Genomic DNA, 57,671 nt, shown 5'->3' with positions numbered 1-57,671 from the left:
GCGACCTAGCACTAATTCCAATTTTACCATCACTACGCTCAGATATTACAAATGATGCGTTTATACCACTCATAGTTAACAGGGTGTCTGCAGCCTGTGCAATTAACACAGCACCATACACTTCCCCATGCTTGCCTTTTGAAATGGCAATGGAATCACGGTAAACCTCTGCACGTTCTATCAGCTTGCTTCGTTTTATATAGATCTCTAAATCTTCTTTCATAAACTGTTGTACTAATATTGTATCTGCACCCTTCGAACGTAAGTAGGAAGCAGCATCAAATGTACGCGAGCCTGTTCGTAATGTAAAGCTTTTGGTATCTACTATAATTCCTGCTAAAAGCGCTGTTGCTTCTAACATTTTCAATTTAAGACTTTTCGGTTGATATTCAAGTAATTCGGTAACTAATTCAGCTGTTGACGATGCATATGGTTCCATATAAACCAATGTTGGATTTTCAATGAACTCCTCCGCCCGGCGATGGTGATCAATTACTACCTTGTATTCTGTTTTGTTTAACAAACGCTCATTCGAAACAAGAGCTGGCTTATGGGTATCTACTACTACAACCAAACTACGACTTGAAACAATATCCTCTGCCTCTTCAGGATCGACGAAATGCTGCCATAGGCTTTCTTCTTCCTTGATCGCGTCCACTAACCGATATACACCAGTACTGACATCTTCAGGATCAAATACTATAAAGCCTTCTACACCATTGGTCTTCGCAATATTTAAAATTCCTATTGCCGCTCCTATAGAGTCCATATCTGGCGCTTTGTGTCCCATAATGATAACATTATCGCTTTCCTTCACTAGCTGTTTTAAAGCATGCGAGATAACCCTAGCCCTAACACGCGTACGCTTTTCCATTGGATTTGTTTTTCCGCCATAAAATCGAACTTTTCCTGTGTCATCTTTAATTGCTACTTGGTCACCACCACGTCCTAATGCTAAATCAAGACTTGACTGTGCCAATTCACCAAGCGCAGGAAGGTCAACACTCCCAAGCCCAATCCCAATACTAAGCGTTACAGGAATATTCTGTTCAGCGTTTAGCTCCCGAACCTCATCTAAGATATCAAACTTTGACTTTTCAAGTTGGCGTAAAATTTCTTTTGTCCCCACAGCAATAAATCGATCCTGTGATGTCCGTTTCAAATACATCCCATTTTCATGAGCCCAGTTGTTTAATACAGATGTAACCTTTGAATTTAACTGACTTTTGACCGTATCATCCAAGTTTTGTGTAATTTCTTCATAATTATCTAAGAAAATAATAGAAAGTGTTGTTTGCTCATTATGATAAAGCTGTTGAATTTCGGTTTGCGTTGTTCGATCAAAAAGATACAATAACCGTTCCTCTTTTTTAATCGCTGTTTGAAATTCGTAGCCATCTATTTGAAACCAAATTTCGTTTTTATGTTCCTTTATCATAGGAATCAATTCTTCTGACAACAAATTTAAGGATTTTCCCACTAATGTATCTTCAGCTGCGAACCGATTCATATAAGGGTTAGCCCACTCAATAAAATAATCGTCATTAAACAATACAATTCCAATTGGCATTTCTAATAACGCTTCCTCACCCACTTTTCGTACACGGTGTGAAAGCGTTGATATATATTCTTCTGTCTCATTCATTAACGTTTTTTCCGTTCGAATACTATAATAAAAAGATCCAACAAGAACTACCGTCATGACGAGACCTATTATCCATTGAAAGTACCAAATAAACCCAAGCAAAATGAAAGATAAAATATAAATTATCCATAAATGTCTGCTCAGTGTTGGCTTGTTTTGCATATCTGGCATGGAATTCAACTCCTACACCTTATTCCTAACTATTTCTTATCTTTTGAAATGCGATCACGTAGTCGAAATCCTATATCTATTATACCTAGAATACGAACCAGGTAAAGTAAAAGGAATGGTAAAAGGAACGTCGCAATTACAATAATAATCGGAAATGCTTTTGACTTGTTTTTGTAATTAGCATAGAAAAAAATAAATGAAAACCCTTGTATCGTCATTAGCAATCCGGCTAATACAAGCACATTATTAATGGCATTATAGAAAATACTTGATGGGTCAAACTGGAACAGGGTAAAAATTAAGGCGAAAAAATATATCCAAACAAGTGATACTGGTAACCGCAGATCTCTAAATGGTGGAAAATAAAATTTCTTCTTATCTAATCTGTTTATTACTTTATACCCAAACCATTGGCTAATAAACGCTAACGCAATTGCAATTAATGCAACTCCAACAGGGATCAAATCTTTCAGCATACTTACCTGTTGTTCAAGCATTTCCAGCTGATCCTCTTCCCCACTTAGACCAACCTGCTCCATCAGATTCTGACTCATCTGCATGGATTCATCAATCATCGTATTAATTTCATTTACCCAATTAACATTAAACATAAGCTGACTGGTAAGGAATATAGTTAGTAAACCAATGACAAATCCGAGCGTCCCTCGAGCCCATATTTCATACGGTGTAAGTTTTTTATGCATGCCACTACCAATCATTAATCCCCCTAGTCCCATTAGGACTGTGACCGGTATAGAAAATATTGTTGCAAAAATGGAAGATAGCACAATAGAAGCAACAAACATAATGAGCGTTGGCTTCCAGTCGTATCTATACGCAAAAACAATAAATGGAACAGGCAATAAAAATATAGCAACTAGTTCAATTAGAGGGACGAAAACAGTTATCAATAATAACACAATGTACATCGCAGTAAGAAGTGCCCCGTCTGTAAGTTTTTTCGATTGATTCATCTATATTTACACCTCATTAATGACTTAAATCCTTTGATTCTTTTAATCTCATTATAATATGATAACACGATTTTTGTTCCATTTGTTGAAAGAAGTAATGATTGACGATTATTTCCCGGGCAATAATTGTCGAATATTATCTGTTGGAACTAAAACTGTCACCAATTGTTATGGCCAGGAAGCGACTTTATTGTTAATTTTTATTATAATGGTACAAGCAAGTGAATAATTTGTTAAGGATGAGACCTTATGATACTTCTTAAAGCCTTTTTACATAGCTTGAAATTACCAAGCAAAAAAGCTGTATTTCAGTTAAATCGCATTGGAATGGATATAACGGTTGTGTATATGTTTATTATCATGGCAGTCGTTGCTATCCCTGCACTTATAGAGCAAATAACTGAGACGAGTGATCCAGGTTCTGATATGGGACTTTTATTTCTACTTATATTTTTCTTTATGTTTTACTATCTCCCATTAACCATAATCGTATTTGTAGTATTGTCTGGGGTGGCTTATTTATTTACTTGGATAGCTAAGGGCATCAATCGAAAAATTCGGTTTCCGCTACTATGGAAAATGGGAGCCTACGCAACAACGATTCCTTTTTTAATTTATACCATTACAGCCTTATTATTTTCTACGGATGATAGCATGCTGTGGGTTTTCTTTATTTATTCTCTATTTGTTTTATTAAAAGCAATACTGGTTTACCCGAAACGTAAAAAGCGAACTGTATAAAGGGGGGGCTACCATGGTACAACGACTAGCAGCTATTTGGTTTCTTTTTTCAATGTTAGTAGCCTGTAGCGAATCATCTGAAACAAGAGAAAAAGAAATTTTCATTTCTGCTGCTGCAAGCCTATCTGGCGCTCTTGAAAAGATCAGTGAGGAGTATGAAGCGAAATACCCCAATGTCACCACTACACTCAACTTTAGTAGTTCTGGTAAACTAGCTCAACAGATTCAGCAAGGCGCTCCTGTTGATGTTTTTTTATCAGCTGATCAATACTGGATGGATGTATTGGAGAATGATAACCTCATTTCACCTAATACACGCATGAACTTTGTGCAAAATAGTCTGGTTTTGGTAGCGCAAAAAGATACAAATAAAAAGATACACTCGATAAAGGACATTAATCCAGATTCCACTGGACAAATTGCGATTGGCAACCCTGAAAGTGTTCCAGCCGGAAGCTATGCTAAAGAAGCATTAACCAATTTAGGTCTATGGGATAAGCTTATGGATCATTTTGTTTATGCAAAAGACGTTCGTCAAGTTCTTACCTACGTGGAATCAGGTAACGTAGAAGTCGGATTTGTCTATGGTACTGACCTTTTCCGAGCTGAAAATGTTCAAGCGCTTACGGAAATCGATTCGAGCTTGTATTCACCGATCGTTTATCCAGCTGCGGTTATGTCCACTACTGAACACCCAGAGTCAGCAAAGGACTTTCTAGCGTTTCTTCAGTCTGATTCAGCACAAGTCATTCTAGAAGATTATGGTTTTTAAAGTAACCGAACTGCATGGAGGTGCATGTCAATGAACTATACACCACTTATTTTATCTTTAAAAATAGCTAGCATTGCTACGTGCATCGTACTCGTCTTTGGAATACTTTTTGCTAGATTATTAGCAAGAAACCAATTTCCCGGGAAACGAATTATCGAATCAATCTTAATGCTTCCTCTAGTATTACCCCCTACAGTTGTTGGTTTCGGCTTACTATATTTATTCGGAAAAAATGGACCAATTGGGAGTTTGTTGTTACAAGTTTTCGACTTTCAGGTTGTCTTTACATGGATTGGCGCAGTAATTGCTGCAACGGTTGTTTCTTTTCCATTAATGTATCAGAGCGCTTCAGCCGCATTCCAAACCTATGACTCAAACATTGAAAACGCTGCATATACAATGGGTGCATCAAGATGGCGGGTTTTCTGGACAATCTCTTTTCCACTTGCATGGCCTGGCCTGTTAGCAGGACTTGTTTTAACTTTTGCAAGGGCGCTTGGCGAATTTGGCGCAACTTTAATGATCGCTGGCTATATCCCAAATAAAACAGATACGATTCCGCTTGCTATTTACTTTGCCGTGGAGTCAGGCAATACGGACAAGGCTTTATTTTGGGTGATCAGCATGCTCGTCATAGGATTTAGTGCAATTTTATGGTTGAATTGGTGGAGCGGTCGCAACATATTAAAGTTTTCAAGTGAAAAATAATGGGGGTTTACGCGATGCTTACTGTAGATATCATTAAAAAGCTGAAGAATTTCTCATTGGATATGCAATTTAACGTTGGCAATGAAATCGTTGTTTTGTTTGGCCCATCTGGATCAGGGAAAACAACACTATTAAATTGTATTTCTGGAATAACCCATCCAGATACAGGAACAATAAAGTTACATAACAAATCACTTTTCCAGGCGAATGAGAGGCCTATACCAGTTCAAAAACGAAATATTGGCTACTTATTCCAAGACTATGCGTTATTTCCACATATGACCGTAGGAAAAAATATCAACTATGGCATGCAAGATGCTGCCTTAGTTGAAAATCTAATTGATGTGGTTGGAATTAGATCATTAATGGATAGCTACCCGAGACAAATATCGGGTGGCGAAAAACAACGGGTTGCACTTATTCGAGCACTAGCCATGAAACCGGATGCTCTGTTACTAGATGAACCTTTTTCTTCATTGGATGAAAAAACACGTATTGAATGTCAAGATGAATTAATCCGTCTGCACATCATGTGGAGTATACCGATTATTATGGTCACTCATGATTATGAAGAAGCAAGAAAGATTGGGACTCGGATTATTAAAATCGAAAAAGGGATTTTAATAAACGAAGTTTGATAGACAATAAGACCCCCCTTATACCATTTTGTTATATATAAACCAAAAAAGCACATTCCTTATTAAAATGCGTAATTGTGATAATCACAGAGCTATATATACTAACAGGCTCTCCGTTAACGGAGAGCCCTTTTCAATGTTAATACTACTTTAATTTTATGCTGTTTGTGCTTTACCATTCGTTGTCATCAACGTTACAACGATCAACACAATAACCGCTACAGGAAGAGCCACAATAACACTGTTTAGCTCATACGGTTTTGCTAATAGAATTTCCCAAATCAATGTAGTTGTAACCCCTGCAATCATAGATGAAATACCACCAATCGAATTAACGCGTTTCCAGAAGAAAACTGCCAATAGTGCTGGTGTTAACCCCGCGCCATAAACGGTATACGCATACATTTGTACTTCTAAAACCGTTGGGAAGTAGCTTATCAAAATGTACGATAACAAACCTAATACTATAATAAATACTTTTGTCATCATCAGTAACTGCTTATCTGTTGCATCCTTCTTAATATATTTCCCGACAATATCGTACGTAACATTAGTTGCAGCCGATAATAAATAGGAATTACCTGTTGTCACGATGAATGCTGTTGCAGCTGCAAGTAAAATACCACCAACAATTGTTGGCATAACAACAGTTGTTGCCATTAGAGCCATTCCTGGTGAGATTTCCGGAAACATCGAACTAGACGCAAAGGCGATAAACGAGATTGCAGGTGAAATAAGAATCATCCCTATTAGCCAACCGATTTGTGCCTTTTTCGACGACTCGCCCCCTTTTGACGATGCAAGCCGTTGATACATATTTTGGTCACCTAAAAGTAAAAACAACGATGGTAACAAAAAACCTAACAATTGAACACTACTCAGTGTACTCGTTACTGTCAAATGTTCAGCTGGTACGTTTGCTATTATTTCGTCCCATCCTCCTGCAATCACAAAGATTGTTGGAAGAGTTATAAATAAGGCCGCAATCGCCAAAAACGCACTCAATGCATCGGTCGGAGCAACAGACTTTAAACCTCCAATTGTTGCTAGGAATATAATTAATACTGAACCGATAATAGTTCCAGTCTCAACAGACATTCCTGTGGTTAGGTTTAAAATAAAACCAATTCCTGTCATCTGATACGAGACAATCCCCACAAAGGCTAAGATAATAATAACACTTGCAATCATGCGTGCTGTTGAACCATACTTTTCCTCAAGAATACCCGAAACAGTATATTTCCCAAATTCTCGTATTTTAGGCGCAATCAAATATAAGATCCCGATACCTACTAATGTTGGAATCATCATCAGTAAAGCTGGGATAATTCCATACGAAAACGCCATCGAAGTTTCGCCACCTGAAATACTTCCACTACCAGTCCATGTAGCAAGTAGCGTACCGGTTAAGACAATCGTTCCAAGTCCTTTTCCTGCTAGGATAAAATCTTCGCTACTAGAAACTTTCTTTGAATAATAAATACCCATGATAACCATGATTATGCCATAGGCAGCGACAAACCATAACAACGTTGGATTATGTGTAAGTTCCATTATTGTTCCCCCATTTTATTAATTTTGTTTAGCTTCCGCCAAATAAAACATAATATGAATGAATTTTAATAAAACATCAAAAAAAAAGTATCAAATTTTTTCCTCGATACTTCTTTCATTCGTTATTGGAATCATGATTACAAATTCAGAATCATTGGGTATTCTTCAAATGTGTTAGGTAGTCTTTTATAATAGCTAGGTTTGTTAAAGTTAACAAACTAAGTACATAAAAAACCTTTCTTTCGTTTGTAATACGAAAGAAAGGTTTTTTATATTACTCTGTTACGAAAGGCAATAATGCCATTGTACGAGCACGTTTAACTGCTTTTGTAAGTTTACGTTGATATTTAGCAGAAGTTCCAGTTACACGGCGAGGAAGAATTTTTCCACGCTCAGAAATGAAACGTCTTAGTAAATCAACATCTTTGTAATCGATGTGTGTAATTCCGTTTGCTGTGAAATAGCACACTTTACGACGCTTTGCGCGTCCGCGACGAGCTGCCATCAAATACCCCTCCTTTTCATTTTAGAATGGTAAATCATCGTCTGATATATCGATAGGTTGACCGTTATTTTTAAACGGATCCTCTTCGTTTTGGTTTTGATTTGAATTATTTTGATTTCGGTTTTGGTTTTGGTTTTGATTCGGATTTTGGTTCTGTTGATTGCCTGATGAACCTTGACCATTACCTTGCGTGGAACCTTTTGTTTCCAAAAATTGTACGCTGTCTGCCACAATTTCTGTCATATATACCATTTTGCCATCTTGTCCTTCAAAATTACGCGTTTGCACACGTCCATCAACACCGACCAAGCTACCCTTTTTCATATAGTTAGCAAGATTTTCAGCGGGTCTGCGCCATACAACACAGTTAATAAAATCCGCTTCACGGTTTCCTTGTTGATTGGAAAAAGGTCGATTAACAGCTAATGTAAAATTGGCTACTGCCACTCCGTTTGGTGTATAACGTAAATCAGGATCCTTCGTTAATCTGCCAACAAGTACGACACGATTTAACATCAGAATCACCCCTTATTATTGATCTTCTTCTCGAATTGTCATATGACGGACTATATCATCTGAGAATTTAGCTAGACGATCAAACTCATTAATTGCAGCTTCATCACTAGAGAATTTCACAACTACATAATATCCATCACGGTAATCTTTGATTTCATATGCAAGGCGCTTTTTGCCTTTTTCATCAACTTTTTCAATCTCCGCCCCATTATCTGTTAAGATTTTGTGGAAACGCTCCATAAGTGCTGTTTGAGCATCATCTTCCATGTCTGGGCGAATGATATACATGATTTCGTATTTTGTCATTCGTTACACCTCCTTTTGGTCTTAGCGGCCCCTATTCTAAGAATAGCTACGACACCTTGAATCAGTCGTCGCTTTTCTCCATAGGAGCAAGGAATAATTTTAAGTTAATTACTCACAATAGTGAATTATACCAAATCACCATTAAAAAAACAAGCTTTTCGAGGGATCCTTTGTTATACGTTAAAACGAAAATGGATGACATCGCCATCTTTTACCACATATTCTTTGCCTTCTAATCGAACATTTCCTTTTTCCTTGGCCTGTGCCATAGCACCCGCATCAACAAGATCATCATAGGATACTGTTTCAGCACGAATGAATCCACGTTCAAAATCGGTATGGATAATACCTGCTGCTTGTGGTGCTTTAATTCCTTTTTGGAATGTCCACGCACGAACTTCCTGCTCTCCTGCTGTAAAATATGTTGCTAGGCCAAGCAACTGATAAGAAGCTTTAATTAGCTGGTCTAATCCCGATTCGGTAATTCCGAGATCTTCCAAAAACATTTCCTTCTCATCATGGTCAAGTTCTGCAATCTCTGATTCAATCTTTGCACAAACGACGATTACTTCTGCATTTTCATTTGCTGCAAAGTCTTTTACTTTTTGAACATACTCATTGCCTTCTGGATCAACAATTTCATCTTCAGACACGTTTGCTACATAAAGAATTGGTTTACTAGTTAACAAGTGGAGCTGTTTAACCACTTTCCATTGATCATCGGTGAAATCTAGTGCACGCACTGATTGATCATTTTCTAACCCGTCTTTTAGCTTTATTAACACATCATACTCTGCTAATGCTGCCTTATCTTTTTGACGTGCTAGTTTCTCAACACGTTGAAAACGCTTTGTAACTGACTCTAAATCTGCCAAAATCAGTTCCAAGTTGATGATCTCAATATCATCGATAGGATCAATTTTTCCAGATACATGTGTAATGTTTTCATCAACAAAACAACGAACAACATGACAAATTGCATCTACTTGGCGGATATGGGATAAGAATTGGTTACCCAAACCCTCTCCTTTACTTGCGCCTTGAACAATACCCGCTATATCGGTAAATTCGAATGCTGTCGGTATTGTCTTCTTTGGTTTTACTAATTCTGTTAATTTATTCAAACGATCATCCGGTACTTCTACAATGCCAACATTCGGATCAATCGTACAAAACGGATAGTTTGCCGACTCTGCCCCTGCTTGGGTAATCGCATTAAACAATGTTGATTTACCCACGTTTGGAAGGCCGACGATTCCTGCTGTTAAAGCCATGAAACTTTCACTCCTTAAGGATATCATTCATATGAACGTGCTAGTCTTCCCAATTATAATACAAGGACAGGATTTGACAAGCAAAGAAAAAGCAAAAATACGTTAATTTTTAGTCGTATTTTTGCTGAATCACTCATGAAAAGTTAATTTTGGGTTTTAATTTCTTGTTTAAAATGACATTTTAAATAGAAATTAATCAATTTTACTAATTTATCCCTCGCCTTTTTCAAGCACCTTTTTCATCTTCTTACTAAATTCTCTTCGTGGTATCAAAACACTGTGATCACAGCCCTGACACTTAATACGAACATCCATACCCATACGGATTATTTTCCAACGATTTTCTCCACACGGATGCGGTTTCTTCATTTGGACAATATCATTTAAAGCAAAATCTTTATCTACCATAATATGATACCTTCTTTCCTTATTCTTGTTCTCTTTCTTGAATTTTCCTCTGTTCGCCTTCCGTTTCTAGTGCGGTTGGATTTTCATTTCGTGTGTACATCACAAGACGTGGTGACGGAATTTGAATCCCTTCTTTATAAAGTCTTTCTTTTACTTCACGACGAATTATTCTGGCCCCAGCCCACTGAAACGATGGCGGGGTTTCGGCAATTACCCGTATTACAAAATGGGATAGTTCTAAAGTTTCAACCCCTATAATTTCAGGTGTACCAACAATTTCTTCATATTTATTAGGTAGCTCCATAGCCATTTCTTCAATAATTTTTTCTGCTGAATCAATATCGCTTTCATATGGAATATTAATGTCCACAACTGATAATCCATTATGAATGGAGTAATTGGTTACCTGTGTTACATTCCCGTTTGGAAGGACATGCTGCTCCCCTGTCCAGCTTTTAATTTTTGTTGTCCGTATTCCGATTTCTTCTACGGTACCTTCAACATTTGATGTGAAAATATAATCACCAACAGAAAATTGATCTTCAAATATAATAAAGAACCCCGAAATGATATCACGGACTAAATTTTGTGCCCCGAAACCAATTGCAAGTCCTGCAACTCCAGCCCCCGCGAGTAATGGTCCAATTTGTAAGCCGAAACCGCCATCTAAAATCATGATAAACGCTGTAAAATATACCGTATACGTTAAACTGTTATGCAGCAATTTTCTTAATGTGTTTTCCCGCCGCTCTGTAATCCGAAACGGTCCCCGTTGTCTGCTTATAAATACTTTGTCAATAACCTTTTTTCCAACTTTGATGATAATCATAGCAACTATGATAGTAAGAATGATATTTAATAACCCTTTACCAATGACCAGCCAAAGTTCTGGTCCCGAGACATAATCCCACAATTTATCAATTTTTTTATTTACAAAGTCCACTATAATGTACCTCCAAAACTTACTAGTTAACCAGATTTAAGTCTATACTAACCAGTATATCATTTCCCCTATTGATGGGAAGCAATTTACACAGTATTTTTATTCTTATTATGCCATAACGGGTATAGAATTAATCTCATCAGGACATATAAATTCAAAATTCCATAAATCGGGTATATATAACCTATCAAAGTAGAGAAACCAAACGTGGTAAATGGAATCATAACGATAATGGCTAATAAAGCAATGACCCATAATGGCACATCCCAATAACTTTGAATACGGGTTATTATACCTAAAATTCCAGAGGCTGCAGTGGTGAAAATTGCAAACCACAACAAAATGGACATAAATACCAATATCCCAAAAGAATAATGTTTTAGAATTGCAAATAATGGTATCTCATAGACAAGAATTTCCTCGGCAATCTGTATTAAGCTATTATTATATATATAGGAAATAACACCTAATATAAGCCCACTACCAATACCAGCAATCACTATTTCTTTTCGCGATTGTATTTTGTTTCCAATAGCCCCAAGTACTGCTATTAATGGTAGGATGTTTAATGCTGTAAATGGAAATGCAGCAGTCCAATTTCGTTGTTCATGCCAATGGGAAAAGAGTGCTAACTTTTGATCAAGTGTAAATATTAATAGTATCGAAAGCAGCCCAACTAATAATATAGGTAAAATAAATTGATTAATCGTTAAGAGGCCATTAATTCCTCTTGCAAATAAAAGCACTAGCATAATGGAAATAAATGCCACCCCCCACCAATAAGAAAAGTAAAAGGCTTGGCCTGTTGCTCCACTACCTGCAAGCATCACAACTGTAGTAGTGAATAAGTATAAAAATATCATCACATCGTAAACTTTTGTAAGCCTTCCACCAACAATAACCCGCAATACTGGCAGATAATCTTTTGATTGTTTTTGATAGCCAACTTTCATAATCACAATGCATGACATGGAGAATAAAATGGCAAACAATGCAATAGCAAGTCCACTTTCATGACCAAAAAATTGCCACAATTCTCTACCAGATGCATACCCAGCCCCTATCGTTGTTCCAATAATTAAAAACATCCATTTAAGCCCTGAACCCCACATTCGCTTTCCTCCAATTAATAACAAAATCGATGTATAGTTATCTTTTTTAAGTCGTATACTATTACCAATATGTTTACGGAGGATAAGCTATGAATCTAAAAAAACAATTTGTTATAGAAAATGAACAAGAAAATATGCGTTTACTGTATACAGATTCATTGATTAGTAATCTTATGGGCAAAAAAATTATTTCTTGGCTTCCCAATATTCCTAAAGAATATGTTGTAGTTTGTATAGGGACAGACCGATCAACGGGAGATTCACTTGGTCCATTAACTGGAACCCTTCTACATGACCATAAACCAAACCATTTATCTGTTTATGGAACGATTCATGATCCTGTTCATGCAACTAACCTTGAGACCTATATACAATTAATCCATAATCAGCATCGAAACCCCTATATAATTGCAATCGATGCATGCTTAGGTAAATCCACGTCAGTTGGAAATATAATATTAGGGAAGGGTCCCTTAAAACCTGGTGCCGCTTTGAATAAATCCCTCCCTCAAATTGGCGACATACATCTTACCGGTGTTGTTAACATTAGTGGATTTATGGAATTTTCAATTTTACAAAATACACGATTATCTATTGTTCTAGATATGGCTAAACAATTAGCTAATCTATTAATGGAGATAGATAATCAGTTAAAACATAGTATCAGTTCACCTTCTATGGTTATGACACCTGTTAATCAAGAGAGTATAGAAAAAAGGACTTCTACTAAATAGATTTAGTAGAAGTCCTTGCTCTAGATAAGCTGATATAAATAATAAACTAAAATGACAGTTGCAAGGGATGGTAGCAAGTTTCCAATACGGATTTTAGTTATTTTAAGTAAATTTAACCCGATTGCAACAATCAGTAAACCACCAACTGCTGTTAACTCTACAATGAATCCATTCAAAAAACTTTCTGGCAGCCATTTGGTGATTTGAGTTGCTAAAAGTGCTATGGAACCTTGATATAGTACAACCGGAACTACAGAAAAAACCACCCCAAATCCAAGTGTTGTCGTTAATACAAGTGCTACAAACCCATCAATAATTCCTTTTGTAATTAATATCTCATGATCTCCACGTATACCACTATCCAATGCGCCAATCACAGACATTGCACCAATTACAAAAATAAGTGAGGCAGTAATGAATCCTTGAGCTACACTAAAATTTTCATTTTTTGTTGTAAACTTGCTGCCAATCCATGCACCTAATCGATTTAAGCCCTCTTCCACATGAATAAATTCCCCGATAATCGCTCCTGTAAGTAAACTTAGTAATACAACAACAATTATTTCTGTGGAAAATGCCATTTGTAGCCCTATTAATATTACTGCTAACCCGATACCATGCATAACCGTCTCTTTATAACGTTCGGGTATTTTTGTAAAGAATAAGCCAAGCAGGCTACCAACAATTATACAAACTCCATTGACCAATGTACCATATAAAACCATTGCCCCATCTCCATAGCTCAAATATCGTATTATAGTGTGTGTTTTTGGACATCCTCTTATAGTTCTTTATATGATTCCACAATTTCTTTTATAGCCAAGATGAATTCTCTTATTTCATCTTCTGTGTTATAAATACTTAAGCTTGCTCTCACCATTCCTTGTGCGGTTGTATGCAACATTTCATGTGTTTGTGGGCTGCAATGTAATCCTGCGCGGACCGCTATATTATAATGGGAGTCAAGTATTGCAGCTATCTCTTGTGAAGGTATATGTTCAATGTTAAAAGCAACCATCGGCATGCGAAATGTGTCAGAATCCGGTCCATAACAAGTTATGCCTTCTATTTCATTTAAGCTTTTATGGAGCATACTTGTTAATATTGTTTCACGTGGAACAATTTCCTTTTTTCTGCTTTCGTAATCAATTAATGCTGCATATAGACCAGCTATTCCAGGTGTGTTTAATGTGCCACTTTCAAGAAAATCCGGCCATTGTTTAGGCTGATTTCGCACCGAAGAAAACGCACCTGTTCCACCATGATGAATAGGGTTTAAACGAACTTCACCTTCCACCAGCAACACTCCTGTACCTTGAGGGCCTAGTATTCCTTTATGTCCAGGGAAAACTAACATATCAATCTTCTGTTCAGTCATGTCTATGGGAATATGGCCAGCAGTTTGAGATGCATCGATTAGTGTATAAATCCTGTTCATCCTAGCTAAAGCGATAATCTCATCAATTGGAATAATACGTCCTGTAACATTGGACGCATGGGTCATTGCTATTAATCGAGTATTTGATTCAATAGCTTCTTCAACAGCTGAAACAAATGATCCATCACCTTCTTCATCAGGTGTATCTACATACGTAATTTTGACACCATAATGTTCTTTTATATACTCAAGTGGTCTGCGGATAGAATTGTGTTCATAAGCTGAAGCAATAACATGGTCATTTTCTTGCCATGCTAGCCCTTTAATAGCTTGATTCAAACCAACAGTGGCATTTTGATAAAATATAACTTTCTTTGGGTCGCTGCAACCGAAAAGTTCAGCTATTTTAATCCTTGTATTGTTGATAATCTCAGAGGCTTGTCTTGCTGGGGCATGCCCTCCCCTACCAGGATTAGCTCCAATCGAATTGATAGTATGTACAACTGCTTCGGCAACACCTGACGGTTTAGGAAAGGAAGACGCAGCCTGGTCAAAGTATATCATCCACCATTCACCCCTTCTTATAAGATTACAGATATGCCCCATCATAGGTCCAAAAAAAGACTGACATCAGCTAAGCTAATTACAATTGTCAGTCTCGGCATACTATTTATGAATCTAATGATTCGATGATTCGATCTAGATCATCATTTGAGAAAAATTCAATTTCAATTTTCCCTTTCCGTTTTCCGCGTTGGATGGTAACGGAAGTACCTAACCGATCTCTTAAAATGGACTCCCTTTCCTGAAGAAAAATATCCATCTTTGGCTTTGTTTTCTTTTTTATCGGTTTTTTATTCATTTCGATAATCATTTGTTCAACCTGACGAACGTTTAGTTTTTCTTTAAGAATTTTTTTTACGAAGGGGATTAAGTGATCTTTATTTTTTATACCTAACAACGCACGGCCATGTCCCATGGAGAGTTCACCGTTATTAATGTAGGCAATAATTTGGTCTGGTAGTGTAAGCAATCGCACTAAGTTTGCAATGTGTGATCTACTTTTACCAAGTCTCTTCGACAACTCATCCTGCGTTATCTTTAATTCTTTCATTAAGTTTGCGTATGCTTGCGCTTCTTCAATTGGTGTTAAATCTTCCCGCTGCAGATTCTCTAAAAGAGCAATCTCCATCATTTTCTCATCTGTCAAATCTTTTACAACAACTGGAATCGTCTCTAGACCTGCTTCCTTTGCTGCACGGAAGCGTCGTTCACCAACCACTATTTCATACCCTTTAATGCTTTTACGTGCAATTAACGGCTGGATAATACCGTATTCAAGAATAGAATCCTTTAATTCCTCAATGGCATCCGCGTGAAATGTCTTTCTAGGTTGATAAGGATTTGGTCTACACTCTTTTATTGCTATTTCTTGAACAGTTTGTTCTTTTTCCTCAATTTCGGGAAAAAGCGCATTAATGCCTTTACCTAACCCTTTCACCACTAGCCATCACTTCCTTCGCTAATTCAAGATAAACTTCTGCACCTCGTGATTTGGGATCATACGTGATAATCGGTTGACCATGACTCGGTGCTTCACCTAAACGTACGTTTCTTGGAATAACTGATTTATAAACTTTATCTTGGAAGTATTTTTTCACTTCTTCAATCACTTGTATACCAAGGTTTGTGCGTGCATCAAGCATTGTTAATAATACGCCTTCTATCATTAAATCTTTATTTAAATGTTTTTGAACTAATCGGATGGTATTTAAAAGCTGACTTAATCCTTCCAAGGCGTAGTATTCACATTGAACTGGGATCAAAACTGTATCAGAAGAAGTTAAAGCATTGATTGTTAGTAATCCCAATGATGGTGGGCAATCAATGATTATATAATCGTAGTCTTCTTTAGCCATTTCTAATGATTTCTTTAGACGAATTTCTCTAGATATGGTTGGAACTAGTTCGATTTCCGCTCCAGCCAACTGGATAGTAGCAGGGATAATATCCAGATTCGGTAAACTTGACTGTGTTATAACTTCCTTAACTGGTACATCTTCTACCAACACATTATAAATACATTGATTTACATCAGCTTTATTAACACCCACCCCGCTTGTTGCATTGCCTTGTGGGTCGATATCAACGAGTAATACTTTTTTATCTAAGTATGCAAGACATGCACTCAAATTGACGGCTGAAGTCGTTTTTCCTACGCCACCCTTTTGATTTGCCATGGCGATAATTTTACCCATGTTGTCACCTACCTATCATTCTATATTATAATTCTATCACTTTTTCATTTAAAAAGCGGAAAATGTATTATATTGTAAGAAAAACGTAATTTTTGATGAAAAATCCACTAAAAACATCACTTAATATGAACTATCCCGTTATATCTAGTAATAAATTAAGTTGCTGTTGAAAAAACCCATCTATCTATTAAAAAAGATGGGTAAATATAAACGGATATATGTTATGTTTTACTTTTATTTATTTTTTGGAATTTTAATTGTAAATTGATAATAATCATCTAGATCTTTTTCATCCGTTTCAACGTCAATTCCGGTATCTGTTACCATTGTTAACGATTGTCTAATAGTATTCACCGCAATACGCATGTCTTTATTAACACCTTTTAATTTAGGTTTCTTCTTCTTCGGTTCATCTTTTTTGTTTTCCATTTTTTCTATTCGTTCTTCTGTTTGTTTAACGTTGAGATCATGTTCAATTATTTCATGTAGTAGTTTTGATTGTTTTTCTTGATCCTTTAATTTAATCAAAGCTCTTGCATGACGTTCTGTAATAGATTTATTTAGTAATGCTTGCTGAACAGCATCATCTAACTTTAATAATCGTAGTTTATTTGCAATTGTTGATTGGTTCTTCCCTAAACGTTGTGCAAGTGCTTCCTGTGTAATCGAATGTAACTCTATAAGTCTAGCATATGCACGTGCTTCTTCAATAACTGTTAGTTCTTCACGTTGAAGATTTTCAATTAATGCTACAGATGCAGTCTCTGTATCTGTCATTTCTTGTACAATTACTGGAGCATTTTCCCAGCCTAATGTCTGTACTGCCCGCCATCTACGTTCTCCAGCAATTAGTTCATAATCATCCTCTTCTAACTTACGAACTACAATCGGTTGAATCATGCCATGCGTTTTAATTGTCTGCGCTAATTCGGATATTTTTTCTTCACTAAATATGGATCTAGGTTGAAAGCGATTAGGTTTAATTTTTGTTACAGCAAGCTGAATCACTTCATTAGGACGATAGACTTCTTCTTCTGATTCAGAATCTGATTTATCTCCTAACCCGAAGATTCGGTTGAAAGGACGTACCATTATCAGACACCACCTTTATTCATAAAACTTGTTATAAAAACCTTTTATATCAATGTATTTGTGAATTGTTCCACGTGAAACAATTATTGGTCTTCCATATTTTGTAACGTTTCCTGGTTACTAACAGTATCAATCTTTATGTAAAAAAGTAATAGATTCTATTTGGATAAATAAGAAAAACGCTGCAGTTAAAACCGCTGCGTACATCATATCTCTGCTCTTATTTTACCATATTTAAGACGAAAAGGTACCTATATGATAAATATATTTGTTGGACAGCTACATAATAGGACTTTTATTTGGAACCCCCGCTTTTCTTGGATATTTATTTGGGGTTTTTCTTTTCTTCTCAATCATAACAATCGAACGTTCGCTATCTTCCTCAGGTAGAGTAAATGTATGGACGATATTTAATCTCCCTCCTAGTACATCAACAGCAATTTCTGCATCCTTTAATTCCTCTGAAGTTTGGGCGGCCTTCATTGCAATAAACATACCATTCTTCTTTGTTAATGGTAAACAAAGTTCACATAATACACTCATTCGTGCGACTGCTCGTGCTGTAACTATATCAAACTTTTCTCTGAATTTACTGTTTTTTCCAAAGTCTTCAGCCCGATCGTGGTAAAATGCAACATGATCTATGTCTAAATCTGTCGCTAATTGATTTAAAAACGCGATTCGTTTTTGTAATGAATCAACAATTGTTACGTTTATATGTGGAAAACATATTTTTAGTGGGATGCTTGGAAACCCAGCACCAGCTCCCACATCACAAATATGCACTTCCTTTGTAAAATCATAATGGAACGCTGCAGTTATAGAATCATAAAAGTGTTTTAAATAAACATCTGTTTGTTCTGTCAAAGCAGTAAGGTTCATTTTCTCATTCCACTCCACAAGGGTGCGAAAATATATATCGAACTGTTCAATTTGTCTGTCGTTTAGTTTAATCCCTTTTTGTTCAAGTTCTCGTACAAATAAGTCTGGGTTCATAATTGGTTCTCCTAACTGGTTAATTAGCTATTCGCGCAATTTTCCCTTGTTCAATATATATTAGCAAAATAGACACATCTGATGGGTTAACCCCAGAAATTCTTGATGCTTGCCCTACTGAAAGTGGACATATTTTTTTCAGTTTTTCACGTGCTTCAGTTGCAATACCATTGATATCATCGTAATCAATATTTTCAGGAACCTTTTTATCTTCCATTTTAAGCATACGATCAACTTGATCAATAGCCTTTTTAATATAGCCTTCATATTGAATTTGGATCTCTACTTGTTCCTTTACCACAAGTGGCAATTCTTTTTCAAAAGGAACCATTTGTTCAATCAATTGATACGCAACCTCAGGTCGTTTCAATAAATCTAATGCTTTTAATGGTTCTTTAAGTGGTGTTGCATTAACTGACTTTAATAGTTCTTGAACATTTTCTTCTGGTTTAATCGTAATTTTTGCAAGACGTGTTTTCTCTTCCTCTACTAAAGCATTTTTCTCGAGAAAGTTGTTATATCTTTCCTCTTTAATTAATCCAAGATTATACCCTACTTCAGTTAAGCGAAGATCGGCATTGTCATGGCGTAACAATAAACGGTATTCTGCTCTTGAAGTTAATAATCGATACGGTTCATTTGTTCCTTTTGTTACTAAATCGTCGATCAATACACCAATATAGGCTTGGGATCTATCTAGAATTAATGGGTCACGGCCCAATACTTTTGCTGCTGCATTAATTCCAGCCATAATTCCTTGTGCTGCCGCCTCTTCATATCCAGACGTTCCATTGATTTGCCCTGCAGTATAAAGACCTGGAATTTTTTTAGTTTCCAATGTAGGCCATAGCTGCGTTGGTACTACCGCATCATATTCAATTGCATAACCAGCACGCATAATTTCAGCCTTTTCTAGACCTGGAACCGTTTTAACCATTTCATGTTGAACATATTCTGGTAATGATGTTGATAAACCTTGTACATATACTTCCTCTGTATTCCGTCCCTCAGGCTCTAAAAATATTTGGTGACGTGGTTTATCATTAAACCGGACAATCTTATCTTCAATTGAAGGGCAATATCGTGGTCCAGTTCCTCGTTTCATACCTGAATACATTGCTGATAGATTTAAATTGTCATTAATGACTTGATGTGTAAATTCATTTGTATAGGTTAGCCAACAAGGTATCTGATCAGTAATATATTCCGTCGTTTCATATGAAAAAGCTTGCGGCTTATCGTCACCAGGTTGAATTTCTGTTTTTGAATAATCAATGGTGTGGCTATTTACACGTGGTGGTGTACCTGTCTTAAAACGTGTCAATTCAAAACCAAGCTCTTCCAAGTGTTCAGAAAGCTTGACAGAAACACGTTGATTATTTGGACCACTTTCATATTCTAAATCACCGATTAGCACTTTTCCGCGCATAAATGTACCAGTAGTTATAATCACTGTTTCGGCATGATAAGCTGCTTTAGTTTCGGTTACAACTCCTTTACAAATGCCATCTTCCATAATGAGTTTTTCTACCATTCCTTGTCTTAAGGTTAGGTTTTCTTGATTTTCAATCATATTTTTCATTTCCCGTATATATAAAGGTTTGTCAGCCTGTGCTCGAAGTGCCTGTACTGCTGGACCTTTTCCTGTGTTTAACATACGCATTTGAATGTGCGTTTTATCAATGACTTTTGCCATAACGCCACCTAAAGCATCAATTTCCCTCACGACTATTCCTTTAGCTGGTCCACCTAATGATGGATTACATGGCATAAAGGCAACCATATCTAAATTGAGAGTCAGCATTAAGGTTTTTGCACCCATTCCAGCTGCAGCAAACCCTGCTTCCACTCCTGCATGACCTGCTCCAATTACAATAACATCATAATGGCCTGCATCATATACCATAACTTTTCATCCCTTCTATTAAAAACTTACTATCCTCTGAATTAGCTTGATCCAGCGGCAGCTTCTGAACAGTCGCCTCCGCTTTCCGTACACCACTGAACAGTCGCCTCCGCTTTTCTTGATCCAGCTGCGGATCCTAGAAGCTGCCGTCATAAGCAATTGACACTCCAAACGCCACAAACCAGGCGTTTTGCGGTCCCTTGCTTATGCGTCCGCTTCTGAACAGTCGCCTCCGCTTTTCTATTTCCCTAAGCAAAATTGTGAGAATAGCTGATCAATCAAGCTGTCACTTGCAGTATCTCCAATGATTTCGCCTAATAACTCCCACGTTCGTGTCACATCTATTTGAATAATATCAAGTGGCATTGCCATTTCCAGACTTGCTACTGCATCTTCGAGAGATTGTTTTGCTTGTTTTAAAAGCTGGATATGACGGACGTTCGATACATAGGTTAAATCTCCACTATCTATTTCTCCAGTAAAGAAGGTTTGAGCAATAGCTTTTTCTAATTCGTCTACCCCTTCTTCTTCAATCAAGGATGTCGTTATAATGGATTTTCCTTCAGATAACTTCTTAACACTTACGAGATCCAACTTTGCAGGTAAATCTGTTTTATTAATAATTACGATATATTCTAGGCCCTTTACAGCTTCAAACAATTTTTCATCTTCATATGTTAATTCTTCATTATTATTTAAAACAAATAATATAAGATCGGATTCTTTTAACACTTTTCTTGAGCGTTCGACACCAATTTTTTCGACAATATCTTCTGTTTCTCTAATTCCCGCAGTATCGACAAGTCGTAGAGGGACTCCGCGCACATTGACATATTCTTCGATAATATCACGTGTTGTTCCAGGAACTTCCGTTACAATTGCCTTATTTTCCTGAACAAGTGTATTCATTAAAGAAGACTTTCCAACGTTTGGTCGTCCGATAATTGCAGTCGCCAGACCTTCGCGCAAAATTTTACCTTGCTTAGCAACCTCTAACAGCTTCTTAATTTCGTCATGAACTTCTTTTGTTTTTACACGCATCATTTCGTGTGACATTTCTTCAACATCATCATATTCAGGATAATCAATATTTACTTCGACATGCGCAACTGTTTCCAGTAGCTCTTGTCTTAAACGCTGAATTAATGCAGATAATCTTCCATCCATCTGTTTTAACGCAACCGACATAGCTTTATCTGTTTTTGCGCGAATCAAATCCATAACCGCTTCTGCCTGCGATAAATCGATTCTTCCGTGGAGAAATGCTCGTTTTGTAAATTCCCCCGGTTCTGCGAGTCTTGCACCTTTACTCAATATAATTTCCAAAATACGATTAATGGATACCATTCCGCCGTGGCAATTGATCTCCACCACATCTTCTCGAGTAAATGTCTTTGGTGCTCGCATAACGGTTACCATTACTTCTTCTGCTACCTCATTAGTTTCCGGGTCGATTATTTTACCATAATGGATGGTATGGGAATTCACCTGATCCAAATCTTTCCCCTGAAACAAATTATTGGTAATGAATATTGCCTTTGGACCACTTAATCGAACAATCGCAATTGCACCTTCTCCAATTGGAGTTGATATCGCTGTTATTGTATCTGTCTCCACGTCTTTCACCTACTTTTACCGCATCTATTTATATCTATTATTAACATTTATATATTTATCGTCACTAACTAAATAGATTATCACATTTTCACTTAAAAATAAACTTATCCACAAATTTAAATAATCAAAAAGGAAAAAGGCGTTTATCCACATGTGAATAAACGCCTTTTTCCTTACTAGTAAGTTATGAACAACTCTAACGTTCTGGTTCCTCATAATAATAGTCAACAGGAACTGGAGCTGGAGCTACAGCTAATTTTTCAAGTGCTGGTGTGTCTTTTCTAGCTACTTGATAGAGTGCTGCTCCAACAATATTTGCAACATCTTGTAACTTTTCCCTACTTATATGTTCGATTACATCATCTTCCGTGTGAGACCACGGCTCAAGTGGTGTGTGAATAAATAATGCAGCCGGGATTCCTAAATTAGAAAAGCAACATGGTCACTTCTACCAAGTTCGCTGCATGGTACAACTTCACTAACTCTTGAACCTGCAGCTCCAAGATCAGTAACCAAATTCTTTTCACCATCTGCGGTAAACATCACTAAGTCTCCAGTATCTGCACTACCAACCATGTCCATTTGGAACTGTGCCACTGTTTTTTCCGACATCTCCTGGTGCCATCCGCAGCGGCATATTACGTGAACCCCTGAGTCCGTATTCTTCTGCACCAAATGCAACAAATTTAATCGTAGTCTCAGTTGGTGTATTGGCGAATACTCGTGTCATTCGTATTTATTTATTTATACCTAATAGTGCAAGAAGAACAATAACAGCATGATGTGTAGTGAACTTATCCGTTGTTCTTAAAATATATCCGCCATCCCCCTTACCTCAATTGCCAATAGAAAAAACCCTGGTTTCCCAAGGTTTTTGCCTACGTCTAATTATGGTTTGATCACAATGTGGCGATGTGGTTCGACACCATCCGAGTAAGTAGAAATATTCTTATTCCTTTGTAATGCACTGTGAATAATTTTCCGTTCATAAGCAGGCATAGGCTCTAACGCCACTTTTTTATTTAACCTTTTTGCTTTATCGGCCATTTTTAATGCTAGCGATTCAAGAGTCTCTTTGCGACGACCCCGGTACCCTTCTGCATCAACTGTTACCGTATAAAATTGTTTTCCATCCTTGTTCAGAACTAAATGCACTAAATATTGTAAAGCATTAAGTGTCTGGCCACGTTTACCGATTAGCAAGGCAATCTTTTCTCCATTTAATTCAAATGTAACGTGATTGCCCTCCACTGAAGTTGCAACTTCAACCTCAACATCCATATTTTCTGTCAGTTCATGGATATACTTTTCGGTTTGTTGAATTTGATTTTTGGTTAACGTAACTTTCACAATTGCCCTTTTTGAACCAAATAAACCAAATAGTCCTTTTTTACCTTCGTCGATAATAATGATATCAACTTGGTCCTTCGTTGTGTTTAACTGCTCTAATGCTGATTGGACCGCTTCTTCCACCGATTGACCAGTAGCAGTTATTTCCCTCACTTTTTGACTCCCCCAGTGCTAACATCATCTTTTTTCATCATTGGTTTACGAATAAATAGAGTTTGTGCAACCATAAAGATGTTACCTACAACCCAGTATAGTGCGAGTGCAGCTGGGAAAAACACTGCAAATACAGTAATCATAATTGGCATGACATACAACATTACCATCATTTGTGGGTTTTGCCCTGCTGGGCTTCCAGCCATCATCAACTTCTGTTGTAAAAAGGTAGCTAATCCGGCAACGATTGGAAGAATAAAAAATGGATCTGGTTCGCCTAGTTCAAACCATAAAAAACTATGGGTTTGAATTTCAGCATTTCGCATAATCGCATGATAAATTGCGATCAATACCGGCATTTGCACAAAAATTGGTAAACAACCTGCAAGCGGGTTTACCCCATGTTTTTGAAATAAAGCCATTGTTTCTTTTTGTAGTTCTTGTTGTGTGTTTGCATCCTTTGAGCTATATTTTTTTTGAATTTCTTTCAGCTCAGGTTGTACATCCTGCATTGCTCTTGAGCTTTTCAATTGTTTAACATTTAATGGCAAAAGAACTAATCGAACAATAATAGTTACGATTACGATTCCTAAACCATAGCTTCCATTGAAAAGTTCAGCAAAGTATTCAATTAACCACGACATAGGATAGACAAAATATTCATCCCAAAATCCTTCACTTTTAGAAGTAATCGGTTGATCAATATTCATACATCCGGAAAGCAACACAACTAACCCAATCATGCTTACTAGCAATAAAAACTTCTTTGACACTAGATTTCCTCCTTACTTACAAAACCCCTATGTATTACTCATTATTTTATCATTAAAACAATTTAGGATTCTATCACAAACCTTAAATTGATTATTTTTTTTTCAATTTAAGTAAGAAAGTATAAAAAACCTAAGGCTTTCGTCATTCGAATAGCCGAGATTTTCTAAAGTAATCTTTCTCTTGATAACAAATGAATCAAACTCTTCTTAAACTGCTCATATGGCATATCCTTTGTAGGTTGTCTGGCAATAATAATAATATCACTTGGTTTCGATATCTGCCCTTCAAGGTCCTGGAATGCGTGACGTAAATGACGCTTAATACGATTTCGTGTAACAGCGTTTCCAATTTTCTTTCCTACTGAAATTCCAACCCGAAAATGGGTTTGTCCCTCTTTTTCCATATAATAGACAACCAATTGCCGATTAGCAAAAGACTTTCCTTTTTTAAATAAAAGTTGAAACTCTTCATTATCTTTAATACGAAACGCTTTTTTCATCTAATCACCTTTATCTACGTTGCAATTACGGATCAACATGCAGTTAACTCTATCTATAATAATAAGCAGTGATCCCATAGCTCCTCTATTACAAGAAGGAACAGGAATCACTGCTTCTCTTCTATCTAGAAAAACTTTCCTTATCTTTATAGCGATAGATCCAGTTTTTCTCATACTTACATCCTTAGAAGAATCATTTTTTCTTTAAGTGGAAAAAAGACCACTGACTTGTTCAGCGGTCTATGCAGATAATACTTTTCTTCCTTTAAGACGGCGACGTGCCAATATTTTACGGCCGTTCTTCGTGCTCATACGGGCACGAAATCCATGTACCTTTTTGTGCTTACGGTTATTTGGTTGATAAGTTCTTTTCATCTATCTTACACCTCCCTGAGGAATTAAAAATTCAAATTAAAACATATCCAGTAGACAGTCTAAATAATTATACGTAAAACATGTACCATCTGTCAACATCCTTTTAAAATCAGTTACCCACAGGGCGATGTTCACTCTTTATTTCGACATTTTTTTATCCACACTACATATCGACAGGATAATCACAAAATATAGTGGTGTGGATAAATCTTGTCTACAAGGGGTGGTTTTTGTGGATAAGTGTCGAAGAAGCCATTGCACTTACCTCTTTTTTTTGGTATTATAATTGTGTTTTACAATGTGGAAAACTAGAAATCGCAATAAAGATATCCACAATCTGTTAATAACCTGTGGATACTTGTTCACACCTCTGTTTATCAACTTATCAACAATCATGTGGAAAACGTACATAACGTTTCTTAACTACTTATGTTCGGCACTTTATTATCCACACGTCAAAATAAATAAAATTTTTCTACTTACTTCCATTACTAAATTGAGTAAGCTAGTTTTGTTAAATCAAAAAATGCCTTTCCATCTTTCAAGACTTCGTTAAGCACTGAAAGATTGAGAGAGGCTTTTTCTATCATGTTTTTACCGAAAGGAGTGAAATAAAGCTTGGAAAACGTCGATGAATTATGGTCAGCTACGCTTGAGAAGGTTGAAGAAAAAGTAAGCAAGCCTAGCTTTGACACTTGGTTAAAAAATACGAAAGCAGAAAAGCTTCAAAATGATACATTGGTTATTTCTGCTCCAAATGAATTTGCAAGAGACTGGTTAGAGGGTAGATACACCACATTAATTTCAGAGATATTAGTTGAAATTACTGGTGCCTCATTAAGAGCCAAATTCATCATTCCTGAGACAAATGTGGAAACGGATGAGATTAATCCGAAACCAAAAACCATTCCTGCAGTTTCAAACAGTCAGCATCCAGATGCCCCTAAAACAGCGTTAAATTCAAACTATACGTTTGATACCTTTGTCATCGGATCAGGAAACCGTTTTGCGCATGCTGCTTCACTTGCAGTAGCTGAAGCACCAGCAAAAGCTTACAATCCACTCTTCATTTATGGTGGAGTTGGACTTGGTAAAACACACCTTATGCATGCAATTGGTCATTATGTTCGTGACCATAACCCAGATGCACGAGTTGTTTATCTATCTTCTGAAAAATTTACAAATGAATTTATTAACGCCATTATGGATAATAAAACAATTAATTTCCGTAATAAATACCGTAATGTGGATGTCCTTTTGATAGATGATATTCAATTCATCGCTGGAAAAGAATCAACGCAAGAGGAATTTTTTCATACTTTTAATACATTGCATGAAGAAAATAAACAAATTATAATTTCTAGTGACCGTCCACCAAAAGAAATCCCTACACTAGAGGATCGCCTACGATCGCGATTTGAATGGGGTTTAATAACAGACATTACACCACCTGACTTAGAAACGCGTAGTGCTATTTTAAGTAAAAAAGCAAAAGCAGAAGGGCTCGATATCCCAAATGAAGTTATGCTATACATAGCAAATCAAGTTGATACAAATGTTCGTGAACTTGAAGGTGCTTTAATACGTGTAGTCGCTTATTCTTCCTTAGTCAATAAGGATATAGATGCTTCACTTGCAGCAGATGCTTTAAAGGATATTATCCCTAATAAAAAACCAAAAGTTGTCACCATCCAAAAGATACAGCATGTTGTTGGTGAAAAGTACAATATCAGACAAGAAGACTTTATAGCGAAGAAACGTACGAAATCAATTGCTTTCCCTAGGCAAATAGCAATGTATCTTTCAAGAGAAATGACCGACTTTTCTTTACCCAAAATTGGTGAGGAGTTTGGTGGACGTGATCATACAACAGTCATTCATGCACATGAAAAAATATCTCGAATGTTAGAAAACGATACAACCATAAATCAGGATATCGAAGAAATTAAAGAGCAATTGAAAAATTTATAAGTTACTAACATGTGAATAATGTGTCCAAAGGGGTCAAACTTGTCAACAGACTGTCCACAGGGTATAAATCTTTAGGTATCTACTTAAAAATGAGTTATCCACATAATCACAGCCCCTATTACTATTATTACTAGTTATTATTAATAAAAATATATATAAAGAACTTCCATTAGGAGGAGTTATTTGATGAAATTTACTATTCAACGCGATCAATTAATTACAAGTGTTCAGGATGTCATGAAAGCAATATCATCTCGAACAGCAATCCCTATTTTGACGGGTATGAAAGTTGAAGCAACGGCTAATGGAATTACTTTAACAGGAAGTGATTCTGATATTTCTATTCAATCCTTTATACCTGTTGAAGAAGATGGAATCGTTCATGTAGAAGATATTGAAGTTGGAAGTATTGTTTTACAAGCTCGTTATTTCCCGGACATTGTTCGAAAACTTCCTGAAAAAACAGTAGAAATTACTGCTGACGAGAATTTAAAGGTAACAATTCGATCTGGTAAGGCCGAGTTTAATTTAAATGGACAGGATGCTGAAGAGTATCCACAATTACCAATGCTTCAAACAAATGAAAGCTTTGAAATGCCTACAGATCTATTAAAAAGTTTAATTAAACAAACTGTATTTGCTGTTTCTACAATGGAAACACGTCCAATTTTAACTGGAGTAAAAATAAACTTTTCAAATGAACACCTAAGTTTTACCGCAACAGACAGCCACCGTTTGGCATCTCGTGAAATACCAGTTCAACAATCCCAGTTTGATATTCCTAGTGTGGTTGTACCAGGAAAAAGTTTAAGCGAATTGAATAAAATTTTATCAGATACAGAAGATCCAGTAGAAATTAGCGTAACGAATAACCAAATTCTTTTTAGAACAAAACATGTTTATTTCTTATCTAGATTACTAGATGGAAATTACCCTGAAACATCACGGTTAATACCAGAAGAAAGTAAAACTATCATCCACGCTAAAACAAAGGATTTACTAAATACAATCGACCGTGCTTCTTTACTGGCAAAGGAAGATCGTAATAATGTTGTACGACTGGAAACAAAAGATAGCCAACTAATTGAGATTACAAGTAATTCACCTGAGGTTGGTAGAGTTGTAGAAGAAATGACCGTTCAATCGATTGATGGTGAAGATTTAAAAATTTCTTTCAGCTCAAAATACATGTTAGACGCTTTAAAGGCGATAGAAAATGACGAAGTAAAGATTGAATTTACTGGAGCAATGCGACCATTTATTATTCGACCAGAAAATAATGATCCAATTTTACAATTGATTTTACCTGTAAGAACTTATTAATTATTAATTTTCACTTCTAAGCGCTCTTCATTTTATGAAAATGAGGGCGTTTTTTGTGTTTAAATGTAAAATCCAATAGTTTTTAAAGCGTTATTAAACAATTTTGGTCTACTTCCTTCCCTTAATACCAAAACTTTAGTAAAATAGATGGAAGGCACATGTATTTGATTATTTGAAGGTATTACAAATTGGTTAATACTTACGTTTTTAAACTTTATACCGATAAAGTTTAAAATTACGTAAAGTAAAAAAATAATCATTACAAACTCTATAAAAAGAATTTGGTGAAAAAAATGCATGAAAAAATAGAAATTACAACGGAATATATAACGCTTGGTCAATTTTTAAAACTCGCAAACATTCTTGAATCAGGCGGGATAATCAAAACCTATCTGCAAGATCAGGGAGTTATCGTAAATGGTGAATTAGAAAAACGCCGAGGCAGAAAACTTTACCCAAATGATGTGGTAGAAGTAGAGCTAGCAGGTTCATTTGTGGTAGTAAAAGATAGCTAATATTTTGGGAATAAATGAGGAATTGTCATGCATATTCAACAATTGCAATTAAAAAACTATCGAAACTACGATGTATTAAATCTTTCGTTCGATGATAAAGTGAATGTGATAATTGGCGAAAACGCTCAAGGGAAAACAAATATAATGGAAGCTATTTACGTATTAGCTTTCACAAAATCACACCGCACCCCCCGGGAAAAGGAACTTATCCAATGGGAGAAAGAATATGCTAAAATAGAAGGTACAATTACAAAAAGAAATCAGTCGTTTCCACTCGAAATTATTATGTCCACAAAAGGAAAAAAAGCGAAGTTAAATCATCTTGAACAAAAGCGGTTAAGTGATTATATTGGAGCATTAAATGTGGTGATGTTTGCCCCTGAGGACTTAACCTTAGTAAAGGGCCCACCACAAATTCGCAGGCGATTTATTGATATGGAGCTAGGACAAATACAGCCTCGTTATATTTACCATCTTGGACAGTATCAAAAAGTACTTAAACAACGAAATCATTTACTAAAGCAAATGCAACGAAATCAAAAGCAGGACCCAGCAGTACTTCGTGTGTTGACGGAACAGTTAGTTGAGCATGCAACAACACTGTTGGAAAGAAGATTTGCTTTCCTGGATTTGTTACGTAAATGGGCTGGACCGGTTCATTATCAAATAAGTCGTGGTCATGAACAACTAGAAATTAGCTATGCTGCTACGATAGAAGTATCAGAAACAGCAAATAAGGCGACAATAGAAACTAGATACTTAGCGAAATTTCAAGAAATAGAAGCTAAAGAGATCGAACGGGGAACAACACTTATCGGTCCCCACCGTGATGATTTACTTTTTTATGTGAATGAAAAGGATGTACAAACTTATGGTTCCCAAGGGCAACAGCGTACGACAGCTCTTTCCATGAAGCTTGCAGAAATTGAATTAATTCATAATGAGGTCGGTGAATACCCAATACTCCTGCTTGATGATGTTTTGAGTGAATTAGATGACTATCGACAATCACATTTACTTAACACGATTCAGGGCAAAGTACAAACGTTTGTTTCCACCACAAGTGTTAATGGGATCAACCACGCAACATTAAGAAAAGCAGAACTATTTCGAGTGAATAATGGCAAAGTAGATACATAGAGGTGATTAAGATTATATGTTTATTCATATCGGAAATGATAATGTGATTCAATCAAAAGATGTAATTTCTATTATTGATCGAAATGTTATTTCCTCGTCTACCATTATGGAAGAGATGATTCAACGCGCAACCCAAAATAAATCTATTGTCGAACCAACTGAAGAAACGAAGTCAGTTGTAATAACGAAAGATTTAATATATTTCAGCTCGTTATCTGTTGCTACACTTAAAAAACGAGCTAGTATGATTTCAACCTTAAGTAAACTCGACAATTACTCTGATGAGTTGGAATAGAAAAGCGAAACTAAGCGAGGTATTTAAAGAGGACAACCTCTTTTATTAAAGAAATGTGGGTGAAAAGATGTCAGCAGAAAATAAAATAACAGATGAACAGGCCTATGGTGCGGATCAAATTCAGGTGCTTGAGGGATTAGAAGCTGTTCGTAAGAGACCAGGAATGTATATTGGTTCTACAAGTGAAAAAGGCTTGCATCATCTTGTATGGGAAATCGTTGATAATAGTATTGATGAGGCACTAGCAGGTTACTGTGATCATATTGAAATTATTATAGAAAAAGATAATAGTATCACAGTTAAAGATAATGGCCGGGGTATTCCAGTTGGCATTCAAAAGAAAACTGGACGTCCAGCAGTTGAGGTTATTATGACAGTACTTCACGCGGGTGGTAAATTCGGCGGAGGCGGTTATAAGGTTTCAGGTGGATTACACGGTGTAGGTGCATCAGTTGTTAATGCTCTTTCAAGTAATCTGGAAGTGTATGTTCATTTGGATGGCAACGTTCACTTCTTAGGTTTTGAACGAGGAGTTCCACAAGAAGAATTAAAAGTTATCGGTGATACAGATATTACTGGAACTATCATCCACTTCAAACCAGACACTGAAATCTTTACTGAGACTACAACCTACGACTTTGATACGCTTGCACTTCGTGTACGTGAGTTAGCTTTCTTAAATAAAGGACTTAGTATATCACTTGAGGATAAACGCAATGATGAAGAACCTGTTAATTATTACTATGAGGGTGGAATTAGCTCCTATGTCGAATATATTAACAGTTCACGTGAGGTTCTTCATGTCCCGTTTTATACAGAAGCGGAAGATCAGGGAATTACCGTAGAGGTTGCAATACAATATAACGATGGTTTTGCTAGTAATATTTATTCATTTGCGAATAACATCCACACGCATGAAGGCGGAACACATGAATCAGGCTTTAAAACAGGGTTAACTCGTGTAATCAATGATTATGCTAGAAGGAATAATCTATTTAAAGAAAATGATCCAAATTTAACTGGAGACGATGTGCGTGAAGGTATGGCAGCAATTATCTCCATTAAGCATCCTGATCCACAATTTGAAGGTCAAACGAAATCGAAGCTTGGAAGCAGTGAAGTTAGAACCGTTACAGATTCTATGTTTAGTGAAGCATTCTCTAAATTTTTATTTGAGAATCCTTCTGTTGCAAAAATAGTAGTTGAAAAAGGTCTGATGGCATCCAGGGCACGTGCAGCTGCAAAGAAAGCGCGTGAATTGACGCGCCGTAAAAGCGCACTAGAGATATCAAATCTACCTGGTAAACTTGCCGATTGTTCGTCAAAGGATGCTAAGATTAGTGAACTCTATATTGTTGAGGGTGACTCTGCAGGTGGATCAGCAAAACAAGGTAGAGATCGTCACTTCCAAGCAATTCTTCCATTGCGTGGTAAGATTTTAAACGTTGAAAAGGCAAGACTTGATAAAATATTATCGAACAATGAAGTTAGAGCGATGATCACGGCTCTGGGAACAAGCATTGCCGAGGATTTTGATATTACAAAAGCACGCTACCATAAAGTTGTCATAATGACGGATGCGGATGTTGATGGTGCGCATATTCGAACACTATTATTAACTTTCTTTTATCGTTATATGCGACCATTGCTAGAAAAAGGCTATATTTATATTGCTCAACCACCACTATATAAAATACAACAAGGAAAGGCTGCTTATTATGCTTACAATGATAAAGAAAGAGAGAGAATTTTAGCAGAGATTCCAAAAAGCCCAAAACCTGGAATTCAGCGTTATAAAGGACTTGGAGAAATGGATGCTACCCAGCTTTGGGAAACAACGATGGACCCGGATACGCGGACATTACTGCAGGTAGATTTATCTGATGCAATTGAAGCAGACCAAGTCTTTGATATGTTAATGGGTGATAAAGTGGAGCCAAGACGAAACTTTATTGAAGACAATGCACAATACGTTCAAAACCTGGATGTGTAAAGAAAAGCGAAGACGACTGTTCAGTGGCGTACGGATAGATAGGACTGTGAAGTACGGTGAACTTTCCGTACATTCATCAGGACCATCTATCTGCTAGCCGCTAGAAGCCGCAGCTGGATAAAGAAAAGCGAAGGCGACTGTTCAGTGGCAACGCTTTTAGAAGCCACAGCCGGATCAAAAAAGAACGCATACTAAAATTTATAGTAGTGATTTTTATTGTTGTCACAGTTTTTAGTGACGAGGAGGTAACAAAATGGCGGATCAAGAACGGTCAAATGTTCAAGAAATAAATATAAGTCAAGAAATGCGTACATCCTTTCTTGACTATGCAATGAGTGTAATTGTCTCACGGGCATTGCCAGATGTTCGTGATGGCCTAAAGCCAGTTCATCGTAGAATTTTATATGCAATGAACGATTTAGGAATGCATTCGGATAAGGCACATAAAAAGTCAGCACGTATTGTTGGAGAAGTAATTGGTAAGTATCACCCACACGGTGATTCCGCTGTTTATGAAACAATGGTACGTATGGCGCAAGACTTTAGCTATCGCTATATGCTTGTTGATGGACATGGTAATTTTGGTTCTGTCGATGGTGACTCTGCCGCAGCTATGCGTTATACAGAAGCACGTATGTCAAAGATTTCTATGGAACTCTTACGTGATATCAATAAAGATACGATTGATTACAGGGACAACTATGATGGTTCAGAGCGCGAGCCTATCGTGTTTCCATCACGCTTTCCTAATTTAATTGTAAATGGTACATCGGGAATAGCTGTTGGTATGGCAACTAATATTCCACCTCATAATTTAGGGGAAACGATTGATGCTGTTTTAGCCATTAGTAGAGATCCTGAAATTTCCATCGATGAATTAATGGAAAATCATATATATGGACCTGACTTTCCAACTGCAGGTCAAATCCTAGGTCGTAGTGGAATAAGAAAAGCATTTGAGACAGGAAAAGGCTCTGTTACGATTCGCGCAAAAGTACATATTGAAGAACAAAAAAACGGTAAATCTACAATTATTGTTAATGAGCTTCCGTATCAAGTGAATAAAGCAAAGCTAATTGAAAAAATTGCAGATCTTGTTCGTGATAAACGAATCGATGGTATTACGGATTTGCGAGATGAATCAGACCGTAATGGACTTCGTGTTGTTATGGAATTACGCAGAGATGTGAATGCAAATGTTGTATTAAACAATTTATACAAATACACATCCTTGCAAACTACTTTTGGAATCAATACGCTTGCATTAGTTGATGGTCATCCAAAGGTGCTAAATATCAAACAATGTCTGGTACATTATTTAGAACACCAGAAGGTAATTATCAAGCGTCGAACTGCCTTTGAACTAAGAAAAGCAGAAGCACGCGCCCATATTCTTGAAGGGTTGCGAATTGCGTTAGATCATTTGGATGAAGTGATTGCGTTAATTCGTGGATCTAAAACTGGTGATATTGCGCGCGATGGTTTAATGGAGCGTTTTGGACTTTCTGAAAAGCAGGCACAAGCCATTTTAGACATGCGTTTACAACGGTTAACTGGTTTAGAGAGAGAAAAAATTGAGAATGAATACAACGAACTTATTCAATTAATTGATGAGTTAAAAGCAATTTTAGCGGACGAAGAGAAGGTATTGGAAATTATCCGGGAAGAACTAGCGGAGATTAGAGAACGCTTTAGTGACCAACGTCGAACTGAAATTATGGTTGGTGGCATGGATTTCTTTGAAGATGAAGACCTGATCCCTGAAGAAAATATTGTAATCACCCTTACCCATCAAGGGTATATTAAGCGTTTACCGGCATCTACATACCGTACGCAAAAACGAAACGGTCGAGGTATTCAGGGTATGGGTACAAACGATGATGATTTTGTCGAACATTTAGTTTCTACTTCAACACACGATACCGTACTATTTTTTACAAATAAAGGTAAAGTGTATCGTGCAAAAGGATATGAGATTCCTGAGTTTAGTAGAACAGCTAAAGGGATTCCAGTAATTAATTTATTACAAATTGAAAAAGATGAATCGATTAACGCTGTTATCACGGTTAATGAGTTCGCAGAGGATTGGTTCCTATTCTTTACGACAAAGAATGGTGTTTCTAAGCGAACAACCTTATCGCAATTTGCAAACATCAGAAAAGGCGGGTTAATCGCAGTTAACCTACGGGAAGATGATGAGCTTATCTCTGTTCGCTTAACAGATGGAACGAAGGATATTATGATCGCAACAAAGAATGGTTATTTAATTCGTTTCCCTGAAGACCAAATTCGTTCCATGGGTCGTACCGCAGCAGGCGTACGTGGTATATCCTTACGCGGCGACGATAAAGTTGTTTCCATGGAAATTTTGGACGAAGGACTGCAGATTTTGCATGTTACAAATAAAGGGGTCGGAAAACGTACACCTGAGGATCAATATCGTATCACTAAACGTGGTGGTAAAGGTATTTTCACTTGTAAGTTGAACGAGGATACTGGACAAGTTGTTACAGTGAAGGCTGTTACAGGAGAAGAAGATATTATGCTCATTACGGTCGCAGGTGTTCTAATTCGAATTCCTGTAGCAGGTATTTCACAATCAGGACGTAATACACGTGGTGTTGGCTTAATTCGTTTGCAAGAAAATGAAGAAGTTGCAACAGTTGCGAAGGTTGAGCCTGAAGATGAGGAAGAAGTTAACGAAGAAGATATTAATGCTGATTCATCAGAGGTAATAGACGATCAGGTAACAATTGAAGAAGACAATGATAAACAAGAATAATAACTAATACAACAGGATGAAGCAGCATTTAGAAGGCGACTCAGCAGGGAGTGTAAAAAAATTCTCTTTGAGTTGCCTTTTTTCTTTACAGCAAAGAAAGTATAAAGTTTTGCGATTATCTGTCTAGCTCGAGTGTCTTTCAAGGCACCCTGGGCTTTTCTTAACAAAGGGGGGAATGGCATGCGTGTGGAACCATCACAATTAGTTCCAGGCTGTATGTTGTTAAATGACGTAAAGGGCAAATCTAATCGGGCCATTATCCCTAAAAATACTGTTCTTACAGGAGAACATATTACAATTTTGGATAAATTTTTTATTGCTTATGTGGACGTGGGATCAAAGCTATCAAACGGAACAACGTATGAACCGAAAATTGCCCAAAAGGAAAAAGAGCCGAAGAAAAAAATAGCTTCGGCGAATGACGTTAGTAGTCTTCCCTTTGGTGAACATTACCAATATGTCGTTCAACGTTATAAAAAGCTTTTCACTTCTTGGCAAAATAATATCCAGGTTGATATGCCTGTGGTACGTAGGCTGGTAATTCCACTGTTTGAACGAGTTGATCAGGGTGATGCTGATATTTTTACGTTGCATCAGTTTAACAGGAACAAAGATTATATATTCCATCATAGTGTTGCGGTAAGCATAATAGCAGCATATTTAGGGAAAAAGATGGGGTATACTAGCGGTGACTTTATTCAGATAGGTCTAGCAGGTTTTTTAAGTGACTGTGGGATGGCGAAAATCTCACCAGCCATTTTAGAAAAGACAACGGCATTATCAGCGCAGGAAATTGATGAAATGAAAAAACACCCTACGTATTCATACCGTATGGTTGAGTATATTCCAACAATAACACAAATTGTAAAACTAGCTATCCTGCAGCATCATGAGCGCTTGGATGGAAGTGGCTATCCAACTGGTGTACAAAAAACGAAAATACATGCTTACTCTAGGATTATTGCAGTAAGTGATATCTACCATGCCATGACTTGTGACAGGCCTTACCAGAAAAAACAGTCGCCATTTCAGGTTATTGAGGAGCTTTCGCGTAATAAATACATATTTTTTGATTATCAGGTGGTAGACATGTTTACGAAAAACCTTGTGAATTTTTCTATGGGAACGAGGGTCAGACTATCTGATGGACGAACAGGAGAGATTGTATTTGTTGAGGACAATTTTCCAACCCGTCCAATGGTACAGGTAAATCAATCAGGTGAAATTATAGCACTTAAAAACAATACTGAAAGATACATTGATGAAATTATCTAAACTATAGACTTTCTGGATTATTAGAAAGTCTTTTTTTCAACCATTCACCTAGCAATATTTCTACTTTATCTGCTGTGATGGTTAAATAATGGATAATTGTTGAGTAATCTATTCCATATTTTGTTGCAAAAAGCTCTCCCCAATATTCTGTTTCATAACGACTGATCATGCCTAAATTATAAAGCAGTAAATAATGTACTAAAATCTCGGGAGCAGAAACAAAATACATCCGATCACAAGGAAAGTGAATTTCTTGTTTTTCCTGGTGGCAATAAAAAGGACCGTTTAACTGTTGAACAGGTTTTTCTATTTTAACCATCAGTTGCTCCTTTGTTGTTTCTACCTTTTTAATTTGTGGCAAATGAGTGCTGATTCGTTGAATGAATGCCCGCTCTGTTAAATGATAGTCATCGATTATGGAGGCTGGAAAGCATAATGTAGTTGAGTCTATTGCACCAATGGAAATGCTTTTCTCCTCATTATTGAAAGCAAATAAGTCATTCATCTCAGGAATTATACGTAGCAAGAAATCCATTTTCACTTTGTTAAACGGTGGTGTTTTTAATGCGAATAAATGGCTGCAAGTGTATGTGAAAAGTCCATTTTGTTGCACTTTCACTTCATCTTGGATAAAGGTATAATCTTTCTTCTTCCGCTTTCTGGCTGACACTCCGTGAGCTAAAATTGATGTTGATTCTGGATAGTTAGGTCGATTTGTAAGTAAACATGCTTTTAAAATATGAACCATGCCATAGAAATACAAAAGTGGCTTAAGTCGAACATCCCCTTTTTTCCCTTCTTTCAAAAAAAGCTGTCCTTGATCAAGGTAATACATGAAAGTACCGCTGTTTTCATAGCTTTTTGCCTCACTATCTGTTCCTTCAATAGTTGCATAACAAGTTTCTAAAAAGCGTTGACTAGATTGGAGGTTTTGTAATGAGGTATAAAAAGTTGATATATCCTGTTTTCCCATACATTTCCCCTTCTCAAAAAAAGATTTATTCTTTAGCTTCTCCTAAATTAATAAAAGTACGCATGTTTTAATGTCTTTATTTTGCTTACTATTCAGAGTAGTGCTTTGGATTTACAACAGGATTATAATATAGTAAAGTAAATTGTAAAATGCTTACACCCACGTTCTATGGGGTATAGTTCTTAGGCTTTATTGGTTTACTATAGGAGGATATAATGAAAAATTTACCATTTATCCCGGTTATCATAGGGACAGATATAAACGCATACAACATGGCTATTTCTTTTCATGAAGCATATGGCGTTAAGCCGATTTTAATTGGCAAACAACAAATGGCATTCACAAACTTGAGTTCGGTAATTGAAAAAATTGATATATATCCAACATTGTCAGATTCTGACCAATTTGTTCCGATACTAAAACAAGTAGCAACTAATCTAAAATCTTCGAATAAAAAACTTCTTTTAGTAGGCACGAATGATGCTTACGTGCGTTTGATTATTGAAAACGCAGCAATCCTAAAAGAAGATTATGTATTTAATTACATAAATGAATCTTTAATGAATAAACTGCAAACAAAATCGAATTTTTATAAGTTTTGTAAAGAATATGGAATTGAAACACCAGAAACCTATTTTTATGATTGTAGTGGATTAGTTTCATTCAATGAAAAACTTACCTATCCAGTAATTATAAAACCGAGTAATGGTATTGAGTATTATAATCATAAGTTTGAAGGTCAACAAAAGGTATATAAAGTCGAATCGGATGAAGCGTTTCAGGAAGTTGTAAGCACGATTACCGCAAGTGGTTATCAGGAAGAACTAATCATACAAGACTATATCCCAGGGGATGACACATATATGTGGGATTCTGTCTTATATCTCAATTCTTCCGGTAAGACACAGCTTGTCACATTTGCACAAGTTGTTTTACAAGAACATACAGCTACTGCTATCGGTAACTACACAGCACTAATTACACGTTATAACAGGGAAATGATGGAGAAGCTACAACACTTCTTGGAATCAGTAGGTTATGTTGGATTTGCAAATTTCGACATAAAATATGATACACGTGATGGCAAATTCAAAGTTTTTGAAGTAAATATTAGACAGGGAAGGTCTAGTTATTATGTAACAGCACTTGGACACAACATGGCAGAATATCTAGTAGACGATGGAATTTATAACAAAGAAAAAGAAATAACTTTTTTGGAAAAAGATTATTTGTTTACCGTTGTTCCAAAAACTGTGTTACGTAAATTTGTCGAGAACCGGGATGTTTTACAGGATGTTAATCGTTTAATTAAACAAGGAAATTGGGGCAATCCATTATTTTATAAAAAGGATCATCATTTGAAGCGAAAATTGTATTTATTTGCCCGTCAGGTAAATTATTATCGTAAATATAAAAATAATAAATGGTGACGTAGGAAATTCCAACACAAAGCAATTACAATATTTTGAATGCATTTTCTTTTTAAATTTTCGGAAGAACCTGTTGAAAAACATATTTCGATACCGTATTCTAATTAACAATTAGTGTAACCTTATAGCGAAATAACACGGATGTATATATGCCAAAAAATTACAATGAGGAGGATGAAGATGCGCGAGGATAAGTTTGTCAAAGAAGGATTAACGTTTGATGATGTCTTGTTATTGCCAGCAAAGTCAGAAGTACTTCCTAAAGATGTAGAAGTAAAAACAAAGCTATCAGAAAGATTGAAGTTGAACGCTCCGTTTATCAGTGCGGGTATGGACACTGTGACAGAAGCGGAAATGGCAATAGCAATGGCACGTCAAGGTGGATTTGGTGTTATTCATAAAAATATGTCGATTGAAGATCAGGCAGAGCAGGTTGATCGTGTAAAACGTTCTGAAAGTGGCGTAATTACAAATCCTTTCTTTTTAACTCCTGAACATCAAGTTTTTGATGCTGAACATTTGATGGGGAAATTTCGCATCTCTGGCGTTCCTGTTGTAAATAACCAAGAAGAACAAAAACTTGTAGGAATTTTAACAAATCGTGACCTACGTTTTATTCAAAATTATTCTATTTTAATTCATGAAGTAATGACAAGTGAAAATCTAGTAACTGCTCCAGTTGGAACAACACTTGACGAAGCAGAAAAAATTCTTCAACAGTATAAAATTGAAAAATTACCACTCGTTGATGATAAAGGTGTATTAAAAGGACTTATTACGATAAAAGATATAGAAAAGGTAATTGAATTTCCAAATGCAGCTAAAGATGAACAGGGAAGATTGTTGGTTGGTGCGGCTGTGGGGGTAACGGTTGATGCCATGAAGCGGATTGAGCATCTGGTAACTAGCGGTGTTGATGTGGTCGTGATTGATACAGCACATGGTCATTCTAAAGGTGTACTGGAACAAGTTAAGCGTGTAAGAAAGGCCTATCCGGATTTAGATATTGTTGCTGGTAATGTAGCGACAGCAGAAGCTACGAAAGAGTTGATTGAGGCTGGTGTATCTATTGTAAAGGTAGGAATTGGCCCCGGTTCTATATGTACAACCAGAGTAGTAGCGGGTGTTGGAGTCCCTCAAATCACAGCTGTCAATGATTGTGCGATTGCAGCTTCTGAACACGGTGTTCCAGTTATAGCAGATGGTGGAATAAAGTATTCAGGTGACGTGGTAAAGGCCCTTGCAGCAGGCGCTCACGCTGTCATGCTTGGTAGTATGTTTGCTGGCGTTTTAGAGAGTCCTGGTGACACGGAAATATTCCAAGGTAGACAATACAAGGTTTATCGTGGAATGGGTTCTGTCGGTGCAATGAAAGCTGGTTCTAAAGATCGTTACTTTCAGGAATCAGAAGAAACAAAAAAACTTGTACCTGAAGGAATTGAAGGACGAGTTGCCTATAAAGGTCCACTTGCAGATACCGTTCATCAGTTAATCGGTGGATTGCGTGCAGGAATGGGGTATTGTGGAACAGCCACCATTACTTCTTTACGAAATAATGCACGATTTATCCGCATTACCAATGCTGGGTTGCGTGAAAGCCATCCACACGACGTTCAAATTACGAAAGAGGCGCCAAATTATTCGGTTTAGTTTAGGATATAAAGTGAATAAAAATGTCGCATATATAGGTGAAATATCCTAGTCAAAAGAAATAGATAGGGAATATTCCCCGTCTATTTTTTTGTGCATTTCTGTGGTAAAATATCAAAGATACAAACAATTTTGCGGGTAGAGACTTTTCCAATAAAAACGTTGGCATAAAGTCTGATTTTACTAAGGTGGAGGTAGAGAAAGTGAAACACAACGTTAAGAGAAATTTGTCATTAATCCTTGTAACATTGGTATTGATGGCAACGGTATTTGTACAACCTATGGCAACAAAGGCAGCGGAGACAGTTGATCTTGAAGCAAAATCAGCAATTTTAGTTGATGCAGAAACTGGTAAAGTTTTATTTGCTAAAGATGCTGATATAGCACTACCACCAGCTAGTATGACTAAAATGATGACCGAATACCTTGTATGGGAAGCAATCGAAAATGGTGAAATCAGCTGGGATACAACAACAAAGATTAGTGACTATGCATACAGTATATCCGCAAATCCAAACCTTTCTGGAATTGGCTTACGTCAAGACAAAGAATATACAGTAAAAGAATTATATGACTCAATGGCTATTATCTCTGATAATGGTACGACGATTGCATTAGCAGAACTTATTTCAGGTTCTGAGGGTGACTTCGTGAAGTTAATGAATAAGACTGCAGAAGAAATGGGACTTCCTGATTACAAATTTGTGAACTCTACAGGGTTACCTAATTCCTTTTTAGGAGAAAACGTTCCAGAGGGAACAGATCCTGATGCGAATAATTTATTATCTGCTAGATCTGCAGCATTACTAGCATATAACCTTATTAATGATCATCCACAAGTTTTGGAGGTGTCCAGTCAAACTGTGTTAGATTTTGAGGGATATACAGTCGAAAATTTGAACTGGATGCTGCCGCATGATGCGACCTTTTTAAAGCAATTTACCTATAAAGGTGTAGATGGCCTTAAAACAGGTAATACAGACTTAGCTGGATATTGTTTTACAGGAACAGCTGAACGTAACGGAAAACGCCTTATTTCGGTTGTGATGAAAACAGATAGTAAAGCTAAGCGTTTTGAAGAAACAGCCAAACTGCTAGATTTCGGTTTTGATAACTTTGAAACAAAAGAACTATATGCAAAAGGGTATCAATTAGATGGACAAAGTTCATTACCAGTATCTAAAGGACAAGAAAATAAGGTTGAGGTTGCAACAAATAAGGCTATTAAACTTCCCGTGCAACAGGGGCAGGAAGAGAAATATACCATGAAATATACACTAGATAAAGATAAACTAAATAAAGCTGGTGAATTATCTGCACCAATCGAAAAAGGTGAAAAAGTAGGTAGTGCAGAATTAATTTTTGAAGGCAAAACTGATTACGGTTATATTTTTAACGTTGAAACCAATAAGACAGTTGATGTAGTAGCACAGGAATCGGTAAAAAAAGACAATTGGTTTATGTTGATTATGGGTTCAATTGGTGGATTTTTCAGTAATCTATTTTCTACAATTGTTGATACTGTTAAAGGTTGGTTCTAAGTAGTATAATAATCTTGGCTAAAAGATTCAGATATAGATTAAGATATACAGGAGGAATTACGAATGACAAATACAGGAACAGAACGTGTTAAACGTGGAATGGCAGAAATGCAAAAAGGCGGCGTGATCATGGATGTTGTGAACGCTGAACAAGCTAAAATCGCAGAAGAAGCAGGAGCAGTTGCTGTAATGGCATTAGAACGTGTTCCATCTGATATCCGTGCTGCAGGAGGAGTAGCTCGTATGGCTGAGCCTGGAATTACGGAACAAGTAATGAATGCTGTTTCGATTCCTGTAATGGCAAAAGCACGTATTGGTCATATAGTTGAAGCACGCGTGTTAGAAGCAATGGGTGTGGATTATATTGACGAGAGTGAAGTGTTAACACCAGCAGATGATGTATTTCATTTAAATAAATCAGATTATACGGTTCCGTTTGTTTGCGGATGTCGAAATCTTGGTGAGGCCGCACGCCGAATTGGTGAAGGTGCTTCCATGCTTCGTACAAAAGGTGAACCGGGCACAGGAAATATTGTAGAAGCGGTTCGTCATTTGCGCCAAATTCAATCGGAAATCCGTCAATTATCAGCAATGTCTAAAGATGAAGTTATGACATTCGCAAAAAATATGGGTGCTCCATATGAGCTATTGTTAGAAATTCGTGAAGAAGGCCGCTTGCCGGTTGTTAACTTTGCGGCGGGTGGAGTTGCTACTCCTGCTGATGCTGCATTAATGATGCAGTTAGGCGCTGATGGGGTATTTGTTGGATCTGGTATTTTTAAATCAGATAATCCAGCAAAATTTGCAAAAGCTATTGTTGAAGCGACAACTCATTATACAGATTACAAACTAATTGCTGAGCTTTCGAAGGGCTTAGGCACGGCTATGAAGGGTATTGAAATGAGCACGCTAGCTGCACACGATCGTATGCAAGACCGTAGCGAATAGAAAGAAGGAATGGCTATGACAACAATTGGTGTACTTGCACTTCAAGGTGCAGTTCGTGAACATATTCGTTCAGTCGAAGCATCTGGTGCAAAAGCAATTGAGGTTAAACGCACAGAACAACTTGATAGTATCGATGGACTAATTCTTCCTGGTGGAGAGAGCACAACGATGCGCCGTCTAATGGATAGCTATGGATTTTTCACAGCACTGCAGGAATTTGGCGAAAAAGGTAAACCCATTTTTGGTACTTGTGCAGGACTAATCTTGATGGCTACTGAAATAGAAGGTCAAGAAATGGCCCATTTAGGTCTGATGAATATGAAGGTTGCTCGTAATGCATTCGGACGACAGGTTGCAAGCTTTGAGCAAAAGTTAAAAATTGAGCATGTGGCTGACGACTTTAATGCTGTATTTATTCGGGCGCCTTACGTGGTAGAGACTGGACCTGAAGTTGAAGTGTTGGCAACTTATCTGGATCGTATTGTTGCAGCGAAGCAAGGTCATTACTTGTGTACTGCATTTCATCCAGAGTTAACCGATGATAACCGTTTTGTAGAATATTTTGTCAAAATGGTGGAACAATCTCAACAAACACTTGCATCTTAATGAGAAGTTATGTATGATATATCATAATCATTTAAACAGTATTGCAAGGAATTAGTAACAGTGGAGCTTTCTAAAGAGAATCGATGGTTGGTGTGAATCGATGTTAGTTACCTGTGAATCCATCCTTAAACTGGTTTACTGAACGAGCGTTTAGGTAGGTAAACCCGGGTAAAAACCGTTAACATTTTCGAGCCGGAAGAATTTATTTCTTCAATCAGGGTGGTATCGCGGGTAAAAACTCCCGTCCCTATTTTTATTAGGGACGGGAGTTTTTTAATTTTTTAAATGAAGAGGAGGCTGATTTTATGCAAAATTTTAAATCAGCGGATATATTGTGATAATGGCAAATATCTTTATAAATCGGTCGATATAGCTGTCCGCACTAAAAAGGAGGAAAAAGGTCATGTTAGACATGAAGTATGTACGTAATAATTTTGAAGAAGTAAAAGCAAAACTTGCGAATCGTGGAGAAGATTTATCTGAGTTAGATAAATTTGAGGATCTTGATACAAGACGCCGTGAATTAATTGCTGAAACGGAAACGTTAAAAGCAAAAAGAAACGAGGCATCTAAACAAATCTCTGTTTTGAAAAAAGAGAAAAGAGATGCTGAATCAGCTATTAAAGAAATGCGCGAGGTTGGCGATCAGATCAAGGTTCTCGATACAGAATTAAATGATATTGAAGAAAAATTAGAAACCATGATGCTTTCTATCCCAAACCTTCCACATGAAAGCGTACCAGTTGGGGAAAGTGAAGATGATAATGTGTTAGCGCGTGAAATAGGAGAAGTTTCGAATTTTTCATTTGAAGCACAACCACATTGGGATATTGCAACGAACCTAGATATTTTAGATTTCGAGCGTGCTGGCAAGGTTACAGGAAGTAGATTTGTTTTTTATAAAGGACTCGGAGCTCGCTTAGAACGGGCATTGTTAAACTTTATGATGGATTTACATGCTGACGAGCATGGTTACGTGGAAATGCTTCCACCATATATGGTAAACCGAACAAGCATGACAGGAACTGGGCAGCTTCCCAAATTTGAGGAGGATGCGTTTAAAGTTGAGGGTTGGGATTATTTCTTAGTACCAACAGCTGAAGTTCCTGTAACAAATTATCACCGCGATGATATTTTCCGAAATGATGATTTGCCAAAAAGATATGTAGCATTCAGTGCATCTTTTCGTTCTGAAGCGGGATCTGCCGGTAGAGATACACGTGGGTTAATTCGTCAACATCAATTTAACAAAGTAGAGCTTGTACATTTTGTGAAACCAGAGAATTCTTACGAGGTGTTAGAAGAGTTAACGGGTAACGCTGAAACAGTTCTCCAACTATTGAAATTACCATATCGTGTCATGAGCATGTGTACGGCGGACTTAGGGTTTACTGCTGCTAAGAAATACGATATTGAGGTGTGGATTCCTAGTCAAGACACCTATCGTGAAATCTCTTCTTGCTCTAACTTTGAGGATTTCCAGGCAAGACGTGCAGGTATCCGCTTCAGACGTGAAGAAAAAGGAAAACCAGAATTTGTTCATACATTGAATGGCTCTGGACTTGCAATTGGCCGTACGGTTGCAGCTATTTTAGAGAATTATCAGCAGGAGGATGGTACTGTTGTAGTACCAGACGTGTTGCGTCCGTATATGGGCGGGAAAGAAGTTATTAAGTAACGATAAAACCTCAAGCCTAGGTTCCATTAACAGGACCTAGGTAATATAGTTTCAACTTCGCTTTTATTTTATCCATGTTATAACTGAAAATAGAATGAAATTTTATCAAGAATCGATGTTGTAATCAAGCCATAAAGCATATCTAATTAAAAAAGTTCCTCCATCGAATTGACAAGCTATCTTAACCATGTTATATTATTATTTGTCGATTACGGAGGTATACCCAAGTTCGGCTGAAGGGATCGGTCTTGAAAACCGACAGGCGGGTCAAACCGCGCGGGGGTTCGAATCCCTCTACCTCCTCCATTTATTTAAACAAGTTCATAACTTTGAAGATATATAAAACCGTTGCTCATAGTAACGGTTTTATTTGTATTATAAAAACTTGACAAGGGTTAGACTAGAGAAGTATAGTATTCTAAATCATATAATGTGAACCTTCCCGCGGATATAAATCTTACCTCCTCCTTTTTTATAGGGCATGTTGAGGTTTTTTAGTTTTAATTAGGAGGCAAATACATGCTGAAGAAAATTTCATTTGTTGGTGCAGGATCAATGGCAGAGTCTATTATCTCCGGAATTATCAATGAGAAGTACATACATCCTGGCCAAATTTTTGTTACCAATAAGGATAACAAAAAGCGATTAGAGCGATTAAAAGATCGTTATCAACTGCAATGTACGACTGACCGAAAATTAGCGATTACTGATGCGGATGTTATTGTTTTATCCATGAAACCGCATGATTTATTGACTGCTGTTGAAACGATACAAGCACATATTAAACCAGATCAGGTAATTGTTTCCGTATTAGCGGGTGTTTCGATTGATTACATCTCCTCCATTGTTGGCGGGTGTGTTCCGGTGGTTCGTGCGATGCCAAATACCTCAGCATCGATTGGATATTCTGCAACTGCTATTGCGAAGGATACCACTGTAACAGATAAACAGCTAGATGGGATCGTGTCCCTATTTAACACAATCGGAACTACTACTATTATTGATGAAAAAGATATGCATACGGTAACAGGACTTTCTGGAAGCGGCCCAGCATATATCTATTATTTAGCAGAGGCGATGGAAGAAGTCGCGGTTAAATCTGGACTTGACAAAGATGTAGCAAATGAATTAATAACGCAAACAATAATTGGTGCTGGAGAAATGTTAAAACGTTCCGGTGAACCTGCAGATGTTTTACGTAAAAAAATTACAAGCCCAAATGGTACTACACAAGCAGGGCTTAATACGTTGGATGATTTGAACTTCCAGGAGGCAATTATGGAATGTGTAAAAAGTGCTCGCGAACGCTCTATTGAGCTGGGCAAAAACACCAACTAATAAAAGAGGTAATTCATCTAATAGCTGATGAATTACCTCTTTTTCACTTTCTAACTAGCTCTTTTGATTTCCATCTTCTAGATTGCTGAATAAAATGGCCAACCTTTTCTAGAATTGGTTCGACGGAGTCCTCTTTTTTCATTAAATCATAATCTGAAATTTTTATCCGTAAGATAGGACAGGAGTTAAAGTTATTAATCCAATTTTCATATCTGGTATACATTTCTTCCCAATAGCTTAATGGCGTGTTTTTCTCCATTTCACGACCGCGAACTTTGATGCGATCTAATACTTCATCAAGAGTCCCTTCTAAATAAATCAACAGATCTGGATGTGGAAAATAGGGGGTCATCACCATTGCCTCGAAAAGATTGGTGTACGTTTCGTAATCTATTTTTGACATTGTTCCATTTTCATAATGCATTTTTGCAAAAATGCCAGTATCCTCATAAATAGAACGGTCTTGGATGAATCCTCCGCCATATTCAAAGATTTTCTTTTGTTCTTTGAATCGTTCTGCTAGGAAATAAACCTGAAGATGGAAGCTCCAACGCTCGAAGTCTGCATAGAAGTTTTCTAAATATGGATTAGCATCAACCTTCTCAAGGGATGTTTTAAATTGTAGTGCGTTTGCCAGTGCGTTTGTCATGGTGGATTTCCCAACACCAACCGTTCCGGCAATAGTAATAATACTATCGTGTGGAATGTGGTATTTTTCACGTAAATTCATTTTATTATCCCCTTCATCTTCATCGTTTCACTATTGCTTTTTGATTGTTTAAATAACTTTCTACTTGTTTGATAATTGTATTCAAATCTTCCTGTTGCTTCACGAAGTCCTTTTCATCCCCGTTAATTCGGATGACAGGAATATCGGGATGCAGTATCTCGAATTGATTCATATAATCCTCATAATCGCTTGCTAATTGTGCAAGGTAGGAAGGTTTTATGTTTTGCTCAATATCACGACCGCGTTGTTTAATCCGTGATAAAACGTTATCAAGGCTTGCGTGTAAATAAATCATCATGTTCGGTGCTGGCATATCTTTGGTCAAAATATGATAGATTTGCTCATATTTTTCAAATTTATCTAGTTGTAGTGTACGTTTAGCAAAAATCATGTTTTTCGATATATGATAATCGGCGACAACCGCTTTATGTTCATCTAAATACTTTTTTTCTATGTCTTCTAATTGTTTAAATCGATTGCATAAAAAAAACATTTCCGTTTGAAAACTCCACTCGTCAATATCATCATAAAATTTCCCGAGAAATGGGTTTTCTTCAACAATTTCTTTTAACAAATGAAAATCAAAATGGACGGATAGTTTTTTTGCTAAAGATGTTTTTCCGATGCCAATTGGCCCTTCGATGGCAATGAACGGAACCTCTGCCATATGTATTCCTCCATTCAATGTCTATATAATCAACAGATGTATTATATTTTAGCATAACCCAGATTTCTAATCCATATAGATAGGTGAGTCTTTTCATTTGGGAAAGAGTTTTGTATAATAGGTAATGGTTGTTAAAAAGTTAATGAACTTTTGACGTTTATCTGTCTAGCTACAGCACCCATTGGCTAGTTCCCTTCAGGCTTCTTCTTGCGATAAGCTCAACATCGAATCGCTATGCTTTTCGTGTTTCCTTTATTTCATATAAAGCCTTACAGGTCATATGCCAATAACCGAGTGTTTCCACCTTTATTTTTTGCCCCCGTAGCTCAGGGGATAGAGCATTAGTTTCCTAAACTATGTGTCGCAGGTTCGAATCCTGCCGGGGGCACTTTTACGAAAACCTTTACACGGTGAATGATACCAGTGTAAGGGTTTTTCAGTATTTGTCGTTATTTTTCCAAGTAAATTACTTTAAAATCTGGACGTGATGTTCTAAAATAGGATACAGTTACCTAAATAGTTTAACAATTTTTAATTGCATGTTTGTAATCGGTTCCAAAAAATGATGATGAGGTGATTGGATGGATATGCAGCGAATACCTGCACAAGAAGGTAATCATAATCTACAAAACTATGACAAAGCACGCGCGGGATTCTCGTGGGATGAAGTAAAAAAGAATTTTAGCTGGAATGAAACTGGTAAAGTGAATATTGCATACGAGGCGATTGATCGTCATGCAGATGATCCAGATAAAAAAGATAAAGTGGCATTACTATATTCATCACCAGAGCGAGAAGAAAAAGTGACTTTTGATGAAATCCGAAAGAAAAGTAATCAGTTTGCAAATGTATTGAAGAAATACGATGTGAATAAAGGCGACCGTGTCTTTTTATTCCTACCGAGAACTCCTGAATTCTATGCAACGTTTTTTGGTATTTTAAAAACAGGTGCCATTGCTGGGCCATTATTTGAAGCATTTATGGAGCAAGCTGTTCGTGACCGTTTGCAGGATAGTGAAGCGAAGATGCTTATTACAACTCCAGAATTACTCGGACGTGTACCACAAGAAGATTTACCTAATCTAGAGAAAATTGTTCTAATTGGTGATTCAGATGAAACTTCCAATAAATATATTCATTATGCCGATGAGATGGAGGAAGCATCAACTGACTTTGATATCGAATGGGTTGATTTAGAAGATGGTATGTTGCTTCATTATACGTCAGGCTCAACTGGTAAGCCAAAAGGTGTATACCATGTCCACAATGCAATGATGCAGCATTATGCCACAGGTAAGTGGGTTGCAGATCTAAATGAAGATGATGTTTATTGGTGTACAGCGGATCCGGGCTGGGTTACTGGAACAAGCTACGGTATTTTTGCCCCATGGTTGATTGGTGTAACAAATGTGGTCCGTGGAGGACGATTTAGTCCAGATGATTGGTATGGAACGATTGATCAAAATAATGTGACGGTATGGTATACAGCACCAACAGCACTGCGTAAATTAGTGAGTGCTGGTGAGGACAAAGTGAAAAAGCATGACTTTTCATCACTTCGTCACATCATGAGTGTTGGTGAGCCGTTAAATCCTGAGGTTATTACGTGGGGATTAAAGGCATTTGATATGCGTATTCATGACACATGGTGGATGACCGAAACAGGTGCAATGCTAATTGTGAATATCCCTTCTATGGAATTGCGTCCAGGCTCAATGGGCAAACCAATTCCAGGAGTAGAAGCAGCCATTGTAGATAATGAGGGCAATGAGCTCCCACCGAATCAAATGGGTAACCTTGCCATTAAAAAAGGTTGGCCTGCCATGATGCGCAAAATCTGGAATAACCAAAGCAAATTTGAAAGTTACTTTGTTAACGGATGGTATGTGTCAGGTGATAGTGCTTACATGGATGAAGATGGGTACTTCTGGTTCCAGGGTCGCTTAGATGACGTAATTAATACATCTGGGGAGCGTGTAGGACCATTTGAGGTGGAAAGTAAATTAATCGAACATCCAGCAGTAGCAGAAGCTGGCGTCATCGGTAAACCAGATCCGGAGCGTGGCGAAATTATTAAGGCGTTTATTACTTTGAATGATGGTTACACGGAGTCAGATGATTTGCTTGAAGAAATTCGCCAGTTTATCAAAACAGGCTTAAGTGCACACGCAGCTCCGCGTGAACTAGAAGTAAAGGACACCATTCCGAAAACACGCAGTGGCAAGATTATGCGCCGATTATTGAAATCATGGGAGTTAGGATTACCAACAGGTGATACATCAACATTAGAGGAATAGATCAGATATTCAAAAAGGGGTGCCAACTTGGCGCCCCTTTTGAATATATCAATACTCAAAACAATCGTTCTGACCAAACCCCATTATTATAATGTTTTATTTATAGGCAGGTGGGAAAACTCATTTATGTAGTAACTTTAAAAGGAGCGGATAAACTATGAGTAAAATAGCATGTGTTATAACAGATATGTTTGAAGATGTGGAATATACAGATCCAGCAAAAGCATTTAAAGAGGCTGGACATGAGGTAGTAGCAATTGAAAAAGAAAAAGGAAAAAAAGTTACTGGTAAGAATGGAGAGGCATCAGTTACGATTGATGAAAACATTGACGACGTTAATCCGGATAACTATGATGCATTATTCATTCCAGGTGGATTTTCACCAGATCAATTGCGTGCAGATGAACGATTTGTAGTATTTGCGAAGCATTTCATGGACGTGAAAAAGCCTGTATTTGCGATTTGTCACGGACCACAGCTGTTAATTACAGCAAAAACATTAGAAGGTAGAGCGGCTACTGGTTTTAAATCCATTCAGGTAGATATGGATTATGCTGGTGCTAAGGTGAAAGACGAAGAGGTCGTAGTTTGTGACAATCAATTAGTAACAAGCAGACAGCCTGATGATATCCCAGCATTTAATCGTGAATCGCTCAACTTATTGAAATAAAAATGAAGCCACGTGAACATTTACACACATGTTCACGTGGCTTTTTTGATCGTGTCAGATTTGACAATTACTACCTCTTTTCGATGTTGAAGTTCGCTTGTAAAAGCAACCAATTTTGTGGGAAAGCTAATCCTAGCTTCCAGTAACTAATTCCAAGTAAATTCAACTCTTTTATCATATTAAACTTTGCCTGAATGGATCTAGCGTCCTCAAACCAGACTTCATGTCTACTACCTTGTGCATCAAAATAGGTGAAGAAAGGGGCTTGTGCTTCTTGGTCGTATTCAATCGCTACATTTTCTGTTCGTGCTAAGGTAATTGCTTGTTGGGGACTAAGAGCGTCAGCAATTTCGCCACCTTCCATATATGGAAGCGTCCAATCATAGCCGTATAAATTTTGGCCAAGTAAAATTTTCTCAGGAGGCATTACAGATAATGCAAAATCGACAACTTCACGAACATTATTTATTGGTGAAACGGGAAGGGGTGGGCCTCCACTATAGCCCCATTCATAGGTCATGAGTACAACAAAATCTGCAATTTCACCATGTGCTGCGTAATCATGTGCTTCATACCAGGCACCCTCTTGTGTTGCACTTGTTTTTGGTGCAAGAGCTGTGGACATGAGTAAACCAGCTTGTGACAAGCGTTCTTTCGCCTTTCGCAAAAAGCTGTTATAGGCTTCTCGATCTTCAGGTGGCAAAAACTCAAGATCAAAATGTACGTCTGTAAATCCAACCGTTGTTGCTGTATTAACAATGTTATCTAATAGATTGTTCTGTACGGCTTGAACCGTTAAAATGATATGGCCAAGCTCTGCACTGAATTCACCGTTTTCCAGATTTGTTACGGCAAGCATTAGTGTTGTATCGTTGCTATCGGCAATCGTTTTGAAATTATTCAGTGGGGGAGCATTTAGACTACCATCTCGATTAATGGTATAACTAAATGGTGCTAAATAAGTTAGGAATGGTGATTGTTTTCTGGCGGCTGTTTCCAGGGTATCGGATACTGTATCTCCATATGGTTCTATATATGCATTTGAAACAATGTTTGGTTCGGCTTGAGGTGGAATATATAGTCGGAATCCCACAGGCAGCGTGTTCCCAGCTGGAATGTTATTGATTCGCGCTAATTCTTGATAAGGTATGCCAAACTTCTGAGCGATGGAAAATAAACTTTCCCCACTTTGGACAAAGTAAAATTGTCCAATAATAGGTATCACGATTGCTTGCCCGACTACAAGCGCCCCTGGTGCATCTAATTCGTTAGCATTAACAATGGTTTCCATTGGCGTATTGTATGTATTTGCTATATTAAAAATTGTGTCCCCCTGTTTTACTACATGAATTTGCATAAATAAACCCTCCTCTAACCGATGTCTATTAACATGGTATGAAAAGGGTTTAAGATATATGAATATATCTACCAAATAGTTAATCCAGTAACGGTCCCATCTATGTGTACGTGCTTATGTTTATCTTATTAAATAGGTTCTGTTTTTGCATCCATGACCGATCGCATTAAATATAAAGAGTATTCGTTGCCTTTTTTTTCATTGGAAGCTGTGCAGTTCTCAGGTACTTGTAGTGAGTACTCATACATATAAGCATCCTTCGCTGTAAATAAAATACAAATGTCGCCAGCGATGCCAGCTAAAATTAGATTCGTTTTACCAAGCTCAATTAACAGTGACTCTAACGGAGTTTGAAAAAACGCAGAGTGCTTTGGTTTTATTAAAAAGTAATCATCATGATTTGGTTGCATTTCTTCAATTATTTCCTGACTATTTTCATTTTTACAATGGTTGATTAGCTTATGGTAATCTGCTTGCCATAAACTATAGTGATCATTAACATAAATAACAGGAACTTTGTTATCCTTGGCATATCGTTTCAGCTTTTTTAAGTGTGGTAGTATTTCTTTCGTATGCTTGAGTAGTCTTTCTCCACGTTCAAAGTTAAAATCATTTATAATATCAATAAAGATAACAGCGGTATTTTGCAAGGATTGTTTCATGATATGCTCCTTTTCATCTATAAAATTTGTTCTTATTAACTATTCTTATCCTAATTATCATTTTTAAAACTTTTATAGGCGGTGTCTTTGGTCATGGATGAAGTATTTATGCAGGAAGCAATAAAGCAAGCATTGCAGGCAAAAGATCGAAATGAAGTTCCGATCGGTGCGGTAATTGTCTTTCAAGGCGAAGTGATCGCGACCGGGTATAATGTTCGTGAAACGGTACAATCCACATTGTCGCATGCAGAACTAATTGCAGTTCAGGAGGCAAATACAAAGCTTGGTAGCTGGCGTTTAGAAGACTGTACGTTGTATGTCACATTGGAGCCATGTCCAATGTGTGCTGGTGCTATCGTACAATCTAGAATTAAACGTGTTGTATTTGGAGCATTCGATCCAAAAGCAGGCTGTGCGGGGTCGTTGATGAATTTGTTAAATGATTCTCGCTTCAATCACCAAGTGGCACTTAAGAGTGGAGTGATGGAAGAAGAATGTAGCCAATTACTTACTAATTTTTTCCGCGAATTACGAATGAAAAGAAAGAATAAAGGTTAAAAAAAGGAGTCTGCTGGTTGATATGTGGAGATTCCGTTGACATTTTAAAATGTTCATATTTTTAATTTAACTTCAAACCTTGTCCGGGTTCCTATTGCAATTTTAACTCAAAATCGTTATAATGGAATTTGCCGTGCTAGGTGGGGAGGTAGCGGTGCCCTGTACTCGCAATCCGCTATAGCGGGACTGAATTCCTACCTGAGGTGTGATGACATTATGGTCTGCCGTAAGGAATTGGTGTTGACGCTCAGGTCCTGCGCAATGGAAACTCATGAAGTCTGTCAGGTCCGGAAGGAAGCAGCAGTAAGTGATCATTTCTGTGTGCCGCAGGGAAGCCTAGGCCGAGCCATGAACTTACGTAACGCATAGGGTCGTTATATCGATGGTAGGTGCACGGTATTACATAAACAGCGAAGCCTTTGTCAGAGTTTCTGGCAAAGGTTTTTTTACACTTTAAGAAAGCCTTTATTGATATGGAGTATAAAAAAATCGAAGGCATTCTGAAATTAAGTTAGAATAAACTTATCGCAATGGTTCACATTCACCCCAAAATTCGGGTATAATTAGATAGAAATAATAAAGGGGAACAGCCATTATGAGCTATCAAGCATTATATCGCGTATGGCGTCCGAAGAATTTTACGGATGTTGTGGGACAATCGCATATAACACGTACATTGCAAAACGCGATAGAGCAGGAAAAGTTTTCGCATGCGTATTTATTTTCAGGTCCTCGTGGAACTGGAAAAACGAGTGCTGCCAAAATTTTTGCTAAAACGATTAACTGTGAAAATGCACCTGTTCGTGAGCCTTGTAATGAGTGTGCCGCATGTCGTGGAATTCAAGATGGCTCGATTTCCGATATCATTGAAATGGATGCAGCATCACACACAAGTGTAGAAGATATTCGTGAAATTCGCGACAAGGTAAAATATGCATCAAGTGTCGTTCCCTACAAGGTGTATATCATTGATGAAGTACATATGATATCTGTTAACGCCTTTAACGCGCTTTTAAAGACCTTAGAAGAACCACCAAAGCATGTGGTATTCATTTTAGCGACAACCGAACCACATAAGATTCCATTAACCATTATTTCACGTTGCCAGCGGTTTGATTTTAAACCAATTACGAGTCAAGCGATTGTGGAAAGAATGCGTATTATCATGGATCAGGAAAAAATATCTGTATCACCTGATGCGCTTGAAACAGTTGCTTTAGCAGCTGAGGGCGGAATGCGTGACGCATTAAGCATTCTGGATCAAGCGATATCATATAGTGGCGAAAGTGTTACATTGCCTGACGTTCTTGCTGTAACAGGTGGCGTTTCTCAACAGGTTCTCACAAATATTGTACAAAAAATGTACGAACAAGATATCCAAGAGGCACTAAAGTTGTTAGATGACATCATACAAAACGGGAAAGACCCGGGAAGATTTGTATTTGACCTAATTTATTTCCTTCGAGATCTCATGCTTTACCAGAGTGCCCCATCACTGGAAGGGATTCTAGAACGAGCGATAATTGATGAACGATTTAAAGAACTAGCAAAACTTGTGACTGTTAATTGGATTCAAGATGCTATTATGGAATTGAATCAATGCCAACAAGAAATAAAATGGAGCAACAGTCCGAAAGTTTTTATCGAAATTGCTATTTTAAGTCTTTCAACAAAAGATATAAAGCAAGTCGACAACACGGAATCTGTAAATACAGTTGTTAACGATGAAGGACTCCAAAAACTAGCGGGGAAAGTGGATCTGCTTGAAAAGGAATTGCAAAAGTGGAAAAATCAGGCACCAGCAACCAATACTAATCCTCCATCTAAAGAGACAAGGCGAACACAATCTAGACCATCTAAAAATGGATACAAAACGCCTTATGAAAAAATTCGTCATGTTATGCAAGTAGCTGAGAAGACCTCATTAAAACAGGTCCAGTCTCAATGGGGTTCATTTTTAAATTCTTTAAAAACCACAAATGCTCCTGCACATGCGACCATTCAAGATAGTAAACCTGCTGCAGCGTCTGATCAAGCACTCGTTGTTGCATTTAAATATGAAATACATTGCTCCTTGTTTTTAGACAATCGGGAGACTGTTGAATCTGTATTAGCAAAATCAATTGGAAAAGAATTAACGATTATTCCTATTCCAGAGAATAATTGGCAAGAATTACGAAATGAATATATTAACAAACAGGAAGCAACAACTAATCAACAAGAAGAAACTGCTGCAGATCCGCTTATAGAAGAAGCGCGAAAACTAGTTGGTGACGAACTGTTAGAAATACATGACTAGGTTTGGATTTTTGTTCGTATCGCAGAGGATACTGACCAGAAGTTTTATATTAAACTTAATTATTAGGAGGAGTTACAATGAAAGGTAATATGGGAAACATGATGAAACAAATGCAGAAAATGCAAAAGAAAATGATGGCAGCACAGGACGAATTACAGGAATTGACGTTTGAAGCAACGGCTGGTGGTGGTATGGTTACCGTATCTGCTAACGGTAAAAAAGAAATTACAGATGTACAGATAAAGGAAGAAGTCGTTGACCCAGATGATTTAGAAATGCTTCAGGATTTAATTCTAGCTGCAACAAACGATGTATTAAAGCAAATTGAAGATAAAACGAATGAAACTATGGGACAATTCACAAAAGGAATGAATATGCCTGGAGGAATGTTCTAGGAGGCACCTTGATGTATTATCCAGAACCGATTTCAAAACTGATTGACAGCTTTACAAAATTGCCAGGGATTGGACCAAAAACTGCAGTCCGGCTGGCTTTTTTTGTTATTAATATGAAAGACGATGATGTGCTTAATTTTGCTAATTCATTAGTAAACGCAAAGCGTGAACTGACACATTGTTCTGTTTGTGGCCATATAACAGACCAGGACCCATGTTCGATATGCCAGGATCACACGCGGGATGAATCCATTATTTGTGTGGTACAGGACCCTAAAGATGTAATCGCAATGGAAAAGATGAGAGAATTCAGGGGGAAATACCATGTACTCCATGGTGCTATCTCACCGATGGATGGTATTGGTCCAGAGGATATTAATGTACCTGATTTGATTAATCGGCTCAAGAATGAAGATGTAGAAGAATTAATTCTAGCTACTAATCCAAACATTGAAGGGGAAGCAACTGCGATGTATATTTCTCGATTGGTTAGACCGTCAGGCATTCGTACAACACGGATTGCTCATGGCTTACCGGTTGGTGGCGACTTGGAATATGCAGATGAAGTAACGTTATCTAAAGCATTAGAGGGACGAAGAGAATTGTAGAAGCTGGGTGAAAGTATGGGGAAAAAGTATAAAAAGAAGCACGTTGATGAAGAATTACTCGATACCATTTTTATCCTGGAAAGAGATTGGAAAGGTATAGAACGAATTGTTGAAAAAAGTATTGAGCCAACAACAACCGCGGTTAATAAAGAGAAATTTGCACAGGCGAAATATTTATTCCTGCTCCGCGAGGCAAGACACCGTAAAATTAGTGCCATTCGCTATGATTAATAGATAAGTTGTCTATTTTTTTGTCTAGCTGCGGCGCCCATTGGCTAGTGCCCTTCAGAGTCTTCCTTGCGAGAAGTCAACATCGGCTGTTAGAAGGAAGGACGACTAACAGCGGGCCTGCGCTCAGACGTCGGCACACCCTTATGAAGGGGCGTGTTTCCTTTATCTCATGTCGGAAGGAATGTTCGATTAAACCGCCACAAAGCATGAGCAACAACGAACTACCCACGTTGCGTGGGACAGGTCATACGCCAATAAACGGGCGCCTCCGCTTTTCTAAAGAGCAAATATCGTGACTGTGGAGATATGAAAAATGGATTCACCCTCTATGTTTGCGAAG

At 37.2% G+C, this 57,671-nt stretch carries 56 protein-coding genes, 2 tRNA genes, 1 other RNA gene and 1 other annotated feature (1 of these 60 running past the window's edge); of the genes, 30 read left to right on the top strand and 29 right to left on the bottom strand.

The window, feature by feature from the left end; all coding sequences use genetic code 11:
• A protein-coding gene (locus AC3G7N_RS08445; protein WP_489421711.1) for a DHH family phosphoesterase crosses the window boundary here: on the bottom strand, positions 1-1,816 show its 5' portion. It extends 158 nt beyond the left edge of the window; only the first 1,816 of its 1,974 coding nucleotides appear in the window; the start codon lies at positions 1,814-1,816; its stop codon lies off the left edge, out of view.
• 29 nt (positions 1,817-1,845) lie between these two features.
• On the bottom strand, positions 1,846-2,790 hold the full coding sequence (locus AC3G7N_RS08440; protein ID WP_489421710.1) for a YybS family protein: 945 nt from the start codon (positions 2,788-2,790) through the stop codon (positions 1,846-1,848).
• 249 nt (positions 2,791-3,039) lie between these two features.
• Here AC3G7N_RS08440 and AC3G7N_RS08435 point away from each other — a divergent pair, with 249 nt between their 5' ends.
• Genes AC3G7N_RS08435 through AC3G7N_RS08420 form a run of 4 tightly spaced genes read left to right on the top strand, consistent with a single transcriptional unit; the run spans position 3,040 to position 5,649 of the window.
• The gene (locus AC3G7N_RS08435; protein WP_489421709.1) at positions 3,040-3,531 is read left to right on the top strand and encodes a hypothetical protein; all 492 of its coding nucleotides are present in this window, start codon (positions 3,040-3,042) and stop codon (positions 3,529-3,531) included.
• Positions 3,532-3,544: 13 nt separating this feature from the next.
• The gene (gene modA, locus AC3G7N_RS08430; RefSeq protein WP_489421708.1) at positions 3,545-4,303 is read left to right on the top strand and encodes a molybdate ABC transporter substrate-binding protein; all 759 of its coding nucleotides are present in this window, start codon (positions 3,545-3,547) and stop codon (positions 4,301-4,303) included.
• A 30-nt stretch (positions 4,304-4,333) separates the two neighbouring features.
• Positions 4,334-5,011, top strand: coding sequence for a molybdate ABC transporter permease subunit (gene modB, locus AC3G7N_RS08425; protein WP_489421707.1), 678 nt, complete (start codon positions 4,334-4,336; stop codon positions 5,009-5,011).
• 14 nt (positions 5,012-5,025) lie between these two features.
• Positions 5,026-5,649, top strand: coding sequence for an ATP-binding cassette domain-containing protein (locus AC3G7N_RS08420; RefSeq protein ID WP_489421706.1), 624 nt, complete (start codon positions 5,026-5,028; stop codon positions 5,647-5,649).
• 156 nt (positions 5,650-5,805) lie between these two features.
• On the opposite strand, the gene AC3G7N_RS08415 is transcribed toward AC3G7N_RS08420, so the two are convergent.
• The 8 genes from AC3G7N_RS08415 to AC3G7N_RS08380 form a co-directional block, all read right to left on the bottom strand.
• Entirely contained in the window at positions 5,806-7,203 is a 1,398-nt protein-coding gene (locus tag AC3G7N_RS08415; RefSeq protein ID WP_489421705.1) for a sodium:solute symporter family protein, read from the bottom strand.
• Positions 7,204-7,477: 274 nt separating this feature from the next.
• Positions 7,478-7,708, bottom strand: coding sequence for a 30S ribosomal protein S18 (rpsR, locus tag AC3G7N_RS08410; protein ID WP_404450723.1), 231 nt, complete (start codon positions 7,706-7,708; stop codon positions 7,478-7,480).
• 21 nt (positions 7,709-7,729) lie between these two features.
• Positions 7,730-8,224 carry a single-stranded DNA-binding protein gene (gene ssb, locus AC3G7N_RS08405; RefSeq protein ID WP_489421704.1) on the bottom strand — a complete coding sequence of 165 codons (495 nt, stop codon included), beginning with the start codon at positions 8,222-8,224 and terminating at the stop codon, positions 7,730-7,732.
• Positions 8,225-8,239: 15 nt separating this feature from the next.
• Positions 8,240-8,530 (bottom strand): 30S ribosomal protein S6, encoded by a 291-nt coding sequence (gene rpsF / locus AC3G7N_RS08400; RefSeq protein ID WP_489421703.1) that lies wholly within the window; start codon positions 8,528-8,530, stop codon positions 8,240-8,242.
• Between the two features lie 173 nt (positions 8,531-8,703).
• A complete protein-coding gene (gene ychF / locus AC3G7N_RS08395) occupies positions 8,704-9,804 on the bottom strand; it encodes a redox-regulated ATPase YchF (RefSeq protein ID WP_489421702.1) in 1,101 nt (366 codons plus the stop codon).
• 210 nt (positions 9,805-10,014) lie between these two features.
• Complete coding sequence (locus tag AC3G7N_RS08390) at positions 10,015-10,212, bottom strand: DUF951 domain-containing protein (protein ID WP_489421701.1); 198 nt, start codon at positions 10,210-10,212, stop codon at positions 10,015-10,017.
• A gap of 19 nt (positions 10,213-10,231) precedes the next feature.
• Positions 10,232-11,155 (bottom strand): mechanosensitive ion channel family protein, encoded by a 924-nt coding sequence (locus tag AC3G7N_RS08385; protein WP_489421700.1) that lies wholly within the window; start codon positions 11,153-11,155, stop codon positions 10,232-10,234.
• Positions 11,156-11,241: 86 nt separating this feature from the next.
• Positions 11,242-12,267, bottom strand: coding sequence for a YkvI family membrane protein (locus tag AC3G7N_RS08380; RefSeq protein ID WP_489421699.1), 1,026 nt, complete (start codon positions 12,265-12,267; stop codon positions 11,242-11,244).
• Between the two features lie 89 nt (positions 12,268-12,356).
• On the opposite strand from AC3G7N_RS08380, the gene yyaC reads away from it, so the two are divergent.
• Positions 12,357-13,001 (top strand): spore protease YyaC, encoded by a 645-nt coding sequence (gene yyaC, locus AC3G7N_RS08375; RefSeq protein WP_489421698.1) that lies wholly within the window; start codon positions 12,357-12,359, stop codon positions 12,999-13,001.
• Between the two features lie 20 nt (positions 13,002-13,021).
• On the opposite strand, the gene AC3G7N_RS08370 is transcribed toward yyaC, so the two are convergent.
• The 14 genes from AC3G7N_RS08370 to rpmH all read right to left on the bottom strand — a co-directional run bounded on the left by AC3G7N_RS08370 (position 13,022) and on the right by rpmH (position 25,399).
• On the bottom strand, positions 13,022-13,726 hold the full coding sequence (locus tag AC3G7N_RS08370) for a DUF554 domain-containing protein (protein ID WP_489421697.1): 705 nt from the start codon (positions 13,724-13,726) through the stop codon (positions 13,022-13,024).
• 56 nt (positions 13,727-13,782) lie between these two features.
• Positions 13,783-14,943, bottom strand: coding sequence for an aminotransferase class V-fold PLP-dependent enzyme (locus AC3G7N_RS08365; protein WP_489421696.1), 1,161 nt, complete (start codon positions 14,941-14,943; stop codon positions 13,783-13,785).
• 106 nt (positions 14,944-15,049) lie between these two features.
• On the bottom strand, positions 15,050-15,883 hold the full coding sequence (locus AC3G7N_RS08360; RefSeq protein ID WP_489421695.1) for a ParB/RepB/Spo0J family partition protein: 834 nt from the start codon (positions 15,881-15,883) through the stop codon (positions 15,050-15,052).
• Entirely contained in the window at positions 15,864-16,637 is a 774-nt protein-coding gene (locus tag AC3G7N_RS08355) for a ParA family protein (RefSeq protein WP_489421694.1), read from the bottom strand. Before AC3G7N_RS08355 ends, AC3G7N_RS08360 begins: the two co-directional genes overlap by 20 nt.
• A gap of 234 nt (positions 16,638-16,871) precedes the next feature.
• Positions 16,872-17,729: a nucleoid occlusion protein gene (gene noc / locus AC3G7N_RS08350; RefSeq protein ID WP_489421693.1), complete on the bottom strand. Its 858-nt coding sequence runs from the start codon at positions 17,727-17,729 to the stop codon at positions 16,872-16,874.
• 279 nt (positions 17,730-18,008) lie between these two features.
• Positions 18,009-18,725: a 16S rRNA (guanine(527)-N(7))-methyltransferase RsmG gene (gene rsmG, locus AC3G7N_RS08345; RefSeq protein ID WP_489421692.1), complete on the bottom strand. Its 717-nt coding sequence runs from the start codon at positions 18,723-18,725 to the stop codon at positions 18,009-18,011.
• Between the two features lie 19 nt (positions 18,726-18,744).
• Positions 18,745-20,631, bottom strand: coding sequence for a tRNA uridine-5-carboxymethylaminomethyl(34) synthesis enzyme MnmG (mnmG, locus tag AC3G7N_RS08340; RefSeq protein WP_489421691.1), 1,887 nt, complete (start codon positions 20,629-20,631; stop codon positions 18,745-18,747).
• A gap of 240 nt (positions 20,632-20,871) precedes the next feature.
• Positions 20,872-22,248 (bottom strand): tRNA uridine-5-carboxymethylaminomethyl(34) synthesis GTPase MnmE, encoded by a 1,377-nt coding sequence (gene mnmE, locus AC3G7N_RS08335; protein ID WP_489421690.1) that lies wholly within the window; start codon positions 22,246-22,248, stop codon positions 20,872-20,874.
• 420 nt (positions 22,249-22,668) lie between these two features.
• Positions 22,669-22,845 carry a zinc-binding metallopeptidase family protein gene (locus AC3G7N_RS08330; RefSeq protein WP_489421689.1) on the bottom strand — a complete coding sequence of 59 codons (177 nt, stop codon included), beginning with the start codon at positions 22,843-22,845 and terminating at the stop codon, positions 22,669-22,671.
• The gene (locus tag AC3G7N_RS08325; protein WP_489421688.1) at positions 22,814-22,978 is read right to left on the bottom strand and encodes a M28 family peptidase; all 165 of its coding nucleotides are present in this window, start codon (positions 22,976-22,978) and stop codon (positions 22,814-22,816) included. The genes AC3G7N_RS08330 and AC3G7N_RS08325 overlap by 32 nt, the downstream gene beginning before the upstream one ends.
• Before the next feature lie 158 nt (positions 22,979-23,136).
• Positions 23,137-23,751 carry an RNA-binding cell elongation regulator Jag/EloR gene (gene jag, locus AC3G7N_RS08320; protein WP_489421687.1) on the bottom strand — a complete coding sequence of 205 codons (615 nt, stop codon included), beginning with the start codon at positions 23,749-23,751 and terminating at the stop codon, positions 23,137-23,139.
• Entirely contained in the window at positions 23,748-24,524 is a 777-nt protein-coding gene (gene spoIIIJ / locus AC3G7N_RS08315) for a YidC family membrane integrase SpoIIIJ (RefSeq protein WP_489421686.1), read from the bottom strand. Before spoIIIJ ends, jag begins: the two co-directional genes overlap by 4 nt.
• Before the next feature lie 164 nt (positions 24,525-24,688).
• The gene (rnpA, locus tag AC3G7N_RS08310) at positions 24,689-25,024 is read right to left on the bottom strand and encodes a ribonuclease P protein component (protein ID WP_489421685.1); all 336 of its coding nucleotides are present in this window, start codon (positions 25,022-25,024) and stop codon (positions 24,689-24,691) included.
• A 240-nt stretch (positions 25,025-25,264) separates the two neighbouring features.
• Positions 25,265-25,399 carry a 50S ribosomal protein L34 gene (gene rpmH, locus AC3G7N_RS08305; RefSeq protein WP_489421684.1) on the bottom strand — a complete coding sequence of 45 codons (135 nt, stop codon included), beginning with the start codon at positions 25,397-25,399 and terminating at the stop codon, positions 25,265-25,267.
• Positions 25,400-26,017: 618 nt separating this feature from the next.
• Here rpmH and dnaA point away from each other — a divergent pair.
• The 8 genes from dnaA (at position 26,018) to AC3G7N_RS08265 (ending at position 36,693) form a co-directional block, all read left to right on the top strand.
• On the top strand, positions 26,018-27,370 hold the full coding sequence (dnaA, locus tag AC3G7N_RS08300) for a chromosomal replication initiator protein DnaA (protein ID WP_489421683.1): 1,353 nt from the start codon (positions 26,018-26,020) through the stop codon (positions 27,368-27,370).
• Positions 27,371-27,556: 186 nt separating this feature from the next.
• Positions 27,557-28,693 (top strand): DNA polymerase III subunit beta, encoded by a 1,137-nt coding sequence (dnaN, locus tag AC3G7N_RS08295; protein WP_489421682.1) that lies wholly within the window; start codon positions 27,557-27,559, stop codon positions 28,691-28,693.
• 293 nt (positions 28,694-28,986) lie between these two features.
• On the top strand, positions 28,987-29,208 hold the full coding sequence (gene yaaA / locus AC3G7N_RS08290) for a S4 domain-containing protein YaaA (RefSeq protein WP_489421809.1): 222 nt from the start codon (positions 28,987-28,989) through the stop codon (positions 29,206-29,208).
• Positions 29,209-29,235: 27 nt separating this feature from the next.
• Positions 29,236-30,348 carry a DNA replication/repair protein RecF gene (gene recF, locus AC3G7N_RS08285; protein WP_489421681.1) on the top strand — a complete coding sequence of 371 codons (1,113 nt, stop codon included), beginning with the start codon at positions 29,236-29,238 and terminating at the stop codon, positions 30,346-30,348.
• A gap of 16 nt (positions 30,349-30,364) precedes the next feature.
• Complete coding sequence (gene remB, locus AC3G7N_RS08280) at positions 30,365-30,643, top strand: extracellular matrix regulator RemB (RefSeq protein ID WP_489421680.1); 279 nt, start codon at positions 30,365-30,367, stop codon at positions 30,641-30,643.
• Between the two features lie 67 nt (positions 30,644-30,710).
• The gene (gyrB, locus tag AC3G7N_RS08275) at positions 30,711-32,636 is read left to right on the top strand and encodes a DNA topoisomerase (ATP-hydrolyzing) subunit B (protein ID WP_489421679.1); all 1,926 of its coding nucleotides are present in this window, start codon (positions 30,711-30,713) and stop codon (positions 32,634-32,636) included.
• 253 nt (positions 32,637-32,889) lie between these two features.
• On the top strand, positions 32,890-35,418 hold the full coding sequence (gene gyrA, locus AC3G7N_RS08270; RefSeq protein ID WP_489421678.1) for a DNA gyrase subunit A: 2,529 nt from the start codon (positions 32,890-32,892) through the stop codon (positions 35,416-35,418).
• Positions 35,419-35,598: 180 nt separating this feature from the next.
• The gene (locus AC3G7N_RS08265) at positions 35,599-36,693 is read left to right on the top strand and encodes an HD-GYP domain-containing protein (RefSeq protein WP_489421677.1); all 1,095 of its coding nucleotides are present in this window, start codon (positions 35,599-35,601) and stop codon (positions 36,691-36,693) included.
• A 1-nt stretch (position 36,694) separates the two neighbouring features.
• On the opposite strand, the gene AC3G7N_RS08260 is transcribed toward AC3G7N_RS08265, so the two are convergent.
• A complete protein-coding gene (locus tag AC3G7N_RS08260; RefSeq protein ID WP_489421676.1) occupies positions 36,695-37,666 on the bottom strand; it encodes a YaaC family protein in 972 nt (323 codons plus the stop codon).
• A gap of 215 nt (positions 37,667-37,881) precedes the next feature.
• On the opposite strand from AC3G7N_RS08260, the gene AC3G7N_RS08255 reads away from it, so the two are divergent.
• The 8 genes from AC3G7N_RS08255 (at position 37,882) to proC (ending at position 46,857) form a co-directional block, all read left to right on the top strand.
• Positions 37,882-39,096: a carboxylate--amine ligase gene (locus AC3G7N_RS08255; RefSeq protein WP_489421675.1), complete on the top strand. Its 1,215-nt coding sequence runs from the start codon at positions 37,882-37,884 to the stop codon at positions 39,094-39,096.
• Between the two features lie 180 nt (positions 39,097-39,276).
• The gene (guaB, locus tag AC3G7N_RS08250) at positions 39,277-40,746 is read left to right on the top strand and encodes an IMP dehydrogenase (RefSeq protein ID WP_489421674.1); all 1,470 of its coding nucleotides are present in this window, start codon (positions 39,277-39,279) and stop codon (positions 40,744-40,746) included.
• A gap of 203 nt (positions 40,747-40,949) precedes the next feature.
• Positions 40,950-42,287, top strand: coding sequence for a serine hydrolase (locus tag AC3G7N_RS08245; protein ID WP_489421673.1), 1,338 nt, complete (start codon positions 40,950-40,952; stop codon positions 42,285-42,287).
• 63 nt (positions 42,288-42,350) lie between these two features.
• The gene (gene pdxS / locus AC3G7N_RS08240; protein WP_489421672.1) at positions 42,351-43,235 is read left to right on the top strand and encodes a pyridoxal 5'-phosphate synthase lyase subunit PdxS; all 885 of its coding nucleotides are present in this window, start codon (positions 42,351-42,353) and stop codon (positions 43,233-43,235) included.
• A 15-nt stretch (positions 43,236-43,250) separates the two neighbouring features.
• Positions 43,251-43,841, top strand: coding sequence for a pyridoxal 5'-phosphate synthase glutaminase subunit PdxT (gene pdxT / locus AC3G7N_RS08235; protein ID WP_489421671.1), 591 nt, complete (start codon positions 43,251-43,253; stop codon positions 43,839-43,841).
• A 32-nt stretch (positions 43,842-43,873) separates the two neighbouring features.
• Positions 43,874-44,093 (top strand) — a binding site (T-box leader).
• A 151-nt stretch (positions 44,094-44,244) separates the two neighbouring features.
• The gene (gene serS / locus AC3G7N_RS08230; protein WP_489421670.1) at positions 44,245-45,519 is read left to right on the top strand and encodes a serine--tRNA ligase; all 1,275 of its coding nucleotides are present in this window, start codon (positions 44,245-44,247) and stop codon (positions 45,517-45,519) included.
• Between the two features lie 213 nt (positions 45,520-45,732).
• A tRNA-Ser gene (locus AC3G7N_RS08225) sits at positions 45,733-45,825 on the top strand.
• Between the two features lie 213 nt (positions 45,826-46,038).
• Positions 46,039-46,857 carry a pyrroline-5-carboxylate reductase gene (gene proC / locus AC3G7N_RS08220; RefSeq protein WP_489421669.1) on the top strand — a complete coding sequence of 273 codons (819 nt, stop codon included), beginning with the start codon at positions 46,039-46,041 and terminating at the stop codon, positions 46,855-46,857.
• Positions 46,858-46,900: 43 nt separating this feature from the next.
• On the opposite strand, the gene AC3G7N_RS08215 is transcribed toward proC, so the two are convergent.
• Together AC3G7N_RS08215 and AC3G7N_RS08210 are read right to left on the bottom strand one after the other, a co-directional pair.
• Positions 46,901-47,587, bottom strand: coding sequence for a deoxynucleoside kinase (locus AC3G7N_RS08215; RefSeq protein ID WP_489421668.1), 687 nt, complete (start codon positions 47,585-47,587; stop codon positions 46,901-46,903).
• Positions 47,588-47,606: 19 nt separating this feature from the next.
• Positions 47,607-48,254 carry a deoxynucleoside kinase gene (locus AC3G7N_RS08210; protein ID WP_489421667.1) on the bottom strand — a complete coding sequence of 216 codons (648 nt, stop codon included), beginning with the start codon at positions 48,252-48,254 and terminating at the stop codon, positions 47,607-47,609.
• Between the two features lie 315 nt (positions 48,255-48,569).
• On the opposite strand from AC3G7N_RS08210, the gene AC3G7N_RS08205 reads away from it, so the two are divergent.
• The 3 genes from AC3G7N_RS08205 (at position 48,570) to AC3G7N_RS08195 (ending at position 51,221) form a co-directional block, all read left to right on the top strand.
• Positions 48,570-48,642: transfer RNA gene (locus AC3G7N_RS08205), tRNA-Arg, on the top strand.
• A gap of 193 nt (positions 48,643-48,835) precedes the next feature.
• Entirely contained in the window at positions 48,836-50,551 is a 1,716-nt protein-coding gene (acsA, locus tag AC3G7N_RS08200; protein ID WP_489421666.1) for an acetate--CoA ligase, read from the top strand.
• Positions 50,552-50,708: 157 nt separating this feature from the next.
• On the top strand, positions 50,709-51,221 hold the full coding sequence (locus AC3G7N_RS08195) for a type 1 glutamine amidotransferase domain-containing protein (RefSeq protein ID WP_489421665.1): 513 nt from the start codon (positions 50,709-50,711) through the stop codon (positions 51,219-51,221).
• A gap of 70 nt (positions 51,222-51,291) precedes the next feature.
• Here the strand turns inward: AC3G7N_RS08195 and AC3G7N_RS08190 are convergent, their stop codons facing one another.
• Both AC3G7N_RS08190 and AC3G7N_RS08185 read right to left on the bottom strand, forming a co-directional pair.
• Positions 51,292-52,578 carry a LysM peptidoglycan-binding domain-containing protein gene (locus AC3G7N_RS08190; protein WP_489421664.1) on the bottom strand — a complete coding sequence of 429 codons (1,287 nt, stop codon included), beginning with the start codon at positions 52,576-52,578 and terminating at the stop codon, positions 51,292-51,294.
• Between the two features lie 128 nt (positions 52,579-52,706).
• Positions 52,707-53,240, bottom strand: coding sequence for a cysteine hydrolase family protein (locus AC3G7N_RS08185; protein ID WP_489421663.1), 534 nt, complete (start codon positions 53,238-53,240; stop codon positions 52,707-52,709).
• A 93-nt stretch (positions 53,241-53,333) separates the two neighbouring features.
• Between AC3G7N_RS08185 and tadA the strand changes: the two genes are divergently transcribed.
• The 6 genes from tadA to AC3G7N_RS08155 all read left to right on the top strand — a co-directional run bounded on the left by tadA (position 53,334) and on the right by AC3G7N_RS08155 (position 57,331).
• Positions 53,334-53,798, top strand: coding sequence for a tRNA adenosine(34) deaminase TadA (tadA, locus tag AC3G7N_RS08180; protein WP_489421662.1), 465 nt, complete (start codon positions 53,334-53,336; stop codon positions 53,796-53,798).
• Between the two features lie 131 nt (positions 53,799-53,929).
• An RNA gene (ffs, locus tag AC3G7N_RS08175) (signal recognition particle sRNA large type) lies at positions 53,930-54,195 on the top strand.
• A 198-nt stretch (positions 54,196-54,393) separates the two neighbouring features.
• Complete coding sequence (dnaX, locus tag AC3G7N_RS08170; protein WP_489421661.1) at positions 54,394-56,097, top strand: DNA polymerase III subunit gamma/tau; 1,704 nt, start codon at positions 54,394-54,396, stop codon at positions 56,095-56,097.
• A 77-nt stretch (positions 56,098-56,174) separates the two neighbouring features.
• Positions 56,175-56,492 carry a YbaB/EbfC family nucleoid-associated protein gene (locus AC3G7N_RS08165; RefSeq protein ID WP_489421660.1) on the top strand — a complete coding sequence of 106 codons (318 nt, stop codon included), beginning with the start codon at positions 56,175-56,177 and terminating at the stop codon, positions 56,490-56,492.
• Positions 56,493-56,503: 11 nt separating this feature from the next.
• Entirely contained in the window at positions 56,504-57,100 is a 597-nt protein-coding gene (gene recR / locus AC3G7N_RS08160; RefSeq protein WP_489421659.1) for a recombination mediator RecR, read from the top strand.
• Positions 57,101-57,115: 15 nt separating this feature from the next.
• Positions 57,116-57,331 (top strand): YaaL family protein, encoded by a 216-nt coding sequence (locus AC3G7N_RS08155; protein WP_489421658.1) that lies wholly within the window; start codon positions 57,116-57,118, stop codon positions 57,329-57,331.
• The last annotated feature ends 340 nt before the right edge of the window (positions 57,332-57,671 follow it).

The sequence above is a fragment of the Virgibacillus carmonensis genome, from assembly GCF_057836705.1.
Note: the sequence above shows the minus strand (reverse complement) of the source record. Positions and strands in the feature narration are given on the sequence as shown.

What these genes read in the sequence shown, in the direction of transcription:
- AC3G7N_RS08440 (WP_489421710.1), bottom strand. Translation starts at nt 2,790, where the DNA reads ATGAATCAATCGAAAAAACTTACAGACGGGGCACTTCTTACTGCGATG.
- AC3G7N_RS08435 (WP_489421709.1), top strand. Translation starts at nt 3,040, where the DNA reads ATGATACTTCTTAAAGCCTTTTTACATAGCTTGAAATTACCAAGCAAA.
- modA (WP_489421708.1), top strand. Translation starts at nt 3,545, where the DNA reads ATGGTACAACGACTAGCAGCTATTTGGTTTCTTTTTTCAATGTTAGTA.
- modB (WP_489421707.1), top strand. Translation starts at nt 4,334, where the DNA reads ATGAACTATACACCACTTATTTTATCTTTAAAAATAGCTAGCATTGCT.
- AC3G7N_RS08420 (WP_489421706.1), top strand. Translation starts at nt 5,026, where the DNA reads ATGCTTACTGTAGATATCATTAAAAAGCTGAAGAATTTCTCATTGGAT.
- AC3G7N_RS08415 (WP_489421705.1), bottom strand. Translation starts at nt 7,203, where the DNA reads ATGGAACTTACACATAATCCAACGTTGTTATGGTTTGTCGCTGCCTAT.
- rpsR (WP_404450723.1), bottom strand. Translation starts at nt 7,708, where the DNA reads ATGGCAGCTCGTCGCGGACGCGCAAAGCGTCGTAAAGTGTGCTATTTC.
- ssb (WP_489421704.1), bottom strand. Translation starts at nt 8,224, where the DNA reads ATGTTAAATCGTGTCGTACTTGTTGGCAGATTAACGAAGGATCCTGAT.
- rpsF (WP_489421703.1), bottom strand. Translation starts at nt 8,530, where the DNA reads ATGACAAAATACGAAATCATGTATATCATTCGCCCAGACATGGAAGAT.
- ychF (WP_489421702.1), bottom strand. Translation starts at nt 9,804, where the DNA reads ATGGCTTTAACAGCAGGAATCGTCGGCCTTCCAAACGTGGGTAAATCA.
- AC3G7N_RS08390 (WP_489421701.1), bottom strand. Translation starts at nt 10,212, where the DNA reads ATGGTAGATAAAGATTTTGCTTTAAATGATATTGTCCAAATGAAGAAA.
- AC3G7N_RS08380 (WP_489421699.1), bottom strand. Translation starts at nt 12,267, where the DNA reads ATGTGGGGTTCAGGGCTTAAATGGATGTTTTTAATTATTGGAACAACG.
- yyaC (WP_489421698.1), top strand. Translation starts at nt 12,357, where the DNA reads ATGAATCTAAAAAAACAATTTGTTATAGAAAATGAACAAGAAAATATG.
- AC3G7N_RS08370 (WP_489421697.1), bottom strand. Translation starts at nt 13,726, where the DNA reads ATGGTTTTATATGGTACATTGGTCAATGGAGTTTGTATAATTGTTGGT.
- AC3G7N_RS08365 (WP_489421696.1), bottom strand. Translation starts at nt 14,943, where the DNA reads ATGATATACTTTGACCAGGCTGCGTCTTCCTTTCCTAAACCGTCAGGT.
- AC3G7N_RS08355 (WP_489421694.1), bottom strand. Translation starts at nt 16,637, where the DNA reads ATGGGTAAAATTATCGCCATGGCAAATCAAAAGGGTGGCGTAGGAAAA.
- noc (WP_489421693.1), bottom strand. Translation starts at nt 17,729, where the DNA reads ATGGTACGTCCTTTCAACCGAATCTTCGGGTTAGGAGATAAATCAGAT.
- rsmG (WP_489421692.1), bottom strand. Translation starts at nt 18,725, where the DNA reads ATGAACCCAGACTTATTTGTACGAGAACTTGAACAAAAAGGGATTAAA.
- mnmG (WP_489421691.1), bottom strand. Translation starts at nt 20,631, where the DNA reads ATGGTATATGATGCAGGCCATTATGATGTTATTGTAATTGGAGCAGGT.
- AC3G7N_RS08325 (WP_489421688.1), bottom strand. Translation starts at nt 22,978, where the DNA reads ATGACACGAGTATTCGCCAATACACCAACTGAGACTACGATTAAATTT.
- rnpA (WP_489421685.1), bottom strand. Translation starts at nt 25,024, where the DNA reads ATGAAAAAAGCGTTTCGTATTAAAGATAATGAAGAGTTTCAACTTTTA.
- rpmH (WP_489421684.1), bottom strand. Translation starts at nt 25,399, where the DNA reads ATGAAAAGAACTTATCAACCAAATAACCGTAAGCACAAAAAGGTACAT.
- dnaN (WP_489421682.1), top strand. Translation starts at nt 27,557, where the DNA reads ATGAAATTTACTATTCAACGCGATCAATTAATTACAAGTGTTCAGGAT.
- yaaA (WP_489421809.1), top strand. Translation starts at nt 28,987, where the DNA reads ATGCATGAAAAAATAGAAATTACAACGGAATATATAACGCTTGGTCAA.
- recF (WP_489421681.1), top strand. Translation starts at nt 29,236, where the DNA reads ATGCATATTCAACAATTGCAATTAAAAAACTATCGAAACTACGATGTA.
- remB (WP_489421680.1), top strand. Translation starts at nt 30,365, where the DNA reads ATGTTTATTCATATCGGAAATGATAATGTGATTCAATCAAAAGATGTA.
- gyrB (WP_489421679.1), top strand. Translation starts at nt 30,711, where the DNA reads ATGTCAGCAGAAAATAAAATAACAGATGAACAGGCCTATGGTGCGGAT.
- gyrA (WP_489421678.1), top strand. Translation starts at nt 32,890, where the DNA reads ATGGCGGATCAAGAACGGTCAAATGTTCAAGAAATAAATATAAGTCAA.
- AC3G7N_RS08265 (WP_489421677.1), top strand. Translation starts at nt 35,599, where the DNA reads ATGCGTGTGGAACCATCACAATTAGTTCCAGGCTGTATGTTGTTAAAT.
- AC3G7N_RS08260 (WP_489421676.1), bottom strand. Translation starts at nt 37,666, where the DNA reads ATGGGAAAACAGGATATATCAACTTTTTATACCTCATTACAAAACCTC.
- AC3G7N_RS08255 (WP_489421675.1), top strand. Translation starts at nt 37,882, where the DNA reads ATGAAAAATTTACCATTTATCCCGGTTATCATAGGGACAGATATAAAC.
- guaB (WP_489421674.1), top strand. Translation starts at nt 39,277, where the DNA reads ATGCGCGAGGATAAGTTTGTCAAAGAAGGATTAACGTTTGATGATGTC.
- pdxS (WP_489421672.1), top strand. Translation starts at nt 42,351, where the DNA reads ATGACAAATACAGGAACAGAACGTGTTAAACGTGGAATGGCAGAAATG.
- pdxT (WP_489421671.1), top strand. Translation starts at nt 43,251, where the DNA reads ATGACAACAATTGGTGTACTTGCACTTCAAGGTGCAGTTCGTGAACAT.
- serS (WP_489421670.1), top strand. Translation starts at nt 44,245, where the DNA reads ATGTTAGACATGAAGTATGTACGTAATAATTTTGAAGAAGTAAAAGCA.
- proC (WP_489421669.1), top strand. Translation starts at nt 46,039, where the DNA reads ATGCTGAAGAAAATTTCATTTGTTGGTGCAGGATCAATGGCAGAGTCT.
- AC3G7N_RS08215 (WP_489421668.1), bottom strand. Translation starts at nt 47,587, where the DNA reads ATGAATTTACGTGAAAAATACCACATTCCACACGATAGTATTATTACT.
- AC3G7N_RS08210 (WP_489421667.1), bottom strand. Translation starts at nt 48,254, where the DNA reads ATGGCAGAGGTTCCGTTCATTGCCATCGAAGGGCCAATTGGCATCGGA.
- acsA (WP_489421666.1), top strand. Translation starts at nt 48,836, where the DNA reads ATGGATATGCAGCGAATACCTGCACAAGAAGGTAATCATAATCTACAA.
- AC3G7N_RS08195 (WP_489421665.1), top strand. Translation starts at nt 50,709, where the DNA reads ATGAGTAAAATAGCATGTGTTATAACAGATATGTTTGAAGATGTGGAA.
- AC3G7N_RS08190 (WP_489421664.1), bottom strand. Translation starts at nt 52,578, where the DNA reads ATGCAAATTCATGTAGTAAAACAGGGGGACACAATTTTTAATATAGCA.
- AC3G7N_RS08185 (WP_489421663.1), bottom strand. Translation starts at nt 53,240, where the DNA reads ATGAAACAATCCTTGCAAAATACCGCTGTTATCTTTATTGATATTATA.
- tadA (WP_489421662.1), top strand. Translation starts at nt 53,334, where the DNA reads ATGGATGAAGTATTTATGCAGGAAGCAATAAAGCAAGCATTGCAGGCA.
- dnaX (WP_489421661.1), top strand. Translation starts at nt 54,394, where the DNA reads ATGAGCTATCAAGCATTATATCGCGTATGGCGTCCGAAGAATTTTACG.
- AC3G7N_RS08165 (WP_489421660.1), top strand. Translation starts at nt 56,175, where the DNA reads ATGAAAGGTAATATGGGAAACATGATGAAACAAATGCAGAAAATGCAA.
- recR (WP_489421659.1), top strand. Translation starts at nt 56,504, where the DNA reads ATGTATTATCCAGAACCGATTTCAAAACTGATTGACAGCTTTACAAAA.
- AC3G7N_RS08155 (WP_489421658.1), top strand. Translation starts at nt 57,116, where the DNA reads ATGGGGAAAAAGTATAAAAAGAAGCACGTTGATGAAGAATTACTCGAT.